55 protein-coding genes (1 of these 55 running past the window's edge) are annotated in these 55,685 nt (G+C 70.6%); 19 read left to right on the forward strand and 36 right to left on the reverse strand.

Features of this window, described 5'->3' with window-relative positions; genetic code table 11:
- Positions 1–95: 95 nt before the first annotated feature.
- Entirely contained in the window at positions 96–977 is an 882-nt protein-coding gene (locus AB0M01_RS03250) for an SIS domain-containing protein (protein WP_363665224.1), read from the reverse strand.
- Positions 978–1,078: 101 nt separating this feature from the next.
- On the opposite strand from AB0M01_RS03250, the gene AB0M01_RS03255 reads away from it, so the two are divergent.
- From AB0M01_RS03255 to AB0M01_RS03265, 3 genes are all read left to right on the forward strand, one after another.
- Positions 1,079–1,861, forward strand: a complete 783-nt coding sequence (locus tag AB0M01_RS03255) for a DeoR/GlpR family DNA-binding transcription regulator (RefSeq protein WP_363665225.1) — start codon at positions 1,079–1,081, stop codon at positions 1,859–1,861.
- Positions 1,862–2,016: 155 nt separating this feature from the next.
- Positions 2,017–2,694: an O-methyltransferase gene (locus AB0M01_RS03260; RefSeq protein ID WP_363665226.1), complete on the forward strand. Its 678-nt coding sequence runs from the start codon at positions 2,017–2,019 to the stop codon at positions 2,692–2,694.
- 79 nt (positions 2,695–2,773) lie between these two features.
- Entirely contained in the window at positions 2,774–3,364 is a 591-nt protein-coding gene (locus tag AB0M01_RS03265; protein WP_363665227.1) for a Fic family protein, read from the forward strand.
- Between the two features lie 6 nt (positions 3,365–3,370).
- Here AB0M01_RS03265 and AB0M01_RS03270 read toward each other — a convergent pair whose 3' ends face one another.
- Genes AB0M01_RS03270 through glgC form a run of 8 tightly spaced genes read right to left on the reverse strand, consistent with a single transcriptional unit; the run spans position 3,371 to position 11,387 of the window.
- Positions 3,371–4,120, reverse strand: a complete 750-nt coding sequence (locus tag AB0M01_RS03270) for an alpha/beta hydrolase (RefSeq protein WP_363665228.1) — start codon at positions 4,118–4,120, stop codon at positions 3,371–3,373.
- Entirely contained in the window at positions 4,117–5,112 is a 996-nt protein-coding gene (locus tag AB0M01_RS03275; RefSeq protein WP_363665229.1) for an amidohydrolase family protein, read from the reverse strand. The genes AB0M01_RS03270 and AB0M01_RS03275 overlap by 4 nt, the downstream gene beginning before the upstream one ends.
- Entirely contained in the window at positions 5,112–5,630 is a 519-nt protein-coding gene (locus AB0M01_RS03280; protein ID WP_363665230.1) for a 3-hydroxyanthranilate 3,4-dioxygenase, read from the reverse strand. The genes AB0M01_RS03275 and AB0M01_RS03280 overlap by 1 nt, the downstream gene beginning before the upstream one ends.
- A 2-nt stretch (positions 5,631–5,632) precedes the next feature.
- Entirely contained in the window at positions 5,633–6,043 is a 411-nt protein-coding gene (locus tag AB0M01_RS03285; protein WP_363665231.1) for a RidA family protein, read from the reverse strand.
- Positions 6,040–7,545, reverse strand: coding sequence for a 2-hydroxymuconic semialdehyde dehydrogenase (locus tag AB0M01_RS03290; protein WP_363665232.1), 1,506 nt, complete (start codon positions 7,543–7,545; stop codon positions 6,040–6,042). Before AB0M01_RS03290 ends, AB0M01_RS03285 begins: the two co-directional genes overlap by 4 nt.
- Positions 7,542–8,846: an NAD(P)/FAD-dependent oxidoreductase gene (locus tag AB0M01_RS03295; protein WP_363665233.1), complete on the reverse strand. Its 1,305-nt coding sequence runs from the start codon at positions 8,844–8,846 to the stop codon at positions 7,542–7,544. The genes AB0M01_RS03290 and AB0M01_RS03295 overlap by 4 nt, the downstream gene beginning before the upstream one ends.
- A 10-nt stretch (positions 8,847–8,856) precedes the next feature.
- Positions 8,857–10,122, reverse strand: a complete 1,266-nt coding sequence (gene kynU, locus AB0M01_RS03300) for a kynureninase (protein ID WP_363665234.1) — start codon at positions 10,120–10,122, stop codon at positions 8,857–8,859.
- The gene (gene glgC, locus AB0M01_RS03305; RefSeq protein ID WP_363665235.1) at positions 10,119–11,387 is read right to left on the reverse strand and encodes a glucose-1-phosphate adenylyltransferase; all 1,269 of its coding nucleotides are present in this window, start codon (positions 11,385–11,387) and stop codon (positions 10,119–10,121) included. Before glgC ends, kynU begins: the two co-directional genes overlap by 4 nt.
- A 65-nt stretch (positions 11,388–11,452) precedes the next feature.
- Between glgC and AB0M01_RS03310 the strand changes: the two genes are divergently transcribed.
- From AB0M01_RS03310 to AB0M01_RS03320, 3 genes are all read left to right on the forward strand, one after another.
- The gene (locus AB0M01_RS03310) at positions 11,453–11,983 is read left to right on the forward strand and encodes a GNAT family N-acetyltransferase (protein WP_363665236.1); all 531 of its coding nucleotides are present in this window, start codon (positions 11,453–11,455) and stop codon (positions 11,981–11,983) included.
- Positions 11,984–11,998: 15 nt separating this feature from the next.
- A complete protein-coding gene (glgA, locus tag AB0M01_RS03315; RefSeq protein WP_363665237.1) occupies positions 11,999–13,159 on the forward strand; it encodes a glycogen synthase in 1,161 nt (386 codons plus the stop codon).
- A gap of 72 nt (positions 13,160–13,231) precedes the next feature.
- Positions 13,232–14,464 carry a hypothetical protein gene (locus tag AB0M01_RS03320; protein ID WP_363665238.1) on the forward strand — a complete coding sequence of 411 codons (1,233 nt, stop codon included), beginning with the start codon at positions 13,232–13,234 and terminating at the stop codon, positions 14,462–14,464.
- On the opposite strand, the gene AB0M01_RS03325 is transcribed toward AB0M01_RS03320, so the two are convergent.
- The gene (locus AB0M01_RS03325; protein ID WP_363665239.1) at positions 14,445–15,266 is read right to left on the reverse strand and encodes a helix-turn-helix transcriptional regulator; all 822 of its coding nucleotides are present in this window, start codon (positions 15,264–15,266) and stop codon (positions 14,445–14,447) included. The two genes, AB0M01_RS03320 and AB0M01_RS03325, sit on opposite strands and share 20 nt — an antisense overlap.
- Positions 15,267–15,292: 26 nt before the next feature.
- Positions 15,293–16,036: an SDR family oxidoreductase gene (locus AB0M01_RS03330; RefSeq protein WP_363665240.1), complete on the reverse strand. Its 744-nt coding sequence runs from the start codon at positions 16,034–16,036 to the stop codon at positions 15,293–15,295.
- Between the two features lie 147 nt (positions 16,037–16,183).
- On the opposite strand from AB0M01_RS03330, the gene AB0M01_RS03335 reads away from it, so the two are divergent.
- Entirely contained in the window at positions 16,184–17,053 is an 870-nt protein-coding gene (locus AB0M01_RS03335) for an oxidoreductase (RefSeq protein ID WP_363665241.1), read from the forward strand.
- A gap of 87 nt (positions 17,054–17,140) precedes the next feature.
- On the opposite strand, the gene AB0M01_RS03340 is transcribed toward AB0M01_RS03335, so the two are convergent.
- Together AB0M01_RS03340 and AB0M01_RS03345 are read right to left on the reverse strand one after the other, a co-directional pair.
- Entirely contained in the window at positions 17,141–18,658 is a 1,518-nt protein-coding gene (locus AB0M01_RS03340; protein WP_363665242.1) for a leucyl aminopeptidase family protein, read from the reverse strand.
- A 161-nt stretch (positions 18,659–18,819) separates the two neighbouring features.
- Entirely contained in the window at positions 18,820–18,987 is a 168-nt protein-coding gene (locus AB0M01_RS03345; protein WP_012923066.1) for a DUF3117 domain-containing protein, read from the reverse strand.
- A gap of 92 nt (positions 18,988–19,079) precedes the next feature.
- Between AB0M01_RS03345 and AB0M01_RS03350 the strand changes: the two genes are divergently transcribed.
- The 3 genes from AB0M01_RS03350 (at position 19,080) to AB0M01_RS03360 (ending at position 21,133) form a co-directional block, all read left to right on the forward strand.
- Positions 19,080–19,907, forward strand: coding sequence for a PaaX family transcriptional regulator C-terminal domain-containing protein (locus tag AB0M01_RS03350; protein WP_363665243.1), 828 nt, complete (start codon positions 19,080–19,082; stop codon positions 19,905–19,907).
- A gap of 32 nt (positions 19,908–19,939) precedes the next feature.
- Positions 19,940–20,731: an enoyl-CoA hydratase-related protein gene (locus AB0M01_RS03355; protein ID WP_363665244.1), complete on the forward strand. Its 792-nt coding sequence runs from the start codon at positions 19,940–19,942 to the stop codon at positions 20,729–20,731.
- A gap of 105 nt (positions 20,732–20,836) precedes the next feature.
- Positions 20,837–21,133, forward strand: a complete 297-nt coding sequence (locus tag AB0M01_RS03360; protein ID WP_363665245.1) for a hypothetical protein — start codon at positions 20,837–20,839, stop codon at positions 21,131–21,133.
- 1 nt (position 21,134) lies between these two features.
- Here the strand turns inward: AB0M01_RS03360 and AB0M01_RS03365 are convergent, their stop codons facing one another.
- From AB0M01_RS03365 to AB0M01_RS03390, 6 genes are all read right to left on the reverse strand, one after another.
- The gene (locus AB0M01_RS03365; protein WP_363665246.1) at positions 21,135–21,695 is read right to left on the reverse strand and encodes a DNA-3-methyladenine glycosylase I; all 561 of its coding nucleotides are present in this window, start codon (positions 21,693–21,695) and stop codon (positions 21,135–21,137) included.
- Entirely contained in the window at positions 21,692–23,281 is a 1,590-nt protein-coding gene (locus tag AB0M01_RS03370) for a DivIVA domain-containing protein (RefSeq protein WP_363666192.1), read from the reverse strand. Before AB0M01_RS03370 ends, AB0M01_RS03365 begins: the two co-directional genes overlap by 4 nt.
- A gap of 237 nt (positions 23,282–23,518) precedes the next feature.
- Complete coding sequence (locus AB0M01_RS03375; RefSeq protein WP_363665247.1) at positions 23,519–24,376, reverse strand: TIGR00730 family Rossman fold protein; 858 nt, start codon at positions 24,374–24,376, stop codon at positions 23,519–23,521.
- Positions 24,377–24,431: 55 nt separating this feature from the next.
- Entirely contained in the window at positions 24,432–25,487 is a 1,056-nt protein-coding gene (gene dapE / locus AB0M01_RS03380; RefSeq protein ID WP_363665248.1) for a succinyl-diaminopimelate desuccinylase, read from the reverse strand.
- Between the two features lie 5 nt (positions 25,488–25,492).
- The gene (locus AB0M01_RS03385; RefSeq protein WP_363665249.1) at positions 25,493–26,188 is read right to left on the reverse strand and encodes a VOC family protein; all 696 of its coding nucleotides are present in this window, start codon (positions 26,186–26,188) and stop codon (positions 25,493–25,495) included.
- Positions 26,185–26,814 (reverse strand): CGNR zinc finger domain-containing protein, encoded by a 630-nt coding sequence (locus tag AB0M01_RS03390; RefSeq protein WP_363665250.1) that lies wholly within the window; start codon positions 26,812–26,814, stop codon positions 26,185–26,187. The genes AB0M01_RS03385 and AB0M01_RS03390 overlap by 4 nt, the downstream gene beginning before the upstream one ends.
- A gap of 93 nt (positions 26,815–26,907) precedes the next feature.
- Here AB0M01_RS03390 and AB0M01_RS03395 point away from each other — a divergent pair, with 93 nt between their 5' ends.
- Complete coding sequence (locus tag AB0M01_RS03395) at positions 26,908–27,573, forward strand: maleylpyruvate isomerase family mycothiol-dependent enzyme (protein ID WP_363665251.1); 666 nt, start codon at positions 26,908–26,910, stop codon at positions 27,571–27,573.
- Position 27,574: 1 nt separating this feature from the next.
- Here the strand turns inward: AB0M01_RS03395 and AB0M01_RS03400 are convergent, their stop codons facing one another.
- From AB0M01_RS03400 to AB0M01_RS03410, 3 genes are read right to left on the reverse strand one after another with little or no spacing between them, the layout of a single operon-like run.
- The gene (locus AB0M01_RS03400; protein WP_363665252.1) at positions 27,575–28,348 is read right to left on the reverse strand and encodes a carbohydrate ABC transporter permease; all 774 of its coding nucleotides are present in this window, start codon (positions 28,346–28,348) and stop codon (positions 27,575–27,577) included.
- A 13-nt stretch (positions 28,349–28,361) separates the two neighbouring features.
- The gene (locus AB0M01_RS03405) at positions 28,362–29,318 is read right to left on the reverse strand and encodes a sugar ABC transporter permease (protein WP_363665253.1); all 957 of its coding nucleotides are present in this window, start codon (positions 29,316–29,318) and stop codon (positions 28,362–28,364) included.
- Positions 29,318–30,682 (reverse strand): sugar ABC transporter substrate-binding protein, encoded by a 1,365-nt coding sequence (locus tag AB0M01_RS03410; RefSeq protein ID WP_363665254.1) that lies wholly within the window; start codon positions 30,680–30,682, stop codon positions 29,318–29,320. The genes AB0M01_RS03405 and AB0M01_RS03410 overlap by 1 nt, the downstream gene beginning before the upstream one ends.
- A gap of 225 nt (positions 30,683–30,907) precedes the next feature.
- Between AB0M01_RS03410 and AB0M01_RS03415 the strand changes: the two genes are divergently transcribed.
- From AB0M01_RS03415 to AB0M01_RS03425, 3 genes are read left to right on the forward strand one after another with little or no spacing between them, the layout of a single operon-like run.
- Positions 30,908–31,600, forward strand: coding sequence for an SIS domain-containing protein (locus AB0M01_RS03415; protein WP_363665255.1), 693 nt, complete (start codon positions 30,908–30,910; stop codon positions 31,598–31,600).
- The gene (locus AB0M01_RS03420) at positions 31,597–32,571 is read left to right on the forward strand and encodes a ribokinase (RefSeq protein ID WP_363665256.1); all 975 of its coding nucleotides are present in this window, start codon (positions 31,597–31,599) and stop codon (positions 32,569–32,571) included. The genes AB0M01_RS03415 and AB0M01_RS03420 overlap by 4 nt, the downstream gene beginning before the upstream one ends.
- A 50-nt stretch (positions 32,572–32,621) precedes the next feature.
- A complete protein-coding gene (locus AB0M01_RS03425) occupies positions 32,622–33,623 on the forward strand; it encodes a LacI family DNA-binding transcriptional regulator (protein ID WP_363665257.1) in 1,002 nt (333 codons plus the stop codon).
- Here the strand turns inward: AB0M01_RS03425 and AB0M01_RS03430 are convergent.
- The 3 genes from AB0M01_RS03430 to AB0M01_RS03440 are packed head-to-tail and all read right to left on the reverse strand — an operon-like array spanning position 33,610 to position 35,760.
- Positions 33,610–34,320, reverse strand: a complete 711-nt coding sequence (locus tag AB0M01_RS03430) for an MFS transporter (protein ID WP_363665258.1) — start codon at positions 34,318–34,320, stop codon at positions 33,610–33,612. The two genes, AB0M01_RS03425 and AB0M01_RS03430, sit on opposite strands and share 14 nt — an antisense overlap.
- Positions 34,203–34,799 (reverse strand): MFS transporter, encoded by a 597-nt coding sequence (locus AB0M01_RS03435; protein WP_363665259.1) that lies wholly within the window; start codon positions 34,797–34,799, stop codon positions 34,203–34,205. Before AB0M01_RS03435 ends, AB0M01_RS03430 begins: the two co-directional genes overlap by 118 nt.
- Before the next feature lie 37 nt (positions 34,800–34,836).
- Entirely contained in the window at positions 34,837–35,760 is a 924-nt protein-coding gene (locus AB0M01_RS03440) for a phosphotransferase (RefSeq protein WP_363665260.1), read from the reverse strand.
- Positions 35,761–35,808: 48 nt separating this feature from the next.
- Here AB0M01_RS03440 and dapD point away from each other — a divergent pair, with 48 nt between their 5' ends.
- Positions 35,809–36,747, forward strand: a complete 939-nt coding sequence (gene dapD / locus AB0M01_RS03445) for a 2,3,4,5-tetrahydropyridine-2,6-dicarboxylate N-succinyltransferase (protein WP_363665261.1) — start codon at positions 35,809–35,811, stop codon at positions 36,745–36,747.
- 127 nt (positions 36,748–36,874) lie between these two features.
- Positions 36,875–37,852, forward strand: coding sequence for a hypothetical protein (locus AB0M01_RS03450; RefSeq protein ID WP_363665262.1), 978 nt, complete (start codon positions 36,875–36,877; stop codon positions 37,850–37,852).
- 60 nt (positions 37,853–37,912) lie between these two features.
- Here the strand turns inward: AB0M01_RS03450 and fdxA are convergent, their stop codons facing one another.
- Positions 37,913–38,239: a ferredoxin gene (gene fdxA, locus AB0M01_RS03455; RefSeq protein ID WP_363665263.1), complete on the reverse strand. Its 327-nt coding sequence runs from the start codon at positions 38,237–38,239 to the stop codon at positions 37,913–37,915.
- 114 nt (positions 38,240–38,353) lie between these two features.
- Here fdxA and AB0M01_RS03460 point away from each other — a divergent pair, with 114 nt between their 5' ends.
- A complete protein-coding gene (locus tag AB0M01_RS03460) occupies positions 38,354–39,280 on the forward strand; it encodes a GNAT family N-acetyltransferase (RefSeq protein ID WP_363665264.1) in 927 nt (308 codons plus the stop codon).
- Here the strand turns inward: AB0M01_RS03460 and AB0M01_RS03465 are convergent.
- Complete coding sequence (locus tag AB0M01_RS03465; protein WP_363665265.1) at positions 39,277–39,945, reverse strand: peptidoglycan-binding domain-containing protein; 669 nt, start codon at positions 39,943–39,945, stop codon at positions 39,277–39,279. The genes AB0M01_RS03460 and AB0M01_RS03465 overlap by 4 nt on opposite strands.
- A 62-nt stretch (positions 39,946–40,007) precedes the next feature.
- On the reverse strand, positions 40,008–41,393 hold the full coding sequence (locus tag AB0M01_RS03470) for an MFS transporter (protein ID WP_363665266.1): 1,386 nt from the start codon (positions 41,391–41,393) through the stop codon (positions 40,008–40,010).
- Between the two features lie 64 nt (positions 41,394–41,457).
- On the opposite strand from AB0M01_RS03470, the gene AB0M01_RS03475 reads away from it, so the two are divergent.
- On the forward strand, positions 41,458–41,895 hold the full coding sequence (locus AB0M01_RS03475; RefSeq protein ID WP_363665267.1) for a type II toxin-antitoxin system PemK/MazF family toxin: 438 nt from the start codon (positions 41,458–41,460) through the stop codon (positions 41,893–41,895).
- 75 nt (positions 41,896–41,970) lie between these two features.
- Here AB0M01_RS03475 and AB0M01_RS03480 read toward each other — a convergent pair whose 3' ends face one another.
- From AB0M01_RS03480 to AB0M01_RS03500, 5 genes are all read right to left on the reverse strand, one after another.
- Positions 41,971–43,743 (reverse strand): VanW family protein, encoded by a 1,773-nt coding sequence (locus tag AB0M01_RS03480; protein ID WP_363665268.1) that lies wholly within the window; start codon positions 43,741–43,743, stop codon positions 41,971–41,973.
- Positions 43,744–43,828: 85 nt separating this feature from the next.
- Positions 43,829–44,338, reverse strand: coding sequence for a flavin reductase family protein (locus AB0M01_RS03485; RefSeq protein ID WP_363665269.1), 510 nt, complete (start codon positions 44,336–44,338; stop codon positions 43,829–43,831).
- Between the two features lie 56 nt (positions 44,339–44,394).
- On the reverse strand, positions 44,395–46,743 hold the full coding sequence (locus AB0M01_RS03490) for an NB-ARC domain-containing protein (protein WP_363665270.1): 2,349 nt from the start codon (positions 46,741–46,743) through the stop codon (positions 44,395–44,397).
- 38 nt (positions 46,744–46,781) lie between these two features.
- Positions 46,782–47,693: an N-acetyl-1-D-myo-inositol-2-amino-2-deoxy-alpha-D-glucopyranoside deacetylase gene (gene mshB, locus AB0M01_RS03495; RefSeq protein ID WP_363665271.1), complete on the reverse strand. Its 912-nt coding sequence runs from the start codon at positions 47,691–47,693 to the stop codon at positions 46,782–46,784.
- 92 nt (positions 47,694–47,785) lie between these two features.
- Positions 47,786–48,082 carry a LuxR C-terminal-related transcriptional regulator gene (locus AB0M01_RS03500; RefSeq protein WP_363665272.1) on the reverse strand — a complete coding sequence of 99 codons (297 nt, stop codon included), beginning with the start codon at positions 48,080–48,082 and terminating at the stop codon, positions 47,786–47,788.
- Positions 48,083–48,202: 120 nt separating this feature from the next.
- On the opposite strand from AB0M01_RS03500, the gene AB0M01_RS03505 reads away from it, so the two are divergent.
- Complete coding sequence (locus tag AB0M01_RS03505; protein ID WP_363665273.1) at positions 48,203–50,569, forward strand: tetratricopeptide repeat protein; 2,367 nt, start codon at positions 48,203–48,205, stop codon at positions 50,567–50,569.
- On the opposite strand, the gene AB0M01_RS03510 is transcribed toward AB0M01_RS03505, so the two are convergent.
- The 3 genes from AB0M01_RS03510 to AB0M01_RS03520 form a co-directional block, all read right to left on the reverse strand.
- Positions 50,566–52,896 carry a tetratricopeptide repeat protein gene (locus AB0M01_RS03510; protein ID WP_363665274.1) on the reverse strand — a complete coding sequence of 777 codons (2,331 nt, stop codon included), beginning with the start codon at positions 52,894–52,896 and terminating at the stop codon, positions 50,566–50,568. The genes AB0M01_RS03505 and AB0M01_RS03510 overlap by 4 nt on opposite strands.
- Positions 52,897–53,010: 114 nt before the next feature.
- Positions 53,011–54,726, reverse strand: coding sequence for an ABC transporter substrate-binding protein (locus AB0M01_RS03515; RefSeq protein ID WP_363665275.1), 1,716 nt, complete (start codon positions 54,724–54,726; stop codon positions 53,011–53,013).
- A gap of 174 nt (positions 54,727–54,900) precedes the next feature.
- On the reverse strand, positions 54,901–55,685 hold the 3' portion of the coding sequence (locus AB0M01_RS03520; RefSeq protein WP_363666194.1) for a dipeptide ABC transporter ATP-binding protein. The gene runs 196 nt beyond the window's last position; 785 of the gene's 981 nt are visible here — the last part of the coding sequence; the start codon falls outside the window, past its right edge; it ends in the stop codon at positions 54,901–54,903.

Here is a 55,685-nt window from a genome sequence, read left to right on the forward strand (position 1 = left end):
GATTCGCGGGGCGACGCGCGGTTCCCCGGAAGGCGCTCTTCCCGGCGGAAGGCGCGGCTCCCGGGGAAAGGTGCGCTTCCCCGGCGAGGCCCGGGTCAGTCGAGGATGACCGAGCGGCTCAGGCTGCGCGGCTGGTCCGGGTTCAGCCCCAGCGCCAGCGACTTGGCGACCGCCACCCTCTGAGCGACGACGAGCGACGCCATCGGATCGAGGTCGGCGTGGTGGACGATCGTGGCGCCGGTCGCCGCGATGTCGTCCAGCAACCCCTCCGGCGCCTCGCCGAACAGCCAGACGCCACGCCCCGGCTGGGCGATCGCGATCGGGCCGTGCCGGTAGTCCATCGCGGGGTACGCCTCGGTCCACGCCGACGCGGCCTCGCGCTGCTTCAGGCCGGCCTCGTGGGCCAGCCCGATTGTCCAGCGCGTGCCGAGGTAGCTGACCTGCTCCAGCTTGGCCAGCTCATCGACGTCGATCGTCAGCGCGGTCTCCGCGTCGGCCGCGGCCTGGGTCAGGTCCTGCCCGAGCGACGCCCGCAGCAGCGCCAGCGTCGTGGTCGCGAAGCGGGTCTGGACGACGGACTGCTCGTCGGCGAAGTCGAGCATGATCGTGTGGTCGGCCAGCTCGACGATCGGCGAACCGGGCGTCGCGGTGATCGCGATCGTCGGGACCGACGTACGGCGGATCAGGTCGAGCACCTCGGTCGTCGTACCGGACCGGCTGATCACCACGATCGCGTCGTACGCGCGGTCGAAGGCGAACTCGGAGCCCGCGAACGCGTCGGTCTCGCCCTGGCCGAGGTCCTCGCGCAGCGCGGCGTACGCCATCGCCATGAACCAGGACGTGCCGCAGCCCACCGCGGCGACCCGTTGACCGGGCTGCGGGAGTGCGCCACCGTACTGCGCGAAACCGGCCGCGACCTGTCGCCACAGGGCCGGCTGGGTGGCGATCTCGGTGCTCACGAACGGGGTGTCGGTCATGTCGTCTCCGGAGATGTAATGGTCGAAACTGCTCGAACGTGATCGAATGGTGCCAACCGGCAGCCACCCGGCTGACCGATTGTGTGAAGGAGGAGCCCCGGGTGAAGCGTTATGAACGGCTGAACACGTTGCTCGAATCGCTGGCCGAAAAGGGCGCGATCGACGTCGACGAGCTCGCCGACCAGCTGCACGTGTCCGCCGCGACCATTCGCCGCGACCTGGACCACTTGGGCAAGCAGCAGCTCCTCACCCGGACCCGCGGCGGCGCGGTGGCCAACGCGGTCTCCTACGACCTGCCGCTGCGCTACAAAACTGCGCGTTTCGCGTCGGAGAAGCAGCGGATCGCGCAGGCCGCGGCCACCCTGGTCCGCCGCGGCATGGTGATTGGCATGAACGGCGGCACCACGATCTCGGAGGTGGCGCGCACGCTGGCGACCCGGCCGGAGCTGTCGGCCGAGCACGGCGAGCCGGCTTTCACCCTCGTCACCAACGCGCTGAACATCGCCAACGAGCTGATCGTCCGGCCGCACGTGAAGATGGTGCTCACCGGCGGTGTGGCGCGGCCGCAGTCGTACGAGATGATCGGGCCGCTGTCGCACCGGATCCTGGCCGACCTGTCGCTGGACATCGCCTTCATCGGCGTCGACGGCATCGACGAGACCGGCGCCACCGCCCACCACGAGGGCGAGGCGAACATCAACCAGCTGATCGTCAGCCGGGCCGCCAAGGTGGTCGTGGTGGCCGACTCCAGCAAGCTCGGGCAGCGCGCCTTCGCGCGGATCTGCGAGCTGAGCGAGATCGACACCCTCGTCACCGACGCCCAGGCCGACGAGTCGCAGCTGGCGGTCTTCAAGGAGGCCGGCATCGACGTGATCCGGTCCTGACCGGCCGATCGTCCGCACGTGCCACCTCCCAGGGGTGATCTCTGACTCGTCAGCACGATCATATCTGATTGCCGTCGCCGTGTAATGAGCAAGACTGCGCAGTCCCAGCGCGGGAGACACGGAACCAGGACCCCAGGGCGCTAGGCTTTCGACGGATGAGGACTGCAGCGGCGAGACATTGGGAGGGCATCATCGCCACCGGCATCGACCCCGCGTCCTGGGCGTACGCCGAGGACTACACCGGTGAGACCGACACGGTCGCCGGTGCCCGGGCGAGCGCCGCCGACAGCGGGGTGTCCGCGATCGGCCCCGGTGCCGCCTCCGCGCTGAGCGTCCTGGCCGCCGCCGTCGGCGCCAAGTCGGTGGTCGAGATCGGCACCGGCACGGGCGTCTCCGGCCTCGCGCTGCTGCGCGGGATGCGCCCCGACGGCACCCTGACCACGGTCGACATCGACGCCGAGAACCAGCGCCTGGCCCGCAAGACCTTCCTGGACGCCGGCGTCCCCGCGAACCGCTTCCGCCTGATCGCCGGCTCCGCCTTGGACGTCGTCACCCGCCTCACCGACGGCCACTACGACCTGGTCTTCTGCGACGCCGACAAGCGCGAGTACACGGCGTACCTGCACGAGGCCCTGCGCCTGCTCCGCCCCGGCGGCGTCGTCGCCTTCGACAACGCCCTGCACGGCGGCCGCGTCGCCGACCCGTCCCACCGCGACCCCGACACCACCGCCGTCCGCGACCTGATCCGAGCCATCCGCGACGACGACGACCTGGTCTCCGCCCTCCTCCCCTGCGGCGACGGCCTGCTGACCGCGGTCAAGCGCGCGGAGTAAGCACTCAGGTGCTGGAGGCGCGGGAAAGTACCCAAGAAACCGACAAACCTACTAAGCCTGGCATCAATTAGTACGTTTGTTGGATCTTTGGGGGGGGCTGGTCGGAGACCGAGTACGGCGGCGGCAGCGAGCCGGGCGACATCATCCCGTGCTGCTGGTCGGTCTGGCGGTCCTGGATCTGCTGGTCATCCATCCCTTCGCCGACGGCAACGGCCGAGTCGCTCGGGCGCTGACGAACGCGCTGCTGATCGACGCCGGCTACGAGGTCTGCCGCTGGGTCTCGCTCGAACAGCTCATCGCCGAGTCCGCGGACGGCTACTACGACGCCCTGCTGGCCTCCACGAACGACTGGCACGAGAACAGTGCAGATCCCTGGCCGTGGTTGAAGTACTTCGTGACCGTTCTGTCCTCGGCGTACGAGACGTTCGCCCAGCGGGCCGCGTCCGACCAGTCCGGCGGCACCAAGCAGGAGCGGGTCCGGAAGTACGTTCTCGAGCACGCTGCGCCGGTGTTCCGGCTGGCCGACGTACGAACTGCCCTACCGGGGATCAGTGACCAAACCATCCGGCTGGTGCTCGACCAGCTCAAGGGAGAGCACGAGGTCACCCCGGACGGCGCAGGTCGCGGGGCCGTGTGGCGGCGGTCGCCTCGCCCGGACCAGCGGTCCTGAGCGGATTCACTGCGGCTGCGCGGGTGGCTCAGCGTGCCCGGTGAAGCGGGTGATCTCGTTGGTCACCGTGTGCCAGGCGTCGGACAGCGGGTCGATCAGCTCGTAGTGGCCGACGCCCTCGAGGCGGTCGAGGCGGGCGGTGGGGTGGGCGGTGAAGTAGGACTCCGAGATCGACAGCGGGACGCGTTTGTCGGTGGTGCCGTGGATGAGGGCTACCGGGGCGATCGGGGCCGGGAGGTGGGTCGGGTCCAGGTCGTTGCGGACTCCGGTGCTGATGAAGGCCTGGACGGCGCCGTCGTCGAGCCAGAGCTGGTCGGCGAGGAGGAGGTCGGCGACGGGGGCCAGGGCGACGACGCCGCGGAGCTGGACCGGGTTGAGGGTCGCGGCGGCCCACAGGGCCAGGTGGCCGCCGGCGGAGTGGCCGACGAGGACGTAGCCGGCGTGCAGGTCCATCAGGCGCGGGAGGCGGTCCAGGGCCTCGCGGATGTCGTTCGTGGTGAGGTCGGGGTGCCCGGGGACGCGGCGGTACTCGATCGACGCGACCGGCCAGCCCTCGGCGGCCAGAGCCTCGCCGAGCGGGCGGGCGTGCACCCGGTCGTACTCCGGACGCCAGAAGCCGCCGTGCACGAAGACGACCGCCGGGCGGTACTCCTTGGCGTGCCAGACGTCGACGACGTGGTCGGCGTCCTCGCCGTACCGCAGCTGCTCGTCGGGCTCCCGGCTCTCGCGGGACAGCACCGAGCGGTCCTCGGTCATCCGGGCCTCCCCAGGTAACGCGTCGCGTTCGTGGTCAGCAGCTTGTGCCGCTGCTCCTCGGACAGGAAACCGGCCTTGCGCACCACCTCCCCGGCCGGGCGCTCACCCAACGGGTAGGGGTAGTCGCTGCCGACCAGCACCCGGTCCTCACCCAGCGTGTCGACCAGCAGTCGCAGCGGGGCCTCGTCGAACACCACGGTATCGACAAAGAAGCGGTCCAGATAGTGGCTCGGGGCATGCATCGACGCGCCACGGACGATCTCGCCGCGCCGGTGCCAGGCGTTGTCCAGGCGGCCGACCCAGAACGGGAAGCTGCCGCCGCCGTGCGCGAAACAGATCCGCAGCTCCGAAGGCAGCCGGTCGAAGGCACCGCCGAGGATCATCGCGAGCACCGAAAGATGCGTCTCCGCGGGCATCCCGGTCAGCCAGCGCGCCATCCAGCGGTCCAGCCGCGGACCGCCCGGCATGTCCCACGGGTGCACCAGCACCGGTGCCCCGACCTCGGCACAATGGGTGAGGAAGGCAACGATCCCGGCGTCGTCGAGGTCCTGGTCGCCGACGTGGTTGCCGATCTCTACGCCGGCGTGACCGGCGTCCAGGCAGCGGTCGAGTTCAGCGCAGGCCGCGTCCGGGTCCTGCAACGGGACCTGGCAGAACGGCACGAACCGCTCGTCGCCGTCGAGGGTCTCCAGCATCCGGTCGTTGAAGATCCTGGCCAGCTTGACCGCCTGGTCGGCGGGCCGGTCGTAGCCGAAGAACACCGGCGTCGGCGATACCACCTGGAGATCGATGCCGTCGGCATCCATGTCGGTACGCCGTACGCCGGTGTCCCAGGCCTGCGGCCCGACCGGCCGGAACTCGGTCTCGCCGACCATGATCATCGCGGCCCGCTCGGAGTCGACCCGCAACCAGGGCCACCCGGTTCCCCCGCAGGCTGTCGCCAGGTCGGGCCAGCCTTTGGGGACCAGGTGGGTGTGGACGTCGACCGCCATCAGGCCTTGCCCGGGTGCAGCGTGCCGCACGCGGGGCAGGTGCGGGCGTCCTCGCTGTCGTAGAAGGCTTTGAAGACCGGTGGGAGGTCCTCCACGATGTCGGTGACCTGGAGCTCGACCTCGTGGACGACGGCGTTGCAGTTGCCGCAGTACCAGCGGAACTTCTCCAGGACGCCGGGTTCGCGGACGCGTTCGATGACCAGGCCGATCGACTCCGGGCCGCGCTGCGGGGAGTGCGGCAGGTTGCGCGGCAGCACCCACATCTCGCCGGCGTTCACCTCGACCGTCGCCGGGCCGTCCTCGGTCATCACGTTGACCCGGAGCTGCCCGGAGATCTGGTAGAAGAACTCCTCGTACGGGTCGACGTGGAAGTCGGTGCGCTGGTTCGGCCCGCCGACCACCATCGTGATGAAGTCGTCGCCGGTCGGGAACATCTGCTTGTTGCCGACCGGCGGCTTGAGCAGGTGCTTGTTCTCCTCGACCCACTCGGGAAAGTTCGTCGACTCCAGATTGACCATCGTCAGCTCCTCTGCGGGATCGCCGCTGTAGCGGATATCTCGATCAACAGATGTGGATGCGGCAACTGGTGCACAGCCACCGTCGTACGAGCCGGCCCGGTCTCGTCGAAGAACTCGCCGTACACCTCGTTGTACCCGCCGAAGTCGTTCATCGACACCAGGTACGCCGTGACGCTGACCAGGTCCTCCAGCCCGGCGCCGACCGACTCCAGGATGTCGCGGATGTTCTCCAGCACCGCGCGCGTCTGCACCCGGATGTCCAGCGCCGTCGTCCCCAACGAATCCACCGACGCGCCCGCGATCGTGTTGTCCGGCAACCGGCTCGACGTCCCGGAGACGAAGGCGAAGCCACCGGAGACCTTCACGTGCGGGAACCGCCCCCGCGGAACGGCCTTACCAGGTACGACGGTCATGACAACTCCACGCAGACGTTGGTGAGCTCGGAGTAGAAGTCCACCGAGTGGGTCCCGCCTTCACGGCCGAGACCGGACAACTTGAGACCGCCGAACGGCGTCCGCAGGTCGCGCAGGAACCACGTGTTCACCCAGACCAGCCCGACGTCCAGCGCCGCACCGGCGCGATGAGCCCGCCCGACGTCCCGCGTCCAGACCGTTGCCGCCAGCCCGTACTTGCTGTTGTTGGCCAGGGCGAACGCTTCGTCGTCGGTGTCGAACGGCGCGATGTGGCAGATCGGCCCGAACACCTCCTCGGTGTTCGTCCGCGCCTCCGGGGGCAGTCCGGTGACGACCGTCGGTTGCACGTAGCAACCGTTGTCGCGGCTGTCGCCGAACGCCGGTACGCCGCCGCCGGCCAGCACCGTCGCGCCCTCGGCGCGGGCCAGGTCGTAGTACGAGAGCACCTTCGTGCGGTGGTCGTGCGAGATCAGCGGCATGTTCACGGTCGCCTCGTCGGACGGCCAGCCGAAGGTCAGCGCGTCGGCGCGGGCGGCCAGGCGTTCGCAGAACTCGTCGTAGACCGGGCGTTCGACGTACAGGCGTTCGGTGCACAGGCAGACCTGGCCGCCGTTGGTGAAGACCGAGCGGACCGAGCCGTCGATCGCCGCGTCCAGGTCGGCGTCGGCGAAGACCAGCCCGGCGTTCTTGCCGCCGAGCTCGAAGGAGACCGCTTTGACTCCGTCGGCCGCTGCCTTGGCGATCGCGGAACCGGTCGCGGACTCACCGGTGAACGTGATCGCGTCGACGCCGGGGTGCGTGGTGAGGAACTCCCCGGCGCTGGAAGGCCCGAAGCCGTGCACGAGGTTGAACACCCCCTCCGGTACGCCGGCCGCCGCCATCACCTCGGCGAGCACGGTCGCCGACGCGGGCGTCTCCTCGGACGGCTTCACCACCACGGTGTTGCCGCAGGCAAGCGCCGGGGCGACCTTCCAGGTGAGCAGCAGCAGCGGCAGGTTCCAGGGGACGATGATCGCGACGACGCCGGCAGGCTTGCGGACGGCGTAGTTCAGCGCGCGCCGGCCGTCGGGCAGCGTGGTCGTGTAGGACTCGGTCGGCGTCGTCGTCGCGAAGTCCGCGAAGGCCCGGAAGTTCGCCGCGCCGCGCGGGATGTCGAGTGTCCGGGCCTGGCTGATCGACTTGCCGGTGTCGCCGACCTCGGCCGCGACCAGATCGTCGAAGCGCCGCTCCAGCTCGTCGGCGACCCGGCGCAGTACGACGGCCCGTTCCTGCTCGCTCATCCGGCCCCACGGGCCCTTCAGCGCGGCGGAAGCAGCCCCGACGGCCGCGTCCACGGTCGCGGCGTCGGCCTCGCACACGTCGAAGATGTGCGCGCCCGTCACCGGGCTGCGCTTCGCGAACGTCGACGTACTCTCGACGAACTCACCGTTCACGAAGTTGCGCAGCAGCCCGGGCTCGCTGACGACCCCGGTCAGCAGCTCGGAGCGCCACAAGGTCGTCATCGCGACCGCCGCAGACTCCGAGCCAGCACGACAAGAGCACCAAGCCCGACAACCACCGAAGCCCCCAGCGCCTGATGCTGCCGCCGCACGCGTTGCCGCACCTCGGCGTACGGCGTCGTCGTGAAGCTCACCAACTCGTAGCGGGACACGTACCGCCCCGGCAGCAACCGCTCGACAGCGTGCTCGAGGCGCTTTCCCAGCCGGAAGACCGGTGACGACACCTTGTCCCGCATCTCCACGAAGTTCGCCAGCGCCATCTCCGCGATCGCCTCGGTGTTGTCCCGTCGCCGCGCCTCGAACAACGGCAGCGCCCGCGCCCACGACCCATCGGTCTCGTCCAGGCAGCGGTCCAGCGCGACCACGTCCTCGAACGCGCAGTTCGCGCCCTGCCCGTAGAACGGCACGATCGCGTGCGCGGCGTCGCCGATCAGCGCGGTCCGGCCGTGCGCCTGCCAGGGGTGCGTGTGCACGGTCCCGAGCACGCCGACCGGGTTGTGCAGGTAGTCGTCCACCAAGGAAGGGGCCAACGGCAACAGATCCGGGTAGTGCTCACCGAAGTACCCGATGATCAGCGCCGGTGTGGTCAGCGCGTCGAACGATCCCGCGGGCCAGAACAGCGTGCAGGTGAACGACTTGTCCGGGTTCGGCAGCGCGATCATCATCGACGTCCCGCGCGGCCAGATGTGCAGCGCGCCCGGGTCGAGCGCGAACTCACCGTCCACCGCGGGGATCGACAGCTCCTTGTACCCGTAGTCCAGGAAGTCGACGTCGTCGACGATCGACCCGTCCCCGACGAGCTGCCCGCGTACGGCGGAGCCGGCGCCATCAGCCCCCAGTACGACGTCCGCCACCACCTGCACCACACCGGACGGCGTCTCGAAGCCCATCACCCCGCCCTGCGAGTCGAGCGACACCAGCCGGTGCTCGAACACCACCGACACCCCCGGCGCCTTCTCGGCGGCGTCGAGCAGCGCGTTGTTCAGCGCGCCCCGGCTGATCGAGTTGATCGCGCGGTCCTGCGCGGCGCTGTAGGCCTGGAAGTCCAGCGGTCCATCGACCGGGTGGATCATCCGGCCCTTCATCGGCAGCGCGTCGGCCATCACCTCGTCGTCCAGACCGATCCGGCGCAGCGCGTCCAGGCCGCGCTCGGAGATCGCCAGGTTGATCGACCGCCCGCGCTCGGCGCCACCGGTCCGGGGATCGGCGCGCCGCTCGTACAGGGTCACGGACAGCCCGCGCCGGGCCAGGAAGCAGGCGAGCAGACTGCCCGTCAGCCCGGCACCAACGATCGCGACAGTCATCTGGCCTCCGTCAGGCAGTCTCGGGTACGGCGGCCGCCAGGGCCTCCGCGGCACGCCAGCAGTCGTGGTAGAGCGAGTACAACGGCACTGGCGCCAGCCGTACGACGTCTGGCTCGCGCGCGTCGGCGATCACGCCGTACTCGAAGCGGAGCGTCTTGCACAGCTCCCCCGCGCGCAGCCCGCCGCCGACCCGGATCGACAGCTGCGCCCCGCGCCGCGAGGGATCGCGCGGCGTGATGACCTCCAGCGGCCGCCCCGGAGTCACCTCGTCGAGCAGCCGTTCCAGGTACGCCGTCAGCCGCAGACTGCGCTCACGCAGGACGTCGAGACCGACCTTGTCGAACAGCTCGTACGACGTCCGCACCGGGCTCATCGCGAAGATCGGCGGGTTCGACACCTGCCAGGCGTCGGCCGAGCGCGGTGGCCGCGACTCCGGCGACATCTCGAACCGGGTGGCCGGCTCGGTGCTCCACCAGCCCTCGAACCGCGGCCGGTCGCCGCCGTGGTGCCGCTCGTGCACGTAGGCACCGGCCAGCGCGCCCGGCCCGGAGTTCAGGTACTTGTACGAGCACCACGCGGCGAAGTCCACGTCCCAGTCGTGCAGCCGCAGCGGAACGTTGCCCGCGGCATGCGCCAGGTCCCAGCCGACGACCGCACCGGCCGCGTGGCCGGCGGCGGTGATCGCGGGGATGTCCATCAGCTCGCCGGTCAGGTAGTTCACGCCGCCGAGCAGCACCAGCGCGGTATCCGGACCGAACGCCGCCTCCACATCCTCGGTCCGCAACGTGTCCTCACCGTCGCGAGGCTTCAACCGCACGATCGCGTCGTCCGGGTCGAGCCCGTGGAAACGCGCCTGCGACCGGACGGCGTAACTGTCGGACGGGAAGGCCGAGTCCTCGATGACGATCCGGAAGCGCTCGGCGGTCGGGCGGTAGAAGGAGACCATCAGCAGGTGCAGGTTGACGGTCAGCGAGTTCATCACCACGGTCTCGCTCGGCAGCGCGCCGACCAGCCGAGCGGCTGGGCCGGTCAGCAGCTCGTGGTACGGCAGCCAAGGGCGCTCGGCGTCCAGGTGTCCCTCGACTCCGAGAGCGGCCCAGGAGTCGAGGTCGGCGAGCAGTTCGACGCGCGTCGCCTTCGGCCTGAGACCGAGCGAGTTGCCGGCGAAGTACGCGACGTCCGGATAGGGCCCACCGTCCACCGGTGGTACGTCGAACAGCTCACGGTGACCGGGGTCCGCCGCGTCCAGCTCGAGTGCCTCGGCCTCCGCGCTCACGCCTCGGCGGCCTCGTCCGCGGGCTCGGCGGCCGCGGCCGGCGGGTCCACCACCTGGCCCTTGCCGAGCACGGTGACCCCGCCCTTGGACACGGTGAACCCCCGCGCCCGGTCGTGATCGGGATCGACCCCGATCTCCACCCCCGGCGGGACCTCGACGTTCTTGTCCAGGATCACGTTCTTCAGCACCGCACCGGCACCGATCTTGCAGTTGTCCATGATCACCGCCCGCTCGACGTGCGCGCCGGACCCGACGATCACGTTCGACCCGAGCACCGAGTGGTCGACCACCGCACCGGTCACGATCGAGCCCTGGCAGACGATCGACTCGCTGACCGTCGCGTGGTCGGTGAACTTCGCGCCCGGCAGCTGCGGGTGCGAGGTGAAGATCGGCCAGTCGGAGTTGTACAGGTTGAAGACCGGCTGGATCGAGACCAGGTCCATGTGCGCCTCGTGGTACGAGTCCAGCGAACCGACGTCGCGCCAGTACGAGCGGTCCCGGTCGAGCGCACCCGGTACGTCGTTGTCCTTGAAGTCGTAGACCCCGGCCTTGCCCTCGGCAACCAGCATCGGGACGATGTCGCCGCCCATGTCGTGCCTGCTGGCGGGGTTGGCCGCGTCCTTGCGCAGCGCCTCGACCAGGACGTCGGCGGAGAAGACGTAGTTGCCCATCGAGGCGAAGGTCTCGTCCGGGGAGTCCGGCAGGCCCGGCGGGTCGGCCGGCTTCTCCAGGAACTCCGCGATCGTGTGCCCGTCGTCGGCGGTCTTGATCACCCCGAACTCGCTCGCCTCGGCGCGCGGCACCCGGATGCCGGCGACCGTGACGCCGTTGCCGCGGGCGATGTGGTCGGCGACCATCTGCGAGGCGTCCATCCGGTACACGTGGTCGGCGCCGAAGACGACGATGATGTCCGGCTTGGCGTCGTTGATCAGGTTCATCGACTGGTAGATCGCGTCCGCGCTGCCCTGGTACCACTGCGGGCCGAGCCGCTGCTGGGCCGGGACGCAGGTCACGTAGTTGCCGAGGAACGTCGACATCCGCCAGGTCAGCGTGACGTGCCGGTCCAGCGAGTGCGACTTGTACTGGGTCAGCACGCACAGGCTGCGGATGCCCGCGTTGACCAGGTTGGACAGCACGAAGTCGATCAGGCGATAACTCCCGCCGAACGGCACGGCCGGTTTGGCCCGGTCCGCCGTCAGCGGCATCAGCCGCTTCCCCTCGCCACCGGCCAGCACGATTCCGAGAATTCTGGGTGCCTTCGCCATGTCCGCACCTTAGCCGTGGATCCCCGGTCGCATAAGACGCTTGCGAGTGTCGCCACACTGAGTACATGCCAACCCTCGTCGAACCCACCACTGCCGTTCACCAGTCGTTCCTCAGCGCGTGGGACGAGATCGAGGACGAACGGTGGATGGGCGCGGAGGCCGTCGACGAGACCTGGAGCCGTGCGCAGGCCGAGGACCCGGCGGAGTTCGCCCGGCTGGTCGCGGCGATCAAGACCGAGGCCGACGAGACCACCGAGCTCCCGTCCGGCCTGGTCCACCAGACCGTGCTCTGGTACGTCGAGGGCGACGAGTGGCTCGGCCGCCTCTCGGTCCGGCACGAGCTGACCCCGCCGCTGCTCGAGCTCGGCGGCCACATCGGGTACGTCGTCCGCCCGTCGGCCCGGCGGCAGGGTCACGCCACCCGGATGCTCGCCGAGTCCCTCCCGGTCGCCGCCGGCCTCGGCATCGACCCGGCGCTGCTCACCTGCGACACCGGCCACGACGCGTCCCGCCGGGTGATCGAGGCGGCCGGCGGCGAGCTCGAGGACGAGCGCCACGGCAAGCTGCGTTTCTGGGTGCCCACCCGCGTTTCCTGATCTATGGTCGGGTCCATGAAGGTCGGCATCCTGACGCGTGAGTACCCTCCGGACGTGTACGGCGGGGCCGGTGTGCACGTGGACTTCCTGGTCCGCGAGCTGCGCCGCCTGGTCGACGTCGACGTGCACTGCATGGGCGAGCCCCGGGCCGGCGCGACCGCGCACTCCGAGGACGATGCCCGGATCGCCGGCGCGAACTCCGCGCTCCGGGTGCTGTCCACCGACCTGACGATGACCGCCGGGGTCGGCAGCACCGACCTGGTGCACTCCCACACCTGGTACGCGAACATGGCCGGCCACTGGGCCAAGCTGCTGTACGGCGTACCGCACGTGGTGACCGCGCACTCGCTGGAGCCGCGGCGGCCGTGGAAGGCCGAGCAGCTCGGCGGCGGCTACCGGCTGTCGAGCTGGGCCGAGCGGACGGCGTACGAGGCCGCGGACGCCGTCGTGGCGGTCAGCCGGGGCATGCGCGACGACGTGCTCGAGTGCTACCCGACGATCGACCCGGCGAAGGTCCACGTGATCTCCAACGGGATCGACGCGGACTTCTACCACCCGGACCCGGCCACGCACGTGCTCGACCGGCTCGGCGTCGACCGCAGCCGGCCGTACGTCACCTTCGTCGGCCGGATCACCCGGCAGAAGGGCGTCCCGCACCTGCTCCGCGCCGGGCTGCAGCTCGACCCGTCGGTGCAGCTCGTGCTGCTCGCCGGAGCCGCTGACACGCCCGAGCTGAAGGCGGAGACCGACGGCCTGATCGACGAGCTGAAGGCCGCCCGCGACGGCGTCTTCGTGGTCTCGGAGATGCTGCCGCGCGAGGACGTCCGCCAGGTGCTCACGCACGCGCTGGCGTTCTGCTGCCCGTCGGTCTACGAACCGCTCGGCATCGTGAACCTGGAGGCGATGGCCTGCGAGACCGCCGTCGTCGCGAGCGCGGTCGGCGGCATCCCGGAGGTCGTCGACGACGGCGTCACCGGCACGCTGGTCCGGTACGACGAGAACGACGTGCTCACCTTCGAGCGGCAGCTCGCCGAGGGGATCAACGAGCTGGTGGCCAACCCGGCCAAGGCCGAGGCGATGGGCAAGGCCGGTCGCGAGCGCGCGGTGTCGGAGTTCGGCTGGGACGCGGTCGCGGACCGGACGGTCGCCTTGTACCGCTCGCTGCTCGGGCAGTAGTAGGGGAAAGCCCACCCCAGGTGTGGGTTCATCCCCATCCTCCGCGCGGCCGCGCGGGGGTTGGCTGGTGACATGAGATCCCGTGCCCGCAAGACCGTCGCCGCCACCCTCGCCACCGCCGCGCTGCTCGCGGCGCCCTTGTCGGCGTACGCCGCCGTCAGTCAGCCCACGCTCTCCCAAGCTGCGGTCAGCAGCGTTCACGTCCAGCGGGGCTCGCTCGTCTCCGCGGTTCCGGTGGCCCGGCTGTCGGCCGCCGACCTCGACCAGGCCGCAGCCGACACCGGCTTCGTCGGCTCACCGAAGTCCCGGTACGACGTCACGGCGTACCGGGTGATCTACCGGACCGTCGACCCCTGGGGCCGCCCGACCATCGCCAGCGGGCTCGTCGTGCTGCCCGACGGGAAGCGCGGCGCGCTGACCGTCGCGGAGTACCTGCACGGCACCAACGGAACCAAGGCGAACGCGGCGACGGTCGACGCCGACTCCACCGACCGCCTGGTCACCGCCCTCTTCGCGGGCACCGGCCTGGCCGCCGTCGCGCCCGACTACCTGGGCCTCGGTCTCGGCCCCGGCAAGCATCCGTACATCGACACCCGCTCGGAGACCAGCGCGTCGGTCGACCTGTTGCTCGCGGCCCGTACTTTCGCCGCGCGGCACGGCGTCGTCCTGAAGCGGGACGTCCTCGTCACCGGCTTCTCCCAGGGCGGCCGCGCGACCCTCGGTGTCGCCCGGGCCCTCACCCGCGGCGAAGCCGGCCCGTTCCGCCTCGGCGCGGCCCATGCCGTCTCCGGCCCGTACGACCTGTCGGACGTCGAGCTCCCCGCGGTCTTCGACGGCCGCGTCGAGCCGCACGTGGCGACCCTCTACCTCGCGTACTTCGTCACCGCCTGGGACCGGACCGTCGGCCTCTACGACCACCCGCGCGACGCGTTCCGGCCGAAGTACGCGCCGATCGTCGAGGACCTGCTCGACGGCACGCACTCCGACGAGGAGATCTTCGCCTCGCTCCCGGACGCGCCCGCCAAGCTCTTCACGCCCACGTTCCTGGCGAAGCTGCAGCACCCGACCGGGCGCTTCCGCCAGGCGCTCCGCGAGGCCGACCAGATCTGCCACGACTGGACCTCACCCGTGCCTGTGCACCTCTACACCGGCACCAAGGACACCGACGTCGTCGCCGCCAACGCGGACTCGTGCGCGACGACGCTCAACGCCCGGGTGCACTCGATGGGCAACGTCGACCACTTCGGCACCGCGATGGCGGCGTACCCGAAGATCGTCCGCACGTTCAGCGGGTGGGCGTCCTAAGACTCCCCAGGCTCCCCAGCAGCTCGGCGCTCCGGCTGCCGGCCTCCGCGTGGAAGACCACCAGGATCAGATCCTCGTCGCCGCTCACCACCAGCTTCGTCGACGTCAGCTCCAGATCCCCGACCACCGGATGCCGCAGCCGGCTGACCCGCCCACGCTTCGGCCGTACGACGTGCTCCGCCCACAACCGCCGGAACAGCTCACTCTTCGCCGACAGCTCATCCACCAGCTCGACCAAGCGCGGATCGTCGACCTCCGCGCCGACATGCGCGCGCAGACTCGCGACGCCTTCCTCGACCGACTCCTCCCAGTCCCGGCGGAGCTCCCGCTCCGCCGGGTCGAGCACCACGGCCCGCAACAGGTTCACCCCGGGCGTGTAGCTGGGCGAGATCGCCGCCATCAACGAGTTCACCGCGAGCACGTCGGTCAGCCGGTTCTGCACGTACGCCGGGTTGGCCGCCCACCCGTCGATCAGCTGCACCATGCTCACCGGCACCTGCTCCCGCCGCGCCGTCCCCTCGCGCCGCGATCGCTCCCGGGTCAGCTCCCGCAGGTAGGCCCGGGCGTCGGCATCCAGCTGCAGTACGTCGGCCAGCGCGTCCAGCACCTGCACCGAAGGATGCCGATCCCGCCCTTGCTCCAGCCGCAGGTAGTAGTCGGAGCTGATCCCGGCGAGCAGGGCGACTTCTTCGCGCCGCAACCCGGGCACCCGCCGCAGTCCCCCGCCACGCAGCCCTACATCCTCCGGCCGAACCAGCTCCCGCCGCGCCCGGAGGAAGGATCCCAGCGGATTACGCTCCATGCCTCCACGGTAGCCGCAGCGATCGCTCAGACGGCGAGGCCTGCACCTCCCGCGACCAGGATCTCCTGCCCGGTCACGTAAGCAGCGCCGTCCGAAGCCAGAAACGCGATCGTCTCGGCAACGTCCTCCGGCGTCCCCAGGCGACCGAACGGCGTGTTGGCAGCCATCCCGGCGAGCATCCCCTCGATCTCCTCCGGCGTCATCCCAGGAGTCGAGCGCAACATCGGGGTGTCGGTGTACCCCGGGCTCACCGCGTTGATCCGGATCCGCCGAGGCGCCAGCTCCAAGGCCAGCGTCGGAATCATCGTCAGCAACGCACCCCGCGAGCCGGCCGTGATGCTGTTGCCGGTGAGCGCCCGGCTGGCCCCGATCCCCGCGGTGACGACGATCGAAGCACCGTCGACCAGCAGCGGCAGCGCCTTCACGAGCGTGAAGTACTGCCCCTTGGTGTTCACGGCGAAGGCGTCGTCGAAGGCCGCCTCGGTCGCGGTCTCCAGCGTCGCCGGCCGGGTGATCCCCGCGTTCAGGCAGAGCGTGGTCAGTGCCCCGAAGCGCTCCCGGACCTCGGCGACCACCCGATCGGTGTCGCTCAGCGACCCCAGATCAGCCGCGAGCACCAGCACCTCGTCAGGAAGCTCCGCCCGCGCCCGGGCCACGCTCTCCGACCGCCCGGTGATCGCGACCCGGTACCCCTGCCGGTGCAGCAGCTCCGCGGTCGCCCTCCCGATCCCGCTCGTCCCGCCGGTGATCAAAGCCGCAGGTGCCACCATCACTTCACTCCAACCCAAAAGAGGACTATTTCGTCCATAAAATACTACACAGTGGTCCTCGCACTCCCAGGAACACCCGGGTACTCCCACCGCGCTCGCGCCCGGCGGACAGTGGACGGTGAAGAACCTCTCCGAAAGGCACCCCGCATGAACAGCACCCTGAAGCTCGCCGACGACCTGACCATCACCCGGATGGGGTACGGCGCGATGCAGCTTGCCGGGCCCGGCGTCTTCGGTCCGCCGAAGGACCACGACCAGGCGATCGCCGTCCTGCGCACCGCCGTCGAGCTCGGGATCACCCACCTCGACACCAGCGACTTCTACGGCCCGTTCGTCACCAACGAACTGATCAGGGAAGCTCTGCACCCCTACCCCGCGGACCTGCGGATCGTCACCAAGGTCGGCGCCCGCCGCGGCGCGGACGGCAGCTGGATCAGGTCCCGCGAGCCGCACGACCTGAAGGCGCAGGTGCACGAGAACCTGGACCACCTCGGCCTGGACGTGCTCGACGTCGTCAACCTGCGCGCGGGCGACAACAACGAGACCGACGACGAGTCGGTCGCCGAGCAGTTCGGCGCGCTGGCCGAGCTGCAGAAGGAGGGCCTGATCCGGCACCTCGGGCTGAGCGGCGTCACCGGCGTACAGCTCGCGGAGGCGCAGGCGATCGCGCCGGTCGTCACGGTCCAGAACCTGTACAACCTGGCGCACCGCCGCGACGACTACCTGGTCGAGATCTGCGCCCGGGAGAACATCGCGTTCGCGTCGTACTTCCCGCTCGGCGGCTTCACGCCGCTGCAGTCCGGAACGCTGACCGCTGTCGCCGAGCGCCTCGACGCGACACCGCAGCAGGTTGCGCTCGCCTGGCTGCTGCAGCGCTCGGCCACCAGCGTCGTCATCCCCGGCACGTCATCGGTCGCGCACCTGCGCGAGAACGTCGCCGCGGCCGACCTGGTCCTGCCCGCCGACGCGGTCGCCGAGCTGGATGCGATCGGCGGGCCGACGCCCACCACCCACTAACCTCCGCCGCGAGCCCCTGAGGGCCCACAGCTGAGCGTGACGAGGGCGAAGGGACCGAGGTTAGTGGGTGGTGGGCGTCCGCCAGACTCAGACGATCCCGGCCAGCGGCTCGTCCGACGTGAGCCAGGTGGTGAGCAGGCGAGCGCCGGCGCCGGTCGAGCCGAGCGAGTACTCGTGCTCGTCGCGCGGCGACTCCGCGATGCTCGACAGGTCGAGGTGCGCCCACGGGACGTCCCCGGCGAAGTTCTTCAGGAACAGCGCGGCGGTGATCGACCCCGGTCCCTTCGAGCTGTTCACCGAGTCGGCGACCGGCGTCGAGATCAGGTCGGCGTACTCGGCGGGCAGCGGCATCCGCCACAGCCGCTCGCCCGACACCTCGCCGGCCGCGGCCAGCTGACCGGCCAGCGCGTCGTCGGTCGCGAACAGGCCGCCGTACAGCATCGAGCCGAGCGAGACCTTGATCGCGCCGGTCAGCGTCGCGATGTCGACGATCGCATCGGGCTGGAGGTCGTTCACGGCGTAGGCGAGGCCGTCGGCGAGCACCAGGCGGCCCTCGGCGTCGGTGTTCTTCACCTCGGTGGTCCGGCCGCCGTAGTGCCGGATCACGTCGTCCGGCCGGTACGCCGTCCCCGACGGCATGTTCTCGGCCGCGCAGACCAGCCCGGTCACCCGGACCCGCGCGCCCAGCTCACGCAGCGCCGACATCGTGGCGATCACCGAGCCGCCGCCGGTCATGTCGCGCTTCATCGACACCATCGACTCGCGCGGCTTCAGCGACAGGCCGCCGGTGTCGTAGGTGATGCCCTTGCCGACCAGCACGACGTACGGCGTGTCCTTCGTCGCGCCGTCCGGCGTGTAGTCGATCCGGATCAGCCGCGGCGGCCGGACCGACCCGGCGCCGACCGCGAGGATCCCGCCGAAGCCGTCGGCGGCCAGCCGCTTCTCGTCCCAGACCGTCACCTCGAGCCCGCCGTGCGCGGCCAGCTCGGTGGCCCGCGCGGCCAGCCAGGCCGGGTCCTTCTCGTTCGACGGCGTGGTCGCGAACTGGCGGGCCAGCCAGCCGGTCCGGCCGACCACCAAGCCGCGCTCGATCGCGGCGGACCGGTCGGCGTCGGTGCCGTCGGTCAGCAGGATCCGGCCGGCCACCGGCAGGCCGGGGTCGACGGTCTTGCGGTGGAACGTGAACGAACCGAGCACGACCCCCTCGGCGAACGCCTGCAGCCCGTCGACATCGATGCCTTCGGCAACCAGTGTGGTGAGCTCGTCCTTGCCGCGGCCGAACCGGGCGAGCGCCGCGCCGGCCTGGCGCAGCTCGGTCGGCGTACCGGCTCCGGCGCCGACCAGCAGCACCTCGGTCACGTTGCCGGACAGCAGCGGGTACGCCGCGGTGGCGCCGGCCGCCGTGCTGAAGCCGGTGTCGCGCTGCACCTCGAGCAGCCGGTCCAGGTCGACCCCGAGCCGCTCGCCGGCCTCCTTCGCGGCGGCCGGCAGACCGGCCTCGCCGACCACGACGACCCAGCTGGGGGCGCCGTGCACAGGGAGCCCGGGCTGCCAGGCGACGGCCGGCAGGGTCGGGAAGACGAACTTGGCGCTACGGCGAGCCACAGGAGACCTCACTGGATTTGATCGAACTACCCGGTTGTTACGTCCGCGACTTTACTTCTGGAGCAGAAGTAACAACCCCGGCGGGTGCCTGGTCCAGGCAGCCACCGGGGTTGTTACCGGTTGAATCAGGGTGCGCGTGGCGTCACCCCGTGAGGATCACATCAGCCGACAACGGCCTTGAGCGCGTTCCCCAGCTCGGTCGCCTCATCGGCGTTCAGCTCCACGACGAGCCGGCCGCCGCCCTCGAGCGGGACCCGCATCACGATGCCCCGGCCCTCCTTGGTGACCTCGAGCGGACCATCGCCCGTCCGCGGCTTCATGGCCGCCATGCGCGCACCTCTTCCCTCATCCGGATGTACCGGGACCCATTATCCCCGATTCCAGGGGCGAAGGCGCGCACCATACGGCAGACTCAGGTCTCGTGCACGCCCGATCTGCCCTCTTCGACCTGTACGGCGACCACCTGCGCGCCCGCGGCGCGCGGGCCCCGGTGGCCGCGCTGGTCCGGCTGCTCGCGCCGCTGGGCGTCCAGCCGCCGGCCGTCCGGACCGCCGTGTCGCGGATGGTCCGGCAGGGCTGGCTGGAGCCGGTCCGGGCCGACGGCCAGCCCGGCTACGCGCTCACCTCCCGGGCGCGTCGCCGCCTCGACGACGCCGCCGTCCGGATCTACCGGACCGGCCCCGACGACGAGTTCGCCGACGGGCCGGACGCCGTACCGGCGGCCACCGGACGGTGGGACCGGCACTGGCACCTGTGCATCCTGCGTGAGGTCCCGAACGCGCGCCGTCGCGAGCAGCTGGTGAGCCAACTTTCCTTCCTGGGTTGGGCTCCGCTGTCCGACGGCGCCTGGGTCGGGCTGCGCCACGACACCGAGGTCGACCAGATCCTGGCCGCCGATGGGATCGCCGCCGACCGGTTCCGGGCGCCGGTCGACAACGACGCCGTCGAGTTCGCCCGGCGGGTCTGGAAGCTGGACGACCTGGGCGCCGCGTACAACGCCTGGCTGGTCGACGCGAAGGCGCTGCTGGCCCGCGCCGAGGGCGAGGTGAGCGACGAGCAGGCGTTCGCCGTACGGTCTGAGCTGGTGCACGAGTGGCGCAAGTTCCTGTTCGTCGACCCGGGCCTGCCGGCCGAGCTGCTGCCGGCCGGCTGGGCCGGTGCGCGGGCCGCCGAGTTCTTCGATTTTCACGCGGCCCGGCTGGGCCACGCGGCCGGGCGTTTCGTGGACAACTGCCTGACCGTTCATTGATCTTTCTCACCGAGTGTTGGGAGCCCGCGACGATGAGTGACTCTGTGGTGTACGACGTGACCGACGGGATCGGCACCATCCGGCTGAACCGGCCGGACGCGATGAACTCGCTGGACACCGCCACCAAGGTCGCGCTCCGCGACACTGTCCGGGCCGCGGCCGAGGACGACGCCGTCCGGTGCGTCGTGCTGACCGGGACCGGGCGGGCGTTCTGCGTCGGGCAGGACCTGAAGGAACACATCGGGCTGCTCGAGGCCAACGACATGGAGGCGCTCTGGTCGACGGTCCCCGACCACTACGCGCCGATCGCGCTGGCCCTCGCCGAGATGCCGAAGCCGGTGATCGCCTCCCTGAACGGCATCGCCGCCGGCGCGGGCGCGTCGATGGCGTTCGCCTGCGACTTCCGGATCGTCGCGGACACCGCGGGCTTCAACTTCGCGTTCACCGGCATCGCGCTGTCCTGCGACACCGGGATCTCGTGGACGCTCCCGCGGCTGATCGGCCAGGCGAAAGCGACCGAGCTGCTCTATTTCCCGCGGACGATTCCCGCCGCCGAGGCGCTCACCCTCGGTCTCGCCACCTCGGTGGTCCCGGCCGCCGACCTCGACGCCGCCACCGCCGATCTCGCGACCAAGCTCGCGGCGGGCCCCACCCAGGCGTACGCGGGTGTCCGTCAGTCCCTCGCGTACGGCGCCTCGCACTCGCTCGCGGAGACGCTCGCCTTCGAGGCCGGCAAGATGCAGTCCACCGGCAGCACCGCCGACCACCGCAACGCCGTCGCGTCCTTCGTCGCCAAGCAGAAGCCGACCTTCGAGGGCCGGTAGCCGCGTCCACGACGTTCGAGGGCCGGTGGCCGCGTTCACCTGCTGTTCAGGGTCGGCTGCGTACGATCACGCGTTTCTGTCGCAGCTGACCCGAGGAGCCCGCGGATGACCGAGCACCCGCACCACCTGCACCTGCCGCACCCGCACCTGCCGCACCGGACGCCGGCGGCACCTTCGGACGGCGACGCGGCTGACGGGCGCTCGGCGGCTGCTTCGGACGGCAGGACGGCTGACGGTCGCTCGGTGGCCGACGATCGTTCGGCGGCCGACGACGTGGCCGACGCCGAGGAGTCGGCGGCGTTCGACCTGGACACCGACCTCGGCCAGCCGCACACCCGCCCCGACGTACCAGCCTTCGACGCCGCGCGGGACGTCGCGTTCGGGACCGACGTCGAGGAGTGACTCAGCGCGCGATGCAGTCGACGAGGTGATCGTTGACGATCCCGGTCGCCTGCATCAACGCGTAACTCGTGGTGGGACCGACGAAGACGAACCCCTTCTTCTTCAGCCCCTTGGCCATCGCCACAGACTCCGGGGTGGTCGCCGGCACGTCCCCGATCATCTTGGGCACCGGCTGCTGCGCAGGCCGGAACGACCACAAGAAGTCGGTCAGCTCCCCCTCGTTCAACTCCAGCAACGCCCGCGCATTGGTGATCGCCGCATTCACCTTCAACCGATTCCTGACGATCCCGGCGTCACTCATCAGTCGCACCCGGTCGTCTTCCCCGAACGCCGCGACCCGCACCGGGTCGAACCCGGCGAACGCCTTCCGGAAATTCTCCCGCTTCCGCAGAATCGTGATCCACGACAACCCCGACTGAAACCCCTCGAGCGTCATCCGCTCGAACAGCCCCCGGTCATCCCGGATCTCCTTCCCCCACTCGTCGTCGTGATAGGCGACGTACTCCGGCGCCGAAACCGCCCAGTCACACCGAGCCCGCCCGTCCGCCCCGAGAACACTCACCGGTTGGAACGCCCGACCACACCGGGGCCGGCGCTGTGCCGTCCGCGGGGAGCTTCGGTCGCCGCCGAGTCCTCGGCCGCAGCCGGAGGCTCAGCATCAGTTGCACTCGCCTCATCGGCCCGGTCAGCGAGTTCCTGGTCGCTGGTTGTCGCCTCGGTGGTAGCGGGTGACGCGGCAGGCACATCCTCAGCGGGTGCGTCCTCCGAGGAGGTCGTGTCGTCCGTCGTACCGGTGGTCGGGCGCCAGGTGCCCTCCTCCAGCGGCAGCTCATCCGGCTGCGGCGGCGCGGGCGGCGGTACGTGTTGGAACCACGGCTCGGGCTCCGCCTGCGGCGCCTGCTCGGCGGTGGGCTCCTGGGCGCCCAGCTGGTCCAGAGTCGGTGAGTACTCGTCCACCTGTCGCGTCTGGTAGTCGTACGGGCTGGCCTGCGTCGCAGGCGGCAGCGCGGGGTCCGGCGGGAGGACTGGCTCTTCCTCAGGCTCCGGCGGAAGCACCGGGTCCGGCGGGAGCACGGGCTTGGGCGGCGCGAGCGGGTCGTCCTGCGGCGCCTCGCCTCCGAGCGACCCAGCAGCCTGTACGTCGGCAGCAGCCTCCGGCGCGGGCGCGTGCTGCCGCGCCTCACCTGCATTCTGCGGGTCCGCGAGCGCGTCGCGCGACTGGGCCAGCTCGGCGGCAACCGTGTCCGAGTGGATGCCGCCGTCGGCCGGCGTCCGGGGCTCGGCGCCGGCGTGCTGCCGCCCCTCGCGGGCGGCGTACTGCGCCGCCTCGCGCGACTCCTGCGGGTCGGCGGTCGTCTGCTCCGGCTCGGGTACGGCGTACTGCTGCTGCGCGTCGAGGGCAACGTCCTGCTGCGCCTCGGGGGCGGAGTACTGCGCGTCACTGGCGGCCTGCGGGGCCGCGGCGGTCTGCGGCTGCACCTCGGCAGCGGCCTGCGGCTGCGCCTCGGCTGCGGCGTGCTCGTGGGCGTCACCGTCCTGCGGCTCGGCGGCGTACGGATGCGCCTCAGCGGCGGTCTGCGGGGCGGCGTACGGGTGCGCCTCAGCGGCCGTCTGCCGGGCGGTGAGGGGCTCGGCGGCGGCCTGCGGCTGGCTGGCGGAGACCTGCTGTGCCTCCGTCGGCGCCGGCTGTGCCTCCGTCGGCGCCGGCTGGGGCTCCGTGGGCGGCGGCGGGTCGATGTGCTGGTGGATCTCCGTTGCCGGGAAGTCCCCTCCGACGAGGATCGGCTTCTGGTAGCCCGTGTCGTCGAAGTCCGTCGGGTCGTAGTCGGCTCGTGAGGCGAAGCCTGCGCCCTCGGGGCCGTGGAGGATCGGGGTGACGGCGCGTTCGAGGTCGGCGATGCGGCGGTCGCGTTCGGCGACCTCGCGGCCCAGGCGCTCGAGGAGGCCGTCGACCTCGTCCATCCGGTAGCCGCGGACGGTGACCGCGAACCGGGTGGTGGCGATGTCGTCGGACGACAGCGCCTGGCGGGCGGGGACGGAGACGTCCGGCCGGTCGTCGTAGGCAGGGCTCATCGCGCCCCAGCGCCCGGAGGCGACGACGGCGACGGCACCGATCAGGACGACGACAACGAGCCCGAAGAACCACATCACGGGACCGATCGTGCCACGCCGGGGTGCACCGGCGCACAATCCCCGCGGGTTTGCGCCGCCGAGACCCCGGTCACCCCGAGCGTCGTCTCGCCACCCACCACTGATCAACGGGCGGTCCGGTCGTTGTCCCCCGCCTGAACGCACCGGCGGACAACGCCTTCCGGCCCGTTGATCAGTGCTGCACGTCGGTCCAGCTCGATCAGTGGTGCAGGTCGGTCAACTTGATCAGTGGGATCAGCTTCCGTCGGAGCCGAGCCGGTGCTGCGCCCGGCGCTCCCGCGCCTCGGGGTTGTCGGCCACATCAGCAGCCGCGGCCGCGGCCGCTTCCTCCGCCGCCGCATCAGCCATCTCGCCCGCCTTGACGATGTAGCTGATCGCCTCGTCGACGTCGTCGGTGATGGTGAACATGTCCAGGTCCGCCCCGGAGATCTTGCCGTCGGCAAGCATGGTGTCGCGCAGCCAGTCCGCCAGCCCGCCCCAGTACGACGTACCGAACAGCACCACCGGGAACGACGTCACCTTGCGTGTCTGGGCCAGCGTCAGCGCCTCGAACAGTTCGTCCAAGGTCCCGAACCCACCGGGCATCACCACGAAACCCTGCGCGTACTTGACGAACATCGTCTTGCGGGTGAAGAAGTACCGGAAGTTCATCCCGATGTCGACCCACTCGTTGAGCCCGTTCTCGAACGGCAGCTCGATGCCCAGCCCGACCGACACCCCGCCGGCCTCCGAGGCACCCTTGTTGGCGGCCTCCATCACGCCCGGCCCGCCGCCGGTGATCACCGCGTAGCCGGCGCCGACCAGCTTGCGCCCGAACGACTCGGCGGCCGCGTACATCGGGTCGTCCGGCTTGGTGCGCGCCGAGCCGAAGACGCTGATCGCGGAGCCGAGCTCGGCGAGCATGCCGAAGCCCTCGATGAACTCGGACTGGATCCGCAGCACCCGCCACGGGTCGGTGTGCACCCAGTCCGACGGGCCGCGGCTGTCCAGCAGCCGCTGCTCGGAGGTCGACTGCTGCACCTGGTTGCGGCGCATGACCACCGGCCCCCGCTGCTGCGACTGGGGGCGGTCAGGGTGAATCGATTCCGTCATGCCACCCAGGTTAGTGCGGGCCGCGAGCACACGGCGCCGCCACGGCGCGATCGCCTCAGGCTGTCAACCAGCTCCTCAGCCGCTGTTCACACTGCTCGATCTCCGCCTCCGGCACGTACTCCTCCTGCTTGTGCGCGAGCAGCGGGTCACCGGGCCCGTAGTTCACCGCCGGTACGCCGAGCAGCGTGAACCGGGCCACGTCGGTCCACCCGAACTTCGGTTGCGGCTCGCCCCCGACGACCTCGAGGAACGCGGCCGCGGCCGGCCGCTGCAGCCCGGGCAGCCCGCCGGGCGCGGTGTCGGTGACGACCACGTCGTACCCGGCGAACACCTCGCGCAGGTGCGCCTCGGCCTCGGCCTCGGTCCGGTTCGGGGCGAACCGGTAGTTGACGGTCACCGTGCACAGGTCCGGTACGACGTTGCCCGCGACGCCGCCGCTGATCCCGACCGCGTTCAGCCCTTCGCGGTACTCCAGCCCGTCGATCGGCACCCGCCGCGGCTCGTACGCCGCCAGCCGCGCCAGCACCTCGCCGGCGGCGTGGATCGCGTTCGACCCCATCCAGGAGCGCGCCGAGTGGGCGCGTTCGCCGCGGGTGGTGATCTCGATCCGCATCGTGCCCTGGCAACCGGCCTCGACGACCGCGTTCGACGGCTCCATCACCACCGCGAACACACCGTCGAGCAGCTCCGGGTTGGACTGGGACAGCTTGAACAGCCCGTTCCGCTCGGACTCGACCTCTTCGCAGTCGTAGAACACGTAGGTGACGTCGCGGTTCGGCTCGGCCAGCGTCGCGGCCAGCCGGAGCCCGACGGCGACGCCGCCCTTCATGTCGCAGGCGCCGAGCCCGTGGATCAGCCCGTCGGCGCGCCGCGCCGGCAGGTTGTCGTTCAGCGGGACGGTGTCCAGGTGCCCGGCGATCACGATCCGCTCGGCGCGCCCGAGGTCGGTCCGGGCGACGACGGTGTTGCCGTGCCGGAACACCTTCAAGTGCCCGTACGCCGACAGCGCGGCCTCGACCGCGTCCGCGATCGGCTCCTCGGTCCCGCTCACCGACGAGATGTCGACCAGCGCGGCGGTGAGGTCGGGTCCGGATTGGGTCAGGTCCAGCAAGTCGCTCAGTCCTTCGGGGTCGGCAGGAAGACGCAGAACTCGTTGCCTTCGGGGTCGGCGCAGATGTTCCACTGGATGTCACTGTCCTGGGGCCGCAGCAGTGTCGCACCCGCGGCCAGCAGCGGTTCGAGGGCGTCGGCGTCGACGTCCCAGTGCACGCGGTTCTTCACCGTCTTCGGCTCCGGGACCGAGATGAACACGAAGTAGTCGAACGGCAGCCCCGGCACGTTCTCCAGCCAGCTGTACGGCTTGCCCTCGCCGAGCTGCAGGTCACCGCCGAGCACCTGATGCCACCAGCGCGCCTGGCGCTCGGGGTCGGCAGAGTCGACCACCACCTCCATCAACCGGTACGCCGGGACGCTGTCGCGCGGGAACCCGCAGAACTCGCCGCCCTCCGGATCCTCCATCACCGCCCAGCTCTGCTCGTGGTCGATCGGCGACTGCACGGTCGCGCCGAGCTTCTCCAGGCCGGCGATCCCCGAGGCGTGCACGTCGAGGTGCACCCGCTGCTTCACCGACCGCGGCTCCGGGACCTTGTTGATCCAGACCGTCTGCGCCGGCTGGTCGCCACGCAGCGGGACCGGCCCGTCGGCCGCAGCATCGGCCGGGGCTGTCAGGCCGAGAACGGTCCCCCAGAAGTCGACCATCGGGCCGACCTCGGTGACGTCGACGCAGAGATCCTTGAAGCGGGCAAGACTCATTCCGCCAGGCTAGAGGGGTCCACCGACTGTTTGCGGTAGTGACGGCTGACGCGCTCGCGATTGCCGCAGGAGGGCGAGCACCAGGTCTGGCGCGGGTCGGTCTGGAGGAAGTAGCGAACGCAGCGCGCGGCCGGGCAGGCGCGGAGGCGGGCGACGTCCGGGCTGGTGAGGAAGTCGATCGTCGAGCGGGCGATGGCGCCGCTCAGCAGGCGCAGCGGGTCGGTGCTGCGAGCTGCCCAGGTGATCGTCGGCAGGTCGCCGTCGTCTTCCCAGGTCAGGCGAGGAGTGCCGAGGTACTCGGCGGCGCGGTTCAGGCGGCGGAGGGCCACGGAGGGTTCGAGGGGTACGGCGAGCTCGACCCGGGTGGGAGACGCCGGGCGGACGGCGCGGGCGAAGAGGTTCCGTACGACGACGCGCAGGTCGGTCAGAGCAGGCCCGGCGACAGCAGGCGCCAAGGCGGGACCCGCGGGGGGAGAAACCTGGGCCAACGGGGTGCCGAGGAGTTCGGTGACCAGGGGCTCGGTGCGCACCAACCACTCCTCGACGCCCTCCGGCGTACCGAGGAGATCCAGCAGGCCGCCGTGGCCGTCGTGGCGGATGGTGGTGGCCAGTTCCAGTGCGAGCACCTGAGGAGTCTAATGGGATCTCCGATTGCTGGCGTAAGTGCCCATGCCTTATGGTCCTAACGCCAGATCGAAGAACTGCCGTTAAGGAGAGCCATGCTGAAGCCCGAGGTGCCGGCCGCTGTCGCGGAGCGCTTGATCGAGGTGGTCGCGGGAGTGGACGAAGCGGCGGCGCGCGAGCCGTCGATGCTGCCCGGCTGGTCGAGGGCGCACGTGATGGCGCACCTCGTGGGCTTCAGCGACGCGATGACCCGGCAGGTGACCGAGGCGAACGCCAGGCGGCTGGTCGAGTTCTACGACGGCGGCATGCCCGCCCGGGTCGCCGCGATCGAGAGCAGATCGACGGAGCCGGTCGACGTACTCAAGCGGGAGATCGCGCGGGCGACTGCGGCCCTGGTCAGCGCGTGGGGGCAGGTCGAGGACTGGTCGCGCCCGGTGACGCACCGGAACGGGACGCTGGCGGACACCGTCTACACCGGCTGGCGCGAGCTGACCATCCACACCGCGGACCTCGGCCTCAGCCACGCGACCACGGACGACTGGCCCGAGGACTTCTGCCTGCACCTGCTCGACTTCCTGCGTCCGCGCGTGCCTGCGGGCACCCAACTGGTCCTGCAAGCACCGAACCACCGATGGACCGAAGGCGAAAGCGACCAGGTAGTTGTCGAGGGCAACCTCACCGACCTGACCGCCTGGCTCGCCGGCCGCCGGCCCCAGCGCGAGCTGACCGGCGACCTCCCCGAACTCCTGCCCTGGCCCTGAGTTACTTGAGCCCCGTGGTCTTCATCGCGTCCACCAGCCGCTTCTGGCCCGCGACGAAGACCACGACGGTCGGGATCGCCGCGATCACCGCGGCGGCCAGGATCAGGTTCCACGCCGACGCGTACTGCCCCTGCAACCCCGAGATCCCCAGCTGCACCACCCGCAGATCAGGGTTCCGGGTGATCGTCAGCGGCCACAGGAACGCGTTCCAGTTGGCCAGGAAGAACAGCACCGAGAGCGACGCCAGCACCGGCCGGCTCAGCGGCAGGATGACGCTCCAGTACCGCCGCCAGTACCCGCAGCCGTCCAGGTCGGCGGCCTCCTCCAGCTCGCGCGGGATGTTCAGGTAGTACTGCCGCAGCAGGAAGATGCCGAAGGCGTGGAAGATGCTCGGCACGATCAGCCCGGCGTAGCTGTCGAGCAGCCCGAACTGCTTGGCGACCAGGAACAGCGGCACCAGGATCACCGGCAGCGAGACGAGCAGCGTGGACATGATCCCGGAGAAGATCAGCGCCCGGCCCGGGAACCGCAGCCGGGCCAGCGCGTACGCCGCCATCGAGTGGAAGAACAGCGCGATCACGGTGACCGCGACCGACACGATCGCGGAGTTCAGCAGGAACCGTGGCAGCGGGAACTTCAGCAGCACGTACTGCAGGTTGTCCAGCGTCCAGGTCGACGGCCAGCCGAACGAGAACACGTCCTCGGCCGGTTTGAGCACGCTGAGCAGCACCCAGAGCAACGGCGCCACCGCGATCAACGCCAAAAGATGCGCCACAAGAGGAAAGACCTTAGTCCTCATCGAAGCGGCCTCCCTTCGTGAAGGCGAACATCAGCCCGGTGCAGAGCACCAGGATCGCGACCACCACCGTGGTCAGCGCGGCGGCGTACCCGAGGTTGTTGAAGGTGAAGGCCTGCTCGTAGATGTAGAGCACCACCGTGCTGGTCGCCCGTGCCGGGCCGCCCTTGGTGAGCACGAAGACCAGGTCGAAGGCCTGCAGACCGGTGACCGCGCCGATCGTCGAGTTCACCACGACGAAGAAGCTGGTCGGCCGCATCAGCGGCCAGATCACGAACCGGAACCGCTGCCAGGCCGAGGCGCCGTCGATCTGCGCGGCGTCCTCGAGCTCCTTCGGCACGTCCTTCAGCCCGGCCAGCAGCACCAGCATCTGGTAGCCCATCACGAACCAGACGCTGATCACCACATAGGTGCCCAGGGCAAGCGACGGCGTCCCCAGGAAGGACACGTCGCCGAGCCCGAACGGCGCCAGCAGCTTGGAGACCGCGCCGCGCTTGTCGACCAGCAGGAACTGCCAGATCAGGCCGACCACGACCAGGCTGACCACGTGCGGCAGGAAGAACGCCGAGCGGACCCAGCCGATGCCGCGGAAGTGGTTGCGGACCAGCATCGCCAGCCCGAAGCTGATCACGAACGCGATCGGGACGAAGCTGACCACGTAGATCGCGGTGATCTTCAGCGACGCCCAGAGCTGGTCGTCGCTGCCCATCAGCTTGTAGTTGGCCAGGCCGACGTACTGGTAGTTGCCGAAGCCGTCGACCTTGAAGAACGCGACGCCGAGGGCGAGCACCATCGGCACCGCGACGAACGCGAGCAGCCCGAGCAGGTCCGGCGCGAGGAACGCGTACGCCGCCAGCGCCTCGCGCCGTTTGCGGGTCATGCCGGGTTTGGGCGTGGCCGCCGGACGGCGTACCGACGGCTTGGACGGGGGCGCTGTCGTCGTGGTCATCAGCTGATGGGCGCGCCCTGGTAGGTCTTCAGGAAGGTGTCGATCCGCTCCGCCGCGTCGGCCGCCGCCTTGGCCGGGTCGGACCCGTTCAGCTGGCAGGCCTGGATCGCGTCGGCGATCGGCTGGTACACCTCCGGTGGGAACCGCGGCTCGGGTTGCCCGGTCGGCGCGATCTCGTCGACGAACTTCTTCAGCACGCCCTGCTCGAAGGCGCCCTTGGCGTCCGCGGCGGCCTGCACCGACTTGCGCGGCGGCACGTTGGTCTTCACGACGGTGTTCCACTGCCGCTGCCGCTCGACACCGTCGGCATCGGTCGAGCCCAGCGCCCAGGCGATGAACTTGGCCGCCGCCTCCGGGTTCTTGCCCTTGGAGTTGGCCACGAACGCCCAGCCGCCGAGGTCGGTGGCCGGCTTGCCGCCGTCCGGCGTCGGCAGCGGGATGATGCCGTACTTGAACTTGGCCGCCTTGCCTTTCATGTCGGCGACCGCCCAGATCCCGCTCTGTTGCAGGGCGACCGCGCCGGAGCCGAGGTTGGACACGACGTCGCCGCCGCCGTCGCCGAGCGCCTTACGCGGCGCGACCTTGGCCTGGATGGTGTCCTTCCAGAAACCCAGCGCTTGTACGGCGGCCGGCGAGTCGAAGGCGACCTTGCCGTCCTTGATCGGCGTCCCGTCGCCCTGCCACAGGAACGGGTACCAGGTGAAGTTCTGGTAGTAGCCGGGCAGCGTCTCGAACATCACGCCGTACCGGTCCTTGCCGGTCAGCTTCTCCGCGACGGCCAGCGTCTGGTCCCAGGTCTTCGGCAGGTCGGCCTCGGACAGGCCGGCCTTGGTGAAGGCGGCCTCGCTGTAGTACATCGCGAGCGGCTCGATCTCCATCGGCAGGCCGTAGACCTTGCCGTCGACCGAGCGCGCCTCGAGCAGGCCGGGCAGGTAGTCGGCCTTCGCGTCGTCGGGCAGCGCCGAGCCGAGGTCCTGCAGGACGCCGCCGTTGTAGTAGCGCAGGAAGTCGCCGGGGCTGATCAGGAAGATGTCCGGGCCCTCGCCGGACTGGAACGCGGTCTGCAGCGTGGTCCCGTTCAGGTAGTCCTTGCCCGGGATGTAGCGCAGCTTGACCTTGACGTCGTTGTTGGCGTTCCACTTCTCCGCCATGTCCACGAACCACTTGCTCTGCGGACCGCCGTCGTCGGAGGGACCGTAGAAGTTCCAGAACGACATCTCCTTGCCGTCGCCACCGCTGCCGCCGTCACCTCCGCACGCGGTCAGCAGAGGGCCGCCGACGGCCGTCGCGGCCAGGGCGCCGAGACCACCACGCAGCACGGAACGCCGGCTGAGCGGCCTTTGCGGGAAGGAGTGTGCGGACATCAGGGGCTCCAGGGGGCTAGCGCACCGGATCGGGCAATCGATTTCTCGCAATCTACGAGGGGTGACCGGAACGGTCAAGGGCGTGACGGTCACGACTTTGACCGGACAAGGCGGTTGGCCTTGTTTTGCACAGGTTGCAAGCGTTGACACCTGCTCGACCCGCTGCCTACGCTTCGGAAATCGATTTCTGAGACATCACCGGAAAGCGGGTCGAGGATGCCTGTAGTGCCGAACCGTGCGGACCGCCCCACCGCCGCACGGCCACCGCTCACCACCGACGCCCCGGCGCCGGCGGACGCCGAGCTCCCCCGTGACCTGGTCACCCGCGGACTGGCGGCGGCGCGGAGCGCGATCGAGACCGAGGCGGCCGCCGTGTCCGCGCTGGCCGACCGGCTGGACGGCGTGTTCCTCGACGTCCTGACCGCGGTCGCCACCTGCGAAGGGCATCTGGTCGTCACCGGTCTCGGCAAGTCCGGCCTGGTCGGCCGCAAGATCGCCGCGACGCTGGCCTCCACCGGTACGCCGGCCACCTTCATCCACTCCGGCGACGCACTGCACGGCGACTCCGGCGCGGTCACCGGCCGCGACCTCGTCCTCGCCCTGTCCGCCTCCGGCGAGACCGCCGAGGTCTGCGCGTTCGCGCGGATGCTCAGCGACCGGCAGATCCCGGTGATCGCGATGACCGGTAACGAGGAGTCGACACTCGCCCAGCTGTCGACGTACACGCTGGACACGATGGTCCTGCGCGAGGCCGACCCGCTGAACCTCGCCCCGACCGCCTCCACCACCGCCGCGCTGGTGATGGGCGACGCGCTGGCCTGCGCGCTCGTCGTACTGCGCGAGTTCACCCACCACGACTTCGCCCGCTTCCACCCGTCCGGTGCGCTCGGGCGCCGGCTGCTCGGCGGTGAGGCATGAGCCTTTACGACGTCTGCGTGCTCGGGTCGTTCATGAAGGACCTGGTCGCCAGCGCCGAGCGCCGGCCGCTGCCCGGCGAGACCCTGCACGGCACCGGGTTCGCCGAGTTCCTCGGCGGCAAGGGCGTGAACCAGGCGATCGCCGCGGCCCGGATGGGCGCCCGGACCGCGATCGTCGGCACGATCGGCGACGACCGGTACGGCGAGGAGTTCCTGGAGCTGCTGAAGACCGACGACGTCGACACCGACTGGGTGATCCGGCACCCGTCGCTCGGCACCGGCGTCGGGCTGCCGCTGGTGCTGCCCGACGGCAGCAACTCGATCATCATCGTCTCCCGCGCCAACGCGGCGATCACCCCGGACGACATCGAGGCCGCGGCCGGCGTACTGACCGGCAGCCGCGTCCTCAGCGTCCAGCTCGAGCTCCCGGTCGAGGCGAGCCGCGCTGCCCTCCGGCTCGCCTCGGCCGCGGGGGTCACCACGATCCTGACCCCGGCACCGGTCGGGCCGGTCGACCCGTCGCTCGCGGCGTACGTCGACATCCTGGTCCCGAACGAGGTGGAGGCGGCGGCGCTGACCGGGCTGGACTGCGACGACGAGTCGCAGGTCCCGGTGATCGCGCGCAAGCTCGCCGACGAGTGGGAGCTGCGCGGGTGCGTGGTGACGCTCGGGTCGCGCGGGGCCTACGTGCTGGACCGTACGGCGGGGATCGAGCAGCGGGTTCCGGCGTACCGGGTGGACACCGTCGACACGGTCGGCGCCGGGGACGCCTTCTGCGGTTCGCTCGCCGCGTCGCTGGCCGAAGGTGCCGCTCTCGTGGAAGCCGTACAGCTCGCGAACGCCTGTGGCGCGCTGTCGACGACCGTCAACGGAGCTGCTGCATCAGCCCCCTCACGAGCCTCGGCACAGGCCCTGCTGGACACCACCATCGTTGAAAACTCGTCCTTCGCCGCTGCTCCACCCCAGTCGTGAGACTCTAGATGCCGTCCAGGCGGCTGCGGGTTGAACGGCGGGGAGTGAGTATGACGACGATCTACGACGTCGCGCGTAGATCGGGCGTGTCTCCGGCGACCGTCTCGCGGGTGCTGAGCGGGCGGCGCAACGTCGACCCGGAGCTGTCGGAGAAGGTCCGGGCCGCGGTCGCCGAGCTCGGCTACCGGCCGAACGGGGTGGCCCGGAACCTGCGACGGGCCAGCACGAACCTGTGGGCGGTGGTGATCTCCGACATCGAGAACCCGTTCTTCACCTCGCTGGTGCGCGGGCTCGAGGACGTCGCGCAGACCGAGGGCTACCACGTCGTGCTCTGCAACTCCGACGAGGACCCGGCCAAGGAGGCCGCGTACGCCGGCGCGGTGCTGACCGAGCAGATGGCCGGTGTCGTGATCTCGCCGACCTCGACCGCCGAGGGCGTCCAGCAGCTCGCCGACGCCAAGACCCCGATGGTGCTGATCGACCGCCGGGTCGAGGGCGTCGAGGCCGACACCGTGCTGGTCGACAACGAGCACGGCGCCGCCGAGGGCGTGAAGCACCTGATCGACGGCGGCTACTCCCGGATCGCCTGCATCACCGGCCCACGTCGCGTCAGTACGGCGATGGACCGGCTCGCCGGCTACCGCGCGGCACTGCGCGCGGGCGGCATCCGCTTCGACAAGGACCTGGTCCGGCACGCCGATTTCCGCGAGGCCGGCGGGTACGCCGCGATGGAGAGCCTGCTCGAGCTGCCCGAACCGCCCGAGGCGCTGTTCGTCACCAACAACCTGATGACCGTCGGCGCGCTGGAGTGCCTGGCCGAGAAGGGCGTCCGGGCGCCCGACGACATCGCGATCGTCGGCTTCGACGACATCCCGTGGGCCGACCTGGTGGTGCCGAGCCTGACCACGGTCGCGCAGCCGACGTACGAGCTGGGCCGGACGGCAGGTTCGCTGCTGAAGGACCGAATCGCGGCGCCCGGCCGTCCGCCGTCGACCGTCACGCTGCGGACCGAGCTGCACATCCGGGCGACGTCGGCGCCTAAGAAGAAGTAGTCACTCGCCGTCGGGGGTCGAACGCCGGGACCCACTTGGCGAGCCAGGTCGAGCCTGTCAGCGTGAGCGCGCCGAGGGCGAGCGAGGCTGCGGCCAGCGGGAAGGCGAGGGTGATCGCGCCGATCAGCACCGGGCCGATCACCGAGCCGAACTCGGCGCAGAACGTCCAGCCCGCGAGGAACTGCGCCCGGTGCCCGGGCGGTGCGGCGTCGGCACCGAGGGTCTTCACGATGCCGGAGCCGAGACCGTTGCCGACGGCCATCAGTACGCCGACCGCGAGCACGCTCGCGAAGGCGGTCGACAGCGGCAGCGTCAGCATGCCGATCCCGAGCAGGACCGTCGCCGGGACGGCGATCCAGACCCGGCCAAGGCGGTCCATCACCAGGCCGGCCGGGTAGAACAGCAGCATCTCGATGCCGTTGGTGATGCCGAAGACGATCGAGGTGTCGGTCGCGGACAGGCCCAGATGCTCACCCCACAAGGGGATCAGGCTGGTCCGGGCGGCGCGGGCGACGGCGATCACGAAGACGCCGGTGCCGAGGGTGAGGAACGTGCGGCGGTGGTCCCAGAGCACGCGCTTCAGCGGCAGCCGCTCGACCTGGACCGGTTCGTGCGCGCCCTGCGGTTCACCGGCGGTGAGCAGCACGACGATCGCGCCGACCGAACCGGCCACGCCGACGCCGTACGCGCCGGGCATGCCCCAGTGGTGCCCGGCGAACGCCCGAGGAACGGCCCGATGAAGAGCCCGATCCGGCTCACTCCCCCGAGCGTCGACAGCGCGCGGGCGCGCAGCTCCACGGGCACGACCTCGGTGACGTACGACTGCCGCGCGAGGCTGAAGACAGCTCCCGCGAGCCCGGCGACGAGGAGACTGATCCCGAGCAGCCACGGCGTACGGACGACCATCGCGGCACACCACGCGACCGCACTCACCACCGCCGCGACCAGCAGTGCCCGCCGCTCACCGATCCGTACGACCAGCGCCCCCGCAGGCAGCGACCCGGCGAACTGCCCGATCCCCAGCACCCCCACGAGAAACGCGGCGAACCCGACGGAGGCACCGAGCTGCAGCGCCGACAGCGCGACCACGGGCAGGACCGCGCCCTGACCAACTGCGTTCAGAACAGTCGGCCCGAACGCCGGCACCGCGATCCGCCAGAGACTGAAGCCGGGCATCTTCCTCCAGGTATCTCGACATCAAGATACATAAAGGTCAGGGCAGCTGGTCCAGGAGGCCGTCGAGCTCGTCGAGGAGCGGGGTGATCCAGTCCTTCGAGGACGGGACGGTGTGGACGCCTTCCTCGATCACCCAGGCGAGGGCGCGCAGGGTGAAACCGCAGCCGCCGATCAGGGTTTGGCGCTCGACCAGGGTGCGGTCGGTGCCGGCGGCTTCGCAGTACCGGGTGACGAGGTGGTCGCGGTCGTGGCCTAGGGCAACGGCTTCGCGGGTCAGGGTGTAGAGGTCGGGGAGCTGCGGGGCGAGGTAGGTGAGCGGCCAGTCGACCGGCGTCCAGCGGCGGCCGTCGGTGACGAGGTTCTTGCCGACGTAGTCGCCGTGGACCACTCGTGGGCGGACCATCCGGTGCAGGTCGGCGACGGCGGGACGCAGGCGATTCTCGACCCGCTCGACGAGGCCGGAGGCCGGCTCGGGGCGACCTTCCGCGACGCGTGCCGCCAGATCCGACAGCCGGTCGGCGTCGAACTCACTCGCGCCGTCCACCGGCACCGAGCGGATCTCCGCCAGCAGGTCCACCGCCGCCAGGAAACCCTCCAGGCTCGGCTCCTGCTCGAGCGTCACGCGGCCGACGTCCTCCATCACCAGCAGCACCGCACCATCCAGATGCACCAGCTCGATCAGCTCCGGCGCGGGCAGCCGCAGCGGCCGGACGTACCGCTCGTACGCCGTACCCTCCGTGCTCTGCGTGTCGCTCCCCCGCTTCACGATCACGCTGCGCAGCCCGTACGACAGCCGCCAGACCTCCGACGACCCCCAGCGCCGCAGCTGCTCCCCGCCCAGGTCGCCGGGTGCCGGCGCCCCGGTCGCCTTCAGCACCGCCGGCTCGACGGCCTCGATCCACTCCGGCAGCACGCCGTACACCCCTTCACGCTCAGCCAGTAGAGCACGCGCTGTCCGCACTGTGCGCACCAATTAGAACCGATAGCCCTTGTCTGGCAGGCTTGCGGCATGACTGAGACTGCCGCGCACGCCTGGGGCTTCGGCCTCGCCACCGTCACCGAGTCGGGCTCGGTGCTCGACGTCTGGTACCCGGCGCCCGAGCTGGGCTCCGCGCCGGCGGACGTGAAGGCGCCGGCCGAGCTGATCGCTGCCGAGGGCAACGACGACCTGCGCCAGGTCCGCCGCGAGGTGGTCAAGGCCGAGATCGCCCTGGCCGACGCCCCGTCCGGTACGGCGGACGCCTACCTGCGGCTGCATCTGCTGTCGCACCGTCTGGTCCGCCCGCACGGCGTCAACCTGGACGGCATCTTCGCCGCCCTGCCGAACAACGCCTGGACGTCGCACGGCCCGGTCCCGGTCGACCAGGTCGAGCAGGTCCGGCTGCGCGCGCGGGCCGCGGGCCTGCACCTGTCGGTGACCAGTGTCGACAAGTTCCCCCGGATGACCGACTACGTCGTCCCGTCCGGGGTCCGGATCGGCGACGCCGACCGGGTCCGCCTGGGCGCGCACCTGGCCGAGGGCACCACCGTGATGCACGAGGGCTTCGTGAACTTCAACGCCGGCACCCTCGGCACGTCGATGGTCGAGGGCCGGATCGTGGCCGGGGTGGTGGTCGACGACGGCAGCGACATCGGCGCCGGCGCGTCGATCATGGGCACGCTGTCCGGTGGCGGCAAGCAGGTGATCGAGATCGGCAAGCGCTGCCTGCTCGGCGCGAACGGCGGGATCGGCATCTCCCTCGGCGACGACTGCGTGGTCGAGGCCGGGCTCTACGTGACCGCCGGCACCAAGGTCACGCTCCCGGACGGCACCGTGGTGAAGGCGCGCGAGCTGTCCGGCCAGCCGGGCCTGCTCTACCTGCGCAACTCGGTCACCGGCGCGGTCGAGGCGCGGCCGCGCAAGGGCGAGGGCATCACCCTCAACGAGGCCCTGCACGCCAACGCGTGATCATACTTTCTGACGATTTTCCCCCGGCAGCCGTCGCTGCCGCGAACCTGCCGGGGCCCCTGCACGTCAACCAGTTCGTGACCAGTCTTCCGGAACCCGCCGCCGGTCCCCGCACGTTGGGAGCGGTATGCCGGTGAATCGTGGAGTGATCGTGGCCGTCGGCGCGATCGGCGCGCTCGCGCTGGCCGTCGGCGGCGCGATCGCGTGGGTCGGCGGCCAGGGCATCGGGCCGCTGATCCCGCCGCGCGAGCAGTGCGAGGCGACCGTCAACGGCACCACCGTGACGCTCGACCTCGACCAGGCCGAGTCCGCCGCGGTGATCGCGGGCGTCGCCGTACGGCGCGGACTGCCGCCGCGGGCCGCGACGATCGCGCTCGCGACGGCGTACCAGGAGTCCGGTCTGCGCAACCTCGCGCACGGCGACCGGGACTCGCTCGGCCTGTTCCAGCAGCGGCCGTCGATGGGCTGGGGCACCGCCGCGCAGGTCCAGGACCCGCACTACGCGGCGTGGAAGTTCTACGACGCGCTGATCAAGATCAAGAACTACCAGTCGCTCGCGGTGACGGTCGCGGCCGACCGGGTGCAGCGCAGCGCCTTCCCCAACGCGTACGCCGACCACGAGGGCGACGCCCGGGTGCTGGCCTCGGCGCTGACCGGGCAGACCAAGGGCGCGTTCAGCTGCACGGTCGACAACCCGAGCGGTCCCGCCGAGTCGATCGGCCGGAACGGGCTCACGCCGCGCGCCGAGGCGGTCCGGCAGGATCTGGCGAAGACATTCGGCAAGCTCCCCACCGGCGGGTACGCCGAGGGTGGCGTCCGGTCGGGGCACATGGAGGGTTCGGCGCACTACGACGGCCGCGCGGTCGACGTCTTCGTCAAGCCGATCTCGGCGGCGAACACGACCCGCGGCTGGGCGCTCGCGCAGTACCTGGTCGCGCACGCGGACCGGCTGAAGATCAAGACCGTCATCTTCAGCGACAAGATCTGGACCGCGGGCGGGCGCTCGGACAGCGGCTGGCGCGACTACCAGGCGCCGGAGCGGCCGGGGAACCGGGACACGCTGCGGCACCTCGACCATGTGCACGTGGACGTCGTCGACCAGTAGACGCAGAACTGCGGTGCACCCGATCGGATGCACCGCAGTTCGCTGCTTGGTGGGCCTAGCTCACTCGTCGTGCTCCTGCGGGGGCAGCGCGGCGATGAACGGGTGGTCCTTGTCGATCTTGCCCATCTTCGACGCGCCACCGGGCGAACCCAGGTCGTTGAAGAAGTCGACGTTCGCCGTGTAGTAGTCCTTCCACTGGTCCGGCGTGTCGTCCTCGTAGTAGATCGCCTCGACCGGGCAGACCGGCTCGCACGCTCCGCAGTCGACGCACTCGTCGGGGTGGATGTAGAGCATCCGGTTGCCCTCGTAGATGCAGTCGACCGGGCACTCCTCGACACACGCGAGGTCCTTGAGGTCAACACACGGCTGCGCGATGACGTAAGTCACTGGTACTCCTCCTATGGCCAGCAGGCGCAGCGGTCGGGAAATGCTGCGGTGCGGTAGTGCTCGGTTCTCTAGTATCAGGCTATAGCCAGGTCCACTCTGCCAGGAGTCCGCATCGTGTCAGGCGTCAGTACCCGTGATATCGGCCACCGTGTCGTGGTCCGCCACCGGCTCGACGGCGGTCAGGCGACCGACGTGATCGGGGTGCTGCAGTCGTACGGCGAGCAGACCCTGGAGGTCCGTCACGCCGACAGTACGCCGTACCGGATCGAGCTGTCGGCGGTGGTGGCAGCCAAGCCGGTCCCCCCGATGCCGCTGCGCCGGGTGGACGTGGAGCAGCTGTTCCTGACCACGGCGCTCGGCCGGCCGGCGGTGGAGACCCAGTACGTCGGCGAGTGGTTGCTCCGGGCGTCGAGCGGCTGGACCGGCCGGGCGAACTCGGTGCTCCCCGCTGGTGACCCCGGGTTGCCGTTCAGCGACGCTGCGAAGCAGGCTGAGGCGTTCTACCAGGAGCGCGGGCTGCCGCCGCTGGCGCTGGTCCGGATCGGGTCGCCGGAGCAGGAGGCGTTCCGCGAGCACGGCTGGACGGACGCGCGGCCGACGGAGTCGGACACGCTGGTGCTGCACACGACGCTGGACCACGTGAACGCTCCGCCGGCGTACGAGGTGCTGGTGTCGGACCGGCCGGACGCTCGCTGGTACGACGCGGCCTTCGAAGGGCCGGTACCTGCTGTGGCGCCCGCGGTGATGGAGGGGGCGCCCCGGACCGCCTTCGCGTCGGTGGAGCTGGACGGGCAGGTGGTGGCGGTCGGGCGAGGCTCCATGACTGGCCACTGGCTGGCTGTGGACGCCGTGCGGGTCGCCCCGGCGTACCGGAGGCGCGGGCTGGCCACGGCGGTGCTCCAGGGGCTGGCGCGCTGGGCTGGGCCCCTGGGCGGGCGCCGGACGTACCTGGAGGTCGAAGAGCAGAACACGGGCGCTCTAGCGACCTACCAGGCTGTTGGTTACGTCGAGGCGTACCGCTACCGCTACCTGACCGTCTAGCAGGCGGGCAGGGCCGTCGCCGAAGGGCTGCGGATGCTCCTGGTGTGGTGGACGCTGCTCCCGACCCACGCCGTGAACTGCTTGCCCTCGTACCGCTCGGCGTAGATGTTGAACTGGTTCGCGAGCCGGTTCGGCCCGATCTTCTCGCCGTCGAGCGGGTAGCCGTGGTCGTACATGTAGTAGGCCCAGTCGGCCCACTTGCCGGTGTTGTTCCAGGCCGAGACCCGGAAGGCCTTCGAGTTCAGCTCACACATGTAGAGCGTGATGCCACCGGCCCAGGCCATCGCCTTGCCGTAGCTCCGCAGCTTCTTCCAGGTCTGCGGTCCGACCTTGCCGTCGGCGCTGATCCGGGCGTCGGTCTGAAAGGCCCGGACTCGGTTGCGGGTCGCCGCGCCGTACACGCCGTCCGCGCTGAGACCGCCCAGATTGGTCTGGAGCTGCCGGACACACTCTCCGCGGCTGCCGTAGGCGAGGTAGGTGGTCGAGCAACTCGCCGCGGTGACCTGTACCGCCTGCGCTGCCTTGGTCTCGGCGGGGGCCGACTGGGGGCTCGGGCTGCTGACGTCCGCGTCGGCGGTCGCGACCAGGCCACAGACCAGGCTGCCGGCCAGTGCTGCGGCGACGACGGCGCCACGGGTGCGCCGTCGACGCAGGATGTTCCTCATTCGGTTTCGGTTCCTCTCACGGGACTACTGACAGCCGCACGCTAGAGAGCAGGAGCAACACTTCACTGCCCGTAGTCCGCCCGTACCAGCCGACGGGCAGCTAGCGCTCCGATCAGGCTCAACGCGGCGAAGCCGACTAGTACGACGCTGAGCGCGTGCTGGGCGTCAGTGCTCAGGCTGGAGTACACAGCGCCGGCCAGGGCGACTCCGAAGGCTCCGGAGAGCTGGGCGTTGGTGGCGACGACGCCGGAGAGGTCGGCGGCGTACTGGGTGGGCATGCTGCCGGTGATGCCGCCGATCAGGGTGTTGGCGCTGATGCCCAGGCCCAGGCCGCCTACGCCGAGCAGAGCGAACAGGAGCGGGCCTGAGGTGCCGCCTGCGAGCAGGTAGGCGAGGACGGCCAGGTAGCCGGTGCCGAGGATCGCGCAGCCCAGGACTGGGAGCCAGCGGATGCCCTCGGGGAGTCTGGGGAGCAGCGGGCCGGCCAGGCCGAAGGCGGCGACCCAGACGACCATGGCCAGGCCCGAGTACGCCGGGCTCTTGCCGAGGCCCTGCTGCAGGTAGAGGGCGAGCACGAAGAGCAGGGCGAAGTAGGAGCCGGTTGTGGCGCCGTGGGCGAGCAGGCCGGCGCGGACGCGGGGGTTGCGGAGGACCTGGCGGGCGATCAGCGGGCGGCCGCCGGAGGCGGCAGCGCGGCGTTCGCCGTACTCGAAGAGGGCGAGGGCGGGGAGGCTGAGGGCCAGGCTGATCCAGGACCAGGCCGGCCAGCCGCGTTCAGAGCCCAGCAGGAGTGGGACGATCACCAGGAGGACCGTGGCGGACAGCGTGAGGACTCCCCTGGCGTCCAGCGGCTGCTTGGTGCCGCGGGCCGGGTCGAGGTGGCGCAGGCCGGCGACGGTGAGGGCGATGCCGATCGGGACGTTCACCAGGAAGATCGGGCGCCAGCTGGTGCCGAACAGGTCCACGGAGATCAGGACACCGCCGAGGACCTGTCCGGCGACGGCGCCGCCGGACAGGGCGATGCTGAACCAGCCGAGGGCTTTGACGCGGTCGCGACCGGCGTACGAGAGCTGGATGCCGCTGAGGACCTGCGGGACCATCAGCGCGGCGCCGGCGCCCTGGAGGAAGCGGGCGGCGGTGAGGGTGCGGATGTCGGGGGCGAGGCCGCAGGCCAGGGAGGCGAGCGTGAACAGCTGCAGGCCGGTCAGGAAGACGCGGCGGTAGCCGAGCGAGGAGCCGAGGCGGGCGCCGGTGACGAGCAGCACGGCGAAGGCGACGACGTACGCCGAGACGACGAGCGCCGCCTGGCCTTCGGTGGCGTGCAGGTCGGTCTGGAGGGCCGGGGCGGCGATGTTGGCGACGGCGGTGTCGACGTTCGCCATGAACTGGCCGGTGAGCAGGACGGCGAGCATCGCGCCGCGGCTGGGGGTGGTGGTCCGCGTGGTCACGTCCGGTGGAACGCGTCGGGGCGGTTGGAGTGTGAGGGCGGTACGGCGTACTAGGGTCTGGCGCATGGCGGACCACGTGACCGAGCGGCCGGAGTACCCGGGGGACTACGAGGGGACGGTGCGGGTCGAGTACACGCCGCACCCGGACGACGGGGTGGCGGACCCGGGCGAGATCGTCTGGACCTGGGTGCCGTTCGAGGAGGACCACCACCGCGGCAAGGACCGGCCGGTGCTGGTCGTCGGGTCGGACGGGGCGTACCTGCTGGCGCTGATCCTGACCAGCAAGGACCACGACCGGGATGCCGCCGACGAGGCGCGGTGGGGGCGGGTGTGGCTCGACATCGGCAGCGGGCCGTGGGACAAGGCGGGGCGCAACAGCGAGGTCAGGCTGGATCGGGTGCTGCGGATCGAGCCGGGGCAGGTGCGGCGTGAGGGCGCGGTGATCGGGGAGGACCTGTTCAACCAGGTCGCTGAACAGCTGCACGAACTACACCGAGCCTGACACCAGCACACGCCCTGCCCGCACGCCACCGCGGGCTCCAGCGGCTACTGCAGTGGGGGTTCGACCCCGATCACCTCAGCTCGGTGGGCGGGTGCTGCCGGTCGGCTTGCCCTCGCCCGGAGTGGGCGGGGTGTCGGGCGTGTTCGGCGGGGTGCCCGGCTTCGGGCCGCAGCGGATGTCGTCGGCGGCGTTGTAGTTCGTGGTGAACGACTCCGTCTTCACCCGGGCGCCGTTCTTGGCGAAGTACCGGTAGATCTTGATGTCGAACCCGCCGGTCGGCGCCTGCGCGCGGCAGCCGGCCTCCTGGCTGTAGACCAGGCCCGGCGAGCGGAAGTTGTACTTCTCCGACTGCCCGGCGGTGATGTCCCAGACCTTGGTGCCCCAGATCGTCACCGTCAGGCTGCCCTGCTTGCCGGGCGTCGAGGCGGAGAAGATGGTCTGCACGAAGACGCCGTTGCCGGAGTCGTTCTGGAACTTCAGGTCCACCGACGGCCAGGCCACGGTCGCCTCGCGGCCGACCGGGTAGCGGTTGATGTAGACGCTGTGCGCCTTGTGCTCGACGTCCTTCAGCCCGGCGAAGAAGGCCGCGTTGAAGGTCGTGGTCGCCGACTGCGAGACACCGCCGCCGAGGTCGAGCACGAACTTGCCGCCGTTGATGATGTTGCCCTCGGTGAAGCCGTTCTCCTTGGTCCGCTCGCCGACGATCTTGTTCAGGCTGAACGTCTCGTTCGGCTTCAGCAGCGTTCCGTTGATCTTGCGGGCGGCGGTGCCGATGTTCACGTTGCGGTACTCGGCGTGCGGGAAGCGGGTGGTGAACGTCCCCATCTTCTCCTTGATGTTCAGCGCGCCCGCGGCCTCGGTGGTCAGCTCGGCCTTCGACTTGGCCAGCCCGACCGACACCTTGCGTTCCCCCTCGGCCTTCGGCAGCACCGACAGGATCGCCGGGATCACCTTGTCCCGGGCGACCACCTCGCCGTCGACGGCGGGCACCACCTGCGGGCGGCCGCCGACGATCTGGATGGTGGCGTCCTTGGGCAGCGTCTCCAGGCCCTTGAACCGCTTCTTGAACAGCGGCTCCAGCTTCTTCGCGTCCAGGCTCGGGGTGAACTTGCCGTCCTTGGCGACCAGCTTCAGCGCCGGCGCCAGCTCCTGCGGGGTCAGGTTGACGCCCTTGTCGCCGACGGTCAGCCGGACCGGGCCGGACATCGCCGGCTCGGCGTACTCGGTCATCGCCTTGCTGATCGCGTCGGTACCGGCCTGCGGCTTGGTGACGCCGACCGGCAGGTCCTTGGGGTTGCCGTCGGAGGGGAACCCGGACACCACGGTCTCGGCGGCCTTGGCGTTGTCGAGCTGCAGCCCGTCGGCCGGGGCGTGCTGGACGGCCTTGGCGTCCGGGAACGTGATGGTGCCCTCGGTGGCCGGCCGGTTGACCTGCTGCGCGAGCTTCTCGACGGCGGCCTTCAGCTTGCCCTCGTCCTGCGCGACGACAGGAGCGACCTCGTCACCGCCGGTGAGCGCCTGCCACATCCGGGCCGGGTTCAGGCTGCGGCCCGCCCCGGCGTCGGCGACGGTCGCGTCCACGTCGAGGCTGAGCCCGGCGTCGGCCGGCTTCACCTGGTACGTCGACTCGCCGGCCTTCAGCTTGATCGGCAGCGCGAGCCGGTCCTTCAGACCCGCCTGCAGCTTGGCCTTCGCGTCGTCCTCGGACAGTCCGCCGAGGTCGATGCCCAGCACTGTCGTGTCCCCCGGTACCTTGTCGCCGGTCAGCGCGAACGCCACGCCGTACCCGACGACGAGCACTCCGAACCCCGCCGCGGCGATGATGACCGCGAGCTTGTTTCTCCCCACCGGACAGAGTCCTCCTGCTCGACACCAGATGACAGACGGCACATCCTACGCGACCGGGCCCACCGCTCCGGCCGTCGATCTGCCGTCAGCGGCCGGTGAGGTCCCGGTACTGCCCCGCGTAGTAGATCAGGGCGCTGGGGTCATCCACGGCCCCCAGGCTGAGCACCTCACCCACCACGATCGTGTGGTCACCGCCCTCGTACGTCGCCCAGGTCCGGCACTCGATCCAGGCCGGCGCCCCCGCGATCAACGGGCACCCGGTCTTCGGCCCCGGCACTGTCGGCACCCCGTCGAACTGGCTGTACAGATCCCGCCCCGACCGAGCGAAACGCTCCGCGACCGCGTCGTCACCAGCAGCCAGCACCGACACCGCCCAGTCCCCACTGGACAGCACGGCGTCGTGCATCCGCACACCCTTGTCCACACACACCAGCACCAACGCAGGCTCCAGCGACACCGACGTGAACGCACTCGCCGTCATCGCATGCGCGACCCCACCCTGCAACGTGCTCATGATCGTGATCCCCGACGCGAACCGGCTCATCGCCGTACGGAAGTCCGCAGGCGCGATGCTGCCACTGGAGTCCGAGGTCACTCCAGCAGCCTAAGTCCCGATGATCCCTGACGTCGCAGCGTGGTGTGTGGGCCCGGTCACTCAGCCAGGTGCTCGGTGACTTCCTCGGGTACGGCGACACCGTGCGCCGTGTACAGCTTCCGCGCGGCCAGCAGCTCCGTCCGCGCCTCCGAACCACGGGCCAGTGCGCGGTACGCCCGGGCCAGGCCGACCCGGATCGCCGCCTCGCCGTCCCACAGCTCGTTGGCGACCGCCATCTGCAGGGCATCGGCGAACCTGGTGAGTGCTTCGTCGTACCGGCCGAGCTCGACCGCGATCTCGCCGAGGTGTTGCTGCGCTTCACACGCACCGTTCGTCCGCCCGGCCTCCAGATACAGGTCCAGGCCTCGTTCCAACGCGACAGCGGCGTCCGCCAGCTGCCCGGACTGCTGGTAGGACGTGCCGACGACGTAGTAGCGCATCGCGGCGTGAGAGGGCATCAGGTTCGGACGCTGCATGAGCAGGTCGACCGCCGGCCGGAACGCGGCGCGTTGCGCGTCCACATCACCGGCGCGCCCGGCGATCATGCCGAGCACCAGGTGAGCCCAGGACTCAGCCACGACGTCGCCGTCCTCGCGGGTCATCCGGAGTGCCTGCTCAGCGACCGTGTACGCCCGGTCGAGCCGCTCACCGGCCTGCTCGTAGGCGTGCGCCAAGTTGGTCAGGACCCTGATCTGGAACGTCCGCGCCTCCAGCCGCCGGCCGAGCTCGAGCGCCTGTTCCAGGTGCGCGGCACCGGTGGCGAAGTCACCCAGCTCGTCGTAGACCAGCCCGAGGTCGAACCGCAACTGCGCCGTCAGCACCGGCTCGTCGTGCTCGTCGACCAGATCGAGTCCGAGCAGCAGCAGGTCACGCCACTCCGCCCAGCGCTTGCGGTGCATGGCGTACACGGCAGCGCCGATCGAGAGCCGGACGACCAGCCGCCGCTCGTCCGCGCTGCCGAGCGCTGCGGCCCGGGCGGCCGGCAGCATCGAGTCCCGGTCGAAGTCGATGGCGTCCGCGGTCCCAGGGACGTCGAGGTCGGCCGCGGGCAGGGACCAGCTCGGGTCGTTCCAGTCCTGCCCGAGGGACCGGCGGGTGGGTGCCAGGTCGTCGAGCCGCCAGACCAGCGCCACGAAGCACTCGACGATGTTGTCGCGGACTCTGGCCGAGTCGCCGGCACCGGCGAGATCGCGGCCGACCGCACGCACCAGGTCGTGCAGGCGATACCGCTGCAGCGCGGGCGTCTCCAGCAGGTTGGCGTCGACCAGATGCTCCAGCGCCGTCTCGGCGTCGTCCGCCGGAACCTCGAGAGCCGCGGCCGCGAGCCGGAGCGAGAAGTCCTCGCCGTCGATCAGGGAGATCAGCGGGAGCGCGTCCGCGGTCTGCCGGTCGACCGGCTGGTCGCCTTGCCGGAGCGCTGCGACCGACAGTCCGATCGTCGCGCGGACGCCGGTGTCGGCGTCGTCCAGGACGTCGAGCTTCGCCCGCTCGTCGCCGAGCGCCGCCGTCATCGCCTCGACCGACTGCCGCCCGGCCGCGAGCCGGCTGCCTACGATGCGCAGTGCCAGCGGCAGGCCACCGCACAGCTGAACCAACTCCCGCACGGCCTCGGCATCGGAGTCGTCCCGGCCGCGGGACCGCTCCAGCAGCTCGAGTGCCTCGGTCTCGTTGAGCAGATCCAGGTGGAACTGCCGGGCTCCGGCCAGCGTGAGCAGCCGGGTCCGGCTGGTGACCAGTACGACGGACTCGCCGACACCGGGCAGCAGCGGCTCGACCTGCTCGGCGGACCGCACGTCGTCGAGAACGACGAGGAGCTTCCGGTCAGCGACCAGCGATCTGAATCTCGCGGACGCGGTGCTCACGTCCGTCGGAATCCGGTCCGCGGGCGTCCCCAGCCTGCGGAGCAGGCGCGCCAGGGCGTCCAGCGAGGTGACCGGTTCGCCACCGCCGTGGGCCCGCAGATTCAGGTAGAGCAGGCCGTCCGGAAACGACGCCACCGACCGGTGCGCGGCTCGGACCGCCAGGGCTGTCTTGCCCACACCGCCCATGCCCGAAACGGCCGCCACCACGGTGCCGAGCTGTCGCCCGGCTCCCGACAGGACGTCCGTCAGCTGCCGCAGGGTGTCCTCCCGCCCGACGAAGTCGTCGACGTCGGCGGGCAGGCTCTCGGGGACGGCAGCTCCCGAAGGGCGTGCGGCCGCCTCCCGAAGGGCGTCCCGTTCGGGGGTCGACAGTCCGAGCGCGTCCGCGAGCGCCTGGAGCGTCGTGGGACGTGGGTACCGGCGGCGGCCGGTCTCCAGGGTGGCGATCGCGCCGACGCTGAGGTCCGAGCGTTCGGCGAGCTGCTCCTGGGTCAGACCGGCCGTCGTACGGAACTGTCTGAGCAGGTCAGCAAGGGCGGCCATGCCGCCCGATCGTAGTCAGGCGGCACGACCGGCAATGCTCAGAGCCCAGCGAACAGGTCGTCCTCGACGCCGTTCGGGCCCGGCGCTGCGGTGCCCTTGACCAGGCGGTAGGCCTCGTCGCCCCAGATCTCGCTGCCGTTGTTGTTGGACAGGGCGAAGAACGGGCCGTCGACGGTGATCTGGGTGGCGTGCGCCTTCATCGCGTTCATCTTGCGGTCCCAGTACCCGTCGGCGGAGACGATGCAGTCGATCAGGCGGTCGGGGGTGATCATCGGGGGCATCGGGCCCTCGGGGTCGAGGCCGTCGAAGGTGGTGGTGTCGCCGGCCTCGCGGAGCTTGCGGAGGCTGTCGCGCATCGGGCCCTCGGCCATCGCGGTCCAGTAGATCTTGGCGATGTCCCAGGCCGGGCCGAGGTCCTCGCGGTACGAGCGGGCGGCGGCCAGGGCCGCGGCGTACGTCGCGACGCGGTGCGCCTTGATGTGGTCGGGGTGGCCGTAGTTGCCCCACTCGTCGTAGGTGACCAGGACCTGCGGGCGGACCTCGCGGATCACCTGGACCAGGTCGTTCGCGGCCGTCACCAGGTCGGCCTGCCAGAAGCTGTCGGGGCGGGTGTCCGGCGGTACGGCGGCGTTGCCGCTCTCGTCGTAGATCATCCCGGTGTCGCGGTACTTGCCGGGGCCGCCGAGGAAGCGGTGGTCGGTGACGCCGAGCTCGTCCATCGCGGCGGCCAGCTCACCGATCCGGTGCGGGCCGAGCGCGTCGCTCCGGTCGGCGGCGAGGTGCTCGAGCTCCGGGACCAGCACCTCCCCCTCCTCGCCGAGGGTGCAGGTGATCAGCGTGACGTGGGCGCCTTCGGCGACGTACTTCGCCATCGTGGCGCCGTTGTTGATGGTCTCGTCGTCGGGGTGGGCGTGCACCAGCAGCAGCCGGCGGTCAGCGAGGGCGGTCATGGCGATCAGCCTACGTCGCGGTTCGGACAGAAACCGTACGCCGCAGGCCGACCGCCACGGGCCGCTACCACCAGGTCACGGCCCGTACGAGCTCAGCCGAACCGGCGGACCAGCAGGCACCCGGCCTGGAACCGCGACCGCGCGCCCAGCCCGGCGATCAGCGCGCTGATCTCCGACCGGACGGTGCGCAGCGACAGCCCGAGCTGCCGGGCGATCGCCGCGTCCTTGGCGCCGGTGGCCATCAGGCGGCCGATCAGCACCTGGCGGGTGGTCAGGTCCTTCGCCGCGGCCGGTGTGGGCCGCCGCGAACCGAGCTCGTACACCTCACAGACGACCTCCGGCGCGAAATCCTCCATTCGCACCACAGGGACAGCCTGGTAAACGGACATCCTCAACTCCTCCCCAGATTGGTCCAGCGCAGCCCATTCTTCTGAGCGCCCGGGGAGGTCACCAGGTACAACCCATACAGTTCACCCATACAAAGTCGCTGTTCGTGAGGGGAGGCGGGCGTGGAGTCGCAGTTCGCCGCGCTGCTCCGCCGGCACCGGACCGCGGCCGGCCTCACCCAGGACGAGCTGTCGGTGGCCTCCGGGATCAGCGTCCAGGCCATCAGCACGCTGGAGCGCGGCACCCGCAAGTACCCCCAGCCGGCCACCGTCAAGGCGCTGGCAGCCGCTCTGCGGCTCCACAAGGACCAGCAGGCCGCACTGGTCGCTGCGGCCTCCCGCCGCGGCAAGACGGACCGCGTCCCGCTGGACGAGCCCGCTCTCCCGGTCGTCTCGCCGCGGCAGCTCCCGTTCGCCAGCGGCGACTTCACCGGCCGGGTGCAGGAGCTGGCCGAGCTGAGCCGGTACCTGATCGACAGCCCCGGTGTGAGCGTGACGGCGATCACCGGCATGGGCGGCATCGGCAAGACCACTTTGGCCATCCACGTCGCACACGAAGTGGCCGCACACTTCCCCGACGGCCAGCTGTACCTGGACCTGCGCGGCTTCGGGCTGGGCCCGCCGCTGGAGCCGCTGGAGGCTCTGACCTACCTGCTGGAAGACCTGGGCGAGACGCCGGCCGCCGACCTGCCCACCGCGGCAGCCCGCTTCCGGACTGTCCTGTCCAGCCGCCGCCTGGTGCTGCTGCTCGACAACGCGGCCGACCACGAGCAGGTGCGGCAACTGCTGCCAGGAGCCGGTGGCTGTGCCGCGGTGGTGACCAGCCGTCGCAGCATGGCGGGTCTGGGCGGTCGCCAGTACCAGCTGGGCGAGCCGCCGCTGCACGAGTCGATCGAGATGCTGCGGCGGATCTCCGGCCGGTTGGACGCGCCGGAGGACGAGTGCGCCGAGGTGGTTCGCCAGTGCGGCGGGCTGCCGCTGGCCATCCGGATGGCCGGCGCCCGGCTGGCCTCCAGGCCGTCCTGGCCGGTAGCGCACCTGGCTGACCGGCTCGCTGACGGCCGGCGCCGGCTGGACGAGCTCCAGCTCGACGACTCCGGCGTACGGGCGACGCTGGTGCTGTCGATCGAGCAGCTGGCGGGCAGCGAGGACCCGATCGACGTCCAGGCGGTGTCGATGTTCGCGCTGCTCGGTCTGGCCGAGTGCACGGACCTGACGGCGGCGCTGGCCGCCTCCTTCTCGGACAGCCCCGAGCCGGAGGCCGAGATCGTGCTGGAGCGGCTGGTGGACGTCCATCTGCTCACCACGCCGTCGCCGGGGGTCTACCGCCTGCACGACCTCGTACGGGTCGCCGCCCGCGAGTTCGCCGAGCAGACGCTCACCCGCGAGGACCGCCTGGCGGTGACGACGCGCTGGATCAAGCGGATCTCGGCGGTGGTCTGGCGAGCCAGCGAGTACTCCGGCCACGGCGTCACCCGCGAGGGCTGGCTGGACGAGGAGTGGCTGAAGGGCGCCGACGACCTGCCGACACAAGAGGACGTGCTCGGCTGGCTGGACGCCCAGCGCTCCGGGCTGGTCACCACCATCCAGCACGCGGTGACAGAGCAGCCGGAGCTCGCCGTACAGGTGGCGGTCGGGCTCAACGCGTACTACGCCCTCCGGCGCGCCTGGCTCGACTGGCTGCAGGTCAACGAGGCTGTGCTCCGCCTGGTCAACGGCGGCTCCGACCGCATCGCCGAGGGCCTGGTGCTGCACGACCTGGGAGCTGCCCACGCCGAGCTCGACCAGTACCAGCAGGCCGTGATGCCGCTGCGCCGGGCGATCGAGGCCGCCGACGCCTCCGGCGACGGCAACCTGCAGGCCCTGTGCCTGAGCAGCCTCAGCCACGTCCTCGAACGCACCGGCCGGACCGCCGACGGCATCCCGTACGCCGAACGCGCGCGCGAGATCGGCCTCCGGCTCGGCATCCCGCCCCGCGCCGCCTGGGCCTGCCTGGCGCTCGGCATGCTCTACCTGAAGACCGGCGCCACCGAGACCGCCCAGCGGCACTTCACCGAGGCGCTCGGTCTCCTGGTCGAGCCCGGCCAGGAGCGCTACCGGGGCATGATCGCCCAGAACATCGGCGTCTCCTACCGCGAGGCCGGCCACTACGACCTGGCCGCCGAGAGCCTCCAGCAGAGCCTGGTGCTCTACCGCCGCGCGGGCGCCGCCGTACAGCAGGCAGAGGTCCTCAACGAGCTCGGCAAGCTCTGCCTGGCCCAGGACCGCCTCGACGAAGCCGTCGCCCACCAGAGCGAGGGCCTGGCCATCGCCGGCCAGTACGGCGACTGGCTCTGCGAGGCCGACATCCGCAAGTCCCTCGGCGAGGTCCGCCACCGCCAAGGCCGCCTCCCCGAGGCCCGCCGCGAGTGGCGAATCGCCCTGTCCATCCGCGAACAGCACAACGCCCACGGCACCGCCGAACTCCGCGACCTGCTGGCCCTCGACTAGAGCTCCGCCAACAGCCGCCGAGCCTCGTCGGCTGCAGCCATTCCCCGGGACTCGTAGATCTCCAGCGCCCGCTCCAGGTGCTTCCGCGCCTCCCCCGGTCGACCGGAGGCCGCCAGCACCCGGCCGAGCTGCAGCCGGACGCTCGCTTCGCGGTCCCACAGATCCTGGCTCACAGCTCCCTCCAGCGCTTCGTGCAGCGCGTCCAGCGCGCCCTCGAGGTCGCCGGACAGGTAATGCAGCCGGCCGAGATCCTCACGGGCTTCCGGCAGGAAGGCCACGGCGTTGTCGGCCAGGTGGATTCGCAGGCTCTCCTCGGCCGCGGCGGTCGCGGCCGCGAAGTCCCCGGACTCCCGGTACGACAGGCTGATCTGTTGGTGCACCATCGCCAGCCCTCGTGGGTGGCCGTCCGCGCGCATCGCCGCCACCGCCTGGGCGAAAGACGTCTGGCGCTCAGGCGACCCGGCTTGGCCCTGCAGCATGCCGACGACCAGTGCCGCCGTCGCCTCGACCTCCGGCTCACCGATCTCGACGGCGACGGCCAGCGCACGCCGTCCGTGGACCAGACCTTCCTCGGCCCGGCCGAGTCGCTCCAGCACGTGGGCCAGGTTTGCCAGGTTGGTGGCCACGTACGCCGGATCCGCATCGGCCGGAAGCTCTCGCGCCGCCCGCAGCAGCGACTGCGCCGCCGGCTCGAACGCGTCCAGCTCGGCCAGGGCGAGACCGTGGTCGGCAAGCAGGATCGCCTGCGGCAAGGCGTCAGTGGCGACCTCGGCGGCCATCCCCGCCACGTCTCGCCACTCGGCCCAGCGTTTCCTGTCGACGCCCAGGTTCGGCATGCCGAGGCCGAGCCGGACGACCAGTTCTCGCTCGTCCGCGCCACCACGGACCGCCTGGCGCACGGTCGTCACCAGGTTGCTGCGTTCGTCGTCCAGCAGGTCGAGCAGGACCTCTTCGTCGACCAGGTCCGCAGCACCAGCCCACCAGGTCTCGTCAGCGACACTGTCCCTGGCTCCGGGTGGCGCGTAGGACACCTGCCTTAGCTGCCACAGCAACGCGACGTACGTCTCCAGCGCAGTACGCCGAACAGCTGCACGCACGCCCTCCGGGACCGCTGGCGCGAAGTACCCGGAGACCAGGTCGTGCAGGCGGTAGCGCGCGGGCGCGAGGGACTCCAGCAGGTTCACGTCGACAAGCCGCTCCAGCAACTGCTCCGCGCGCTCCTGCTCGGCACCCGCGATCCCGGCGACCACCCGGGCCGAAAGGTCGTACCCGTCGAGCACGGACAGCCTCGGCAGCAGTGCGACGGCATCGACGTCGACTGCGTCGTCTGAAATCGCCAACTGCTGGACGGAGACCTCGATGCTCGTCCGCACAGCGCGACCCTGGTCGTCCAGCGTCGAGACCAGATCAGCGGTGGCGGCCAGCCGATCGGCGAGCGCAGCCACGGCTCCGGCAGGCTGACCGGCCAGGCGGCTGCCCGAGATCCGCACCGCCAGCGGGAGATACGCGCACGCTCGCACGACCCGTTCCGACGCGGTCCGCTCGGCATGGACTGCCGGACCGCCCACCTCGGCCAGCAGGTCCACGGCCTCCTGCTCCGACAGCGCGCCGAGCTGGAGCTGCCGAGCGCCGGGTAGTTCGGTGAGCAACCGCCTGCTGGTGACCAGCACCGCGCTCCCGCCCGTCCCCGGCAGCAACGGAAGGACCTGCGACCCGTCGGCAGCGTTGTCGAGAACGATGAGCATCCTTCGGCCCGCCACCGCGGTGCGGTACCGCGCGATCGCCACGTCCAGGTCGCCCGGAAGGTCGGCCGGTGGCGTTCCCAGCCGGCGCAGCAGGATCGCGAGCGCCGATGAGGGGTCGACGGGACCGGACCGGCTGAAACCGCCGAGGTCGATCAGAAGCTGCCCGTCAGGGAACCGCGCGGTGACTTCTCCGGCCACTTTCAGCGCCAGCGTGGTCTTGCCGATGCCGCCCATCCCGGTGATCGCCACGACCGGGACGGCGGGAGCGACGGCGCCCGTCGTCAGGTCCGCCGAGAGCTGCGCCACCTCCCGGACCCGCCCGGTGAAGTCCGCCGGCGCCGCCGGCAGAGTCGTGGCCGACGGCCTTGTCGATGCCTGGAGCAACTGATCGCGCTCGTCCGCGGTACAGCTGAGCGCGTTGGCCAGTGCACCGACCGTCGACGGCCGCGGGAAGCGCCTGCGACCGCTTTCCAGCAGCTGCACGGCCTGCGCGCTGATCCCCGCGTCGTGCGCCAGCCGTTCCTGCGTGAGCCCGCGGTCGTGGCGCAGCCTCCGGAGCGTGGCGCCGAACGTCTCGTTCACTCCTCGTCCCGTCTGCCGGTGGCTGGGCGAACAGAGTACCGAGACGTGCCGAGGGCGGTACCGGAGATCCGGTACCGCCCTCGGGTTCAGCTAGTTCGTGCTACCTGCTCGAGATCAGCCGACCTTCTTCAGGGCGATCTTGGTCAGGTCCGGCAGACCACCGATGTCGGAGTTGGCGGTCGCGCCGGTGATGTTGCCACCGAAGACGTAGACGTTGTTGTCCGCCGAGATCGGAACCAGCGGGAACGTCTTCATCGACTCGTCGAAGACGTCGGCCCAAGCGGTCGTCGCCTCCTTCGGGTCGGCGATCTTCGGGATCTCGTTCATCCGGTCCCAGCCGACCTGCGCGCGAGCGTAGTTGTTCTGCGCGGCCTTGCCCGGCGCCGTGTTGTCCGGACCGAGGACCGGCGGAACGATCGTGGACAGCGACGGCCAGTCGTAGCACCAGCCGGCGGTGATCAGGTCGGTCGCCGACGCGTCGTTCTGCTGCGTCGAGTAGTAGTTGTCACCCGGGATCTTCTTGATGTCGACGTTGACACCGATCTTCTTCCAGGCGGCCTGTGCGGCCTCCGCGGCCTTGATCGAGATGTCGGTCGCGTCGGACGCGCCGAGCTGAAGCTTCTCGCCCTTGTAGCCGGCCTCGGCCAGCGCGGCCTTCGCCTTCTCGATGTCACCGGTCAGCGGCACCTCGAACGCGGTGTTCTTGCGGTAGCCGTCCATGCTGTCCGGCACGATCGAGTCGACCGCGACGTTCAGCTTGTCGCCACCACGGGCGGTGAGGTACGCGGTCTTGTCGAACGCGTAGGTCAGCGCCTCGCGCATCTTCTGGTTCTTCAGCAGCGGCTTCTGCTGGTTGAACGCGATGTAGCGACGGCAGACGTCGGTGCCCTCGACGACCCGGTCCTTGACGTTGGCCTGGGTCAGCTTGGACAGGTTCTGCGGCTGGACGCCGGAGAAGCTGATCGAGTTGGCGTCCGCACCGGTGCCCGCGATCAGGCGCTGGTCGACGATCGCCTCGTCGTCACCGAACTTGAACTCGAAACCGTCCGGCATCGCGGTACGGATCGGGTCGGTGGCCTGGTCCCAGTTGGTGTTGCGCTCGAGCACCAGGGTCTTGTTCCGGGTGTAGGTCTTGATCTTGTACGGGCCGGAGGAGAAGACCCGGTTGTCGTACTGGGTCTTGGTGTCCTTGGCCTGCGGCGTCGGCGCGAAGATCTTCATCGTCGCGGTCATGTCGAACTCCGACACGGCCTGGTTCAGCTTGAAGATGATCGTCTTGTCGTCCGGCGTCTCGATCGCGGTGCAGCCCTTGCCACCGTTGTTGCCGGCCGGCGAGTACGGACCCGCGTAGCCCTTGCAGTCCAGGTAGTTCTTGCCGTACGGCGCACCTTCGGACAGGTCGGCGGAGAACGACCGCTCGACGTTGTACTTGATGTCCTTGGTGGTGATCGGCGAGCCGTCCTCGTACTTCAGCCCGTCCTTCAGCGTGAAGGTCCAGGTCTTGAAGTCGGCCGACTTCTCCCACTTCTCGGCGGTGTCACCGACCAGCTCGGTCTTCTTCGTCGCCGGGTCCCACTTGAACGCGGTCAGCGTGCGGTAGAGGAGCTGGCCGGACATGCCGGTGTCCGTGACGAACGCGCGGGCCGGGTCGAGGTGCTCGAAGTCCGAAGCGTGGTAAACCGTGACGATTCCACCCTTCACCCCCGCATTCGAGTCCCCACCACTCTTGTCGCCGGTGCCGCTGTCATTGTCCCCGCCGCATGCCGCCAGCGTGAGGGTCAGGGCCAGACCCGTGGCAACCACGGCTCCGGCGCGCTTGGCGTGTCTCATGCCATCCTTCTTTCTGTTTCCTCCATCGGGACGCCGGGTCACGGCTGCCCTGGTGACTGGAATGCCGGTCATCTACTCATGACCTCGACATCACTTCAACGGTTCTCGTTCGCCGTCACCGGATCGTGACGACTTCCACGCACACGCGAGACCGTTTGTTACCGTCTGTGTCCGTCAGACGACGTCGCGTTCCTCCGGGAAATGACAGGCGGCCGCATGGCCGGGGGCTCCGATCTGGACCAGCGGCGGCTCCTGCTCGGCGCAGACGTCCTGCGCCTTCCAGCAGCGAGTACGGAACCGGCAGCCGGACGGCGGGTTCAGGGGGCTCGGCACGTCACCGGTCAGCCGGATCCGCTCGCGGCGCTTGACCGCGTCCGGGTCGGGCTCGGGAACGGCCGACAGCAGGGCGTGCGTGTACGGGTGCCGGGAGTGGTTGTACAGCTCGTCCCGGGTCGCGATCTCGACGATCTTGCCCAGGTACATCACCGCCACCCGGTCGGAGATGTGCCGTACGACGGACAGGTCGTGCGCGACGAACAGGTAGGTCAGGTCGAACTCGTCCTGCAGGTCGTCCAGCAGGTTCACCACCTGCGCCTGGATCGACACGTCGAGCGCGGAGACCGGCTCGTCGCAGACGATCAGCCGCGGCCGCAGCGCGAGCGCACGGGCGATCCCGATCCGCTGCCGCTGCCCGCCGGAGAACTCGTGCGGGTAGCGGTTGTAGTGCTCGGGGTTCAGGCCCACCCGGGCCATCAGGTCCTGGACGGCCTTCTTGGTGCCGCCCTCGGACTTGATGCCCTGGATGTCGAACGGCGCGGCGATGATGGTGCCGACCGTCTGACGCGGGTTCAGCGACGAGAACGGGTCCTGGAAGATGATCTGCACGTCCCGCCGGAACGGCCGCATCTTGGCCCGGTTCAGGTGCGTGATGTCGGTGCCCTGGAAGGTGATCGTGCCGC

Origin of the sequence: Kribbella sp. NPDC051770, from assembly GCF_040681455.1 — a bacterium.
Classification (GTDB): Bacteria; Actinomycetota; Actinomycetes; order Propionibacteriales; family Kribbellaceae; genus Kribbella.

Bases quoted from the DNA above. Each gene is read 5' to 3' on its own strand.
- AB0M01_RS03250 (WP_363665224.1), bottom strand. From the start codon at position 977: ATGACCGACACCCCGTTCGTGAGCACCGAGATCGCCACCCAGCCGGCC.
- AB0M01_RS03260 (WP_363665226.1), top strand. From the start codon at position 2,017: ATGAGGACTGCAGCGGCGAGACATTGGGAGGGCATCATCGCCACCGGC.
- AB0M01_RS03270 (WP_363665228.1), bottom strand. From the start codon at position 4,120: ATGACCGAGGACCGCTCGGTGCTGTCCCGCGAGAGCCGGGAGCCCGAC.
- AB0M01_RS03275 (WP_363665229.1), bottom strand. From the start codon at position 5,112: ATGGCGGTCGACGTCCACACCCACCTGGTCCCCAAAGGCTGGCCCGAC.
- AB0M01_RS03280 (WP_363665230.1), bottom strand. From the start codon at position 5,630: ATGGTCAATCTGGAGTCGACGAACTTTCCCGAGTGGGTCGAGGAGAAC.
- AB0M01_RS03285 (WP_363665231.1), bottom strand. From the start codon at position 6,043: ATGACCGTCGTACCTGGTAAGGCCGTTCCGCGGGGGCGGTTCCCGCAC.
- AB0M01_RS03290 (WP_363665232.1), bottom strand. From the start codon at position 7,545: ATGACGACCTTGTGGCGCTCCGAGCTGCTGACCGGGGTCGTCAGCGAG.
- AB0M01_RS03295 (WP_363665233.1), bottom strand. From the start codon at position 8,846: ATGACTGTCGCGATCGTTGGTGCCGGGCTGACGGGCAGTCTGCTCGCC.
- glgC (WP_363665235.1), bottom strand. From the start codon at position 11,387: ATGGCGAAGGCACCCAGAATTCTCGGAATCGTGCTGGCCGGTGGCGAG.
- AB0M01_RS03310 (WP_363665236.1), top strand. From the start codon at position 11,453: ATGCCAACCCTCGTCGAACCCACCACTGCCGTTCACCAGTCGTTCCTC.
- glgA (WP_363665237.1), top strand. From the start codon at position 11,999: ATGAAGGTCGGCATCCTGACGCGTGAGTACCCTCCGGACGTGTACGGC.
- AB0M01_RS03320 (WP_363665238.1), top strand. From the start codon at position 13,232: ATGAGATCCCGTGCCCGCAAGACCGTCGCCGCCACCCTCGCCACCGCC.
- AB0M01_RS03325 (WP_363665239.1), bottom strand. From the start codon at position 15,266: ATGGAGCGTAATCCGCTGGGATCCTTCCTCCGGGCGCGGCGGGAGCTG.
- AB0M01_RS03330 (WP_363665240.1), bottom strand. From the start codon at position 16,036: ATGGTGGCACCTGCGGCTTTGATCACCGGCGGGACGAGCGGGATCGGG.
- AB0M01_RS03335 (WP_363665241.1), top strand. From the start codon at position 16,184: ATGAACAGCACCCTGAAGCTCGCCGACGACCTGACCATCACCCGGATG.
- AB0M01_RS03345 (WP_012923066.1), bottom strand. From the start codon at position 18,987: ATGGCGGCCATGAAGCCGCGGACGGGCGATGGTCCGCTCGAGGTCACC.
- AB0M01_RS03355 (WP_363665244.1), top strand. From the start codon at position 19,940: ATGAGTGACTCTGTGGTGTACGACGTGACCGACGGGATCGGCACCATC.
- AB0M01_RS03360 (WP_363665245.1), top strand. From the start codon at position 20,837: ATGACCGAGCACCCGCACCACCTGCACCTGCCGCACCCGCACCTGCCG.
- AB0M01_RS03370 (WP_363666192.1), bottom strand. From the start codon at position 23,281: ATGTGGTTCTTCGGGCTCGTTGTCGTCGTCCTGATCGGTGCCGTCGCC.
- AB0M01_RS03375 (WP_363665247.1), bottom strand. From the start codon at position 24,376: ATGACGGAATCGATTCACCCTGACCGCCCCCAGTCGCAGCAGCGGGGG.
- AB0M01_RS03385 (WP_363665249.1), bottom strand. From the start codon at position 26,188: ATGAGTCTTGCCCGCTTCAAGGATCTCTGCGTCGACGTCACCGAGGTC.
- AB0M01_RS03395 (WP_363665251.1), top strand. From the start codon at position 26,908: ATGCTGAAGCCCGAGGTGCCGGCCGCTGTCGCGGAGCGCTTGATCGAG.
- AB0M01_RS03405 (WP_363665253.1), bottom strand. From the start codon at position 29,318: ATGACCACGACGACAGCGCCCCCGTCCAAGCCGTCGGTACGCCGTCCG.
- AB0M01_RS03410 (WP_363665254.1), bottom strand. From the start codon at position 30,682: ATGTCCGCACACTCCTTCCCGCAAAGGCCGCTCAGCCGGCGTTCCGTG.
- AB0M01_RS03420 (WP_363665256.1), top strand. From the start codon at position 31,597: ATGAGCCTTTACGACGTCTGCGTGCTCGGGTCGTTCATGAAGGACCTG.
- AB0M01_RS03425 (WP_363665257.1), top strand. From the start codon at position 32,622: ATGACGACGATCTACGACGTCGCGCGTAGATCGGGCGTGTCTCCGGCG.
- AB0M01_RS03430 (WP_363665258.1), bottom strand. From the start codon at position 34,320: ATGCCCGGCGCGTACGGCGTCGGCGTGGCCGGTTCGGTCGGCGCGATC.
- AB0M01_RS03435 (WP_363665259.1), bottom strand. From the start codon at position 34,799: ATGCCCGGCTTCAGTCTCTGGCGGATCGCGGTGCCGGCGTTCGGGCCG.
- dapD (WP_363665261.1), top strand. From the start codon at position 35,809: ATGACTGAGACTGCCGCGCACGCCTGGGGCTTCGGCCTCGCCACCGTC.
- AB0M01_RS03450 (WP_363665262.1), top strand. From the start codon at position 36,875: ATGCCGGTGAATCGTGGAGTGATCGTGGCCGTCGGCGCGATCGGCGCG.
- AB0M01_RS03465 (WP_363665265.1), bottom strand. From the start codon at position 39,945: ATGAGGAACATCCTGCGTCGACGGCGCACCCGTGGCGCCGTCGTCGCC.
- AB0M01_RS03475 (WP_363665267.1), top strand. From the start codon at position 41,458: ATGGCGGACCACGTGACCGAGCGGCCGGAGTACCCGGGGGACTACGAG.
- AB0M01_RS03490 (WP_363665270.1), bottom strand. From the start codon at position 46,743: ATGGCCGCCCTTGCTGACCTGCTCAGACAGTTCCGTACGACGGCCGGT.
- mshB (WP_363665271.1), bottom strand. From the start codon at position 47,693: ATGACCGCCCTCGCTGACCGCCGGCTGCTGCTGGTGCACGCCCACCCC.
- AB0M01_RS03500 (WP_363665272.1), bottom strand. From the start codon at position 48,082: ATGTCCGTTTACCAGGCTGTCCCTGTGGTGCGAATGGAGGATTTCGCG.
- AB0M01_RS03515 (WP_363665275.1), bottom strand. From the start codon at position 54,726: ATGAGACACGCCAAGCGCGCCGGAGCCGTGGTTGCCACGGGTCTGGCC.